Source organism: Pseudomonas sp. 313, assembly GCF_000316965.1.
In the GTDB taxonomy this organism is placed as follows: domain Bacteria; phylum Pseudomonadota; class Gammaproteobacteria; order Pseudomonadales; family Pseudomonadaceae; genus Chryseomonas; species Chryseomonas benzopyrenica.
The window spans coordinates 1-56,784 of sequence record NZ_ANBZ01000081.1 but is presented as its reverse complement, the minus strand read 5'-3'; the positions used below and the strand labels follow the sequence as shown (position 1 = coordinate 56,784).

The window sequence follows — 56,784 nt, the reverse complement described above, 5'->3', positions numbered from 1 at the left end:
TGACGTACTGGAAGCTGGAGTAGAAACCGCGGCTTTCCTTGGTCGCCATCTCGCTCAGGTAGGTGGCGGAGGTGCCGTATTCACCGCCCACCGAGAGGCCCTGCAGCAGCCGCGCCAGCACCAGCATGATGGGCGCGGCGACGCCGATGGTGGTGTAGCTGGGGGTGAGGGCGATGATCAAGGAGCCTGCGCACATCATGATCACCGAGACCATCAGCGCGGATTTGCGGCCGGCCTTGTCGGCGTAGAGGCCCATCAGCCAACCGCCGATGGGGCGCATCAGGAAGCCCACGGCAAAGATGGCGGCGACGTTGAGCAACTGGGCGGTCTGGTCGCCCTTGGGAAAGAAGGCCTTGGCGAAATACAGCGAGAAGGCGGCGTAGACGTACCAGTCGTACCATTCGACCAGGTTGCCGACGGAGCCGCTGAAGATGGACTTGATGCGCTGCGAGGTGGTCTTGGGCGCGGTCTGGCCGGCCGCGAGGGTAGCGGTGCTATCCACAGGGTGTTCCTCTCTTGTCGTTGTTATTAGGGCGCTCGGGGCGTCGACAAGGGCTATAGCAGGGCGCGTGCCAGGTCGCGAAGCCGCATTCTGACTGGGTTTTGCCAGGGACGATCGGCGAAAGATCGCCGAAAGCCGGTGGGTAATGAGCGGATTTCCGCCTATGGCCGGTCAGTCATCCTCGAGACTGTCGCGGAAGTCGGCACGCACCAGGCCGTGACGCTGCATCTTCTCGTTGAGGGTACGCCGCGGCAATTGCAACTCGTCCATCACCGCCTTGATCTCGCCACCATGACGGGCCAGGGCGGCGCGCAGGCACTGGGCTTCGAAGGCTTCCAGCTGATCGGCCAGGGAATTGCCCTGGGCGGTCGGCGGCGCGCCCAGGCCGAGGACCTCGCGTTCGGCGGCGTTGGCCAGTTCGCGGACATTGCCCGGCCAGCCGTGACCCAGCAGCTGGGCCAGTCGCGCCGCGCCGGGCGGTGTGACCGGGCGCCCCAGGCGGGCGCCGGCCTCGGCGAGAAAGTGATCGAACAGCAGCGGGATGTCTTCGCGTCGCGCCCGCAGCGGCGGCAGGTGCAGTTCGGCGACGTTGAGACGATAGGCCAGGTCTTCGCGAAAGCGCCCGGCGCGCGCCTCTTCCAGCAGGTCCGGCTTGGTGGCGGCGACGATGCGCAGGTCCAGGGCGATGCTCTGGTTGGAGCCGAGACGCTCCAGGCGCTGCTCCTGCAACACCCGCAAGAGCTTGACCTGCTGCGCCAGGGGCATGCTCTCGATCTCGTCGAGAAACAGGGTGCCGCCGTTGGCGTATTCCAGCTTGCCGATGCGCCGGCCCTGGGCGCCGGTGAAGGCGCCGCTCTCGTGGCCGAACAATTCGCTCTCGAACAGTTGCTCGGGAATGGCCGCGCAGTTGAGGGCGACAAAGGCCTTGCCGGCCCGGGGACCGAAATCGTGCAGGCAACGGGCGACCAATTCCTTGCCGCTGCCGGTCTCGCCGCGCAAGAGCACGTTGACCGGGGTCGGCGCCAGATCGAGGATCTGCTGGCGCAGGCGGGCGATGCCCGGCGAGACCCCCAGCAGCCGGCGGGCGAGGGCGCTCTGGTCGTCGACCCGGCGGTGCAGCTGGCGGTTCTCCAGCACCAGCCGGCGCTTTTCCAGGGCGCGGCCGAGATCGCCGAGCAGCGCCTCGGGGCTGAAGGGCTTTTCCAGGAAATCGTAGGCGCCCTGACGCATGGCGCTGACCGCCAGAGCGACGTCGCCATGGGCGGTGAGCAGGATCACCGGCAGGTCGGCATCCAGGGCCTGCAGCCGGCCCAGCAGGGCCAGACCGTCCATGCCGGGCATGCGCACGTCGCTGACCACCACGCCGGCGAAATCCGGGGTCACGGCCGCCAGGCAGTCCTCGGCGCGGGCGAACAGCCGCACCTGATGCCCCGACAGCTCCAGCCACTGGCGCACCGCTTCGCGGATGCTGGCTTCGTCGTCGACCAGATAGACCTGGGCTTGCATGGGGGCGTCCTCTCGCGGCCGGTGCGCGGTTACCTTGCCCGAACGGCACGGGGCGGTCGAGTCATCCGAAGGAATGAACGTAGCGGGCAGCGGAACAGACCCGAGGGGCTGCTCAGTGATTTCAGCTTGGGCCAGTGCGGCAAGCCGCAGGCGACTAGGGGGAGGGAGACGCTTCTTGGCCGCAGTAGGCTACCGGCAGCCGAAGCCTGAAGACCGCGCCTTCGGTATCGTTCGCGGCCGTCAGGCTGCCGCCCTGGGCCTGGACGATGGCCGAGGACACCGCCAGCCCCAGCCCCAGGCCTTCGCCGATCGGCTTGGTGGTAAAGAAGGGATCGAATACCTGGCCCAGGTGTTCAGCGGCGATGCCGCCACCGTTGTCGGCCACCTCCAGCAACCAGCTGTCCCCCTCTTGCACGAGGCTGACCCGAACCTGCGGCTTCGGTCGTTCGGCCACGGCGTCCAGGGCATTGCGCAGCAGATTGACCAGCACCTGCTCCAGGCGAATCGGATCGCCCAGCAGCCAGGCCGGGCGCGGCAGTTCCAAGTCCAGTTTGACAGCCAGCTCGGCGCGCCGCGCCTCCAGCAACTCCAGCGCCTGGTCCACCACCTGAGCCAGATCGACCCGCTCGCGCAGACTGGCAGGGGTCTTGCGGGCATAGGTCTTGAGATGGGCGGTCAGGCCGCTCATGCGGGTGAGCAGGCCATCGAGGCGTTCCAGGGCGGCGCGGGCCTCGTCCAGGCGGCCGTGGTCCAGCAGCAGCCGCAGACTGGCCAGGTGCATGCGCTGGGCGGTGAGCGGCTGGTTGAGTTCATGCACCAGGGCTGCCGACATCTGCCCCAGGGCGGCCAGCTTGGCGGCCTGCACCAGGCCATCCTGGGCGGTGCGCAACTCGGCGGTGCGGGCTTCCACCAGTTGCTCCAGCTCCAGTCGACTGCGCTGGCGCAGGCGCTGCAGCCGCCGCCGCTGCACCAGCAGCAGGCCGGCGCAGACCAGCAGCAGCCAGGCGCAGCCGGCGGCCAGGGCGGCGCCCAGGCCGCTGCCCTGCAGCTCCCGGGTCGGTCTGATCAGGTGCAGGGTCCAGCCTTCGCTGGGCAGCGGCAGGCTGTCCCAGAGGTAGTCGGCGCTGCCTTCGGGCGCCTCGATACGGGCCACCTGGCGCTGGTCGTCCAAGACCACCTGTTGGCTATGAAGCAGCGGTTGCAGGGTGCGTCTGTCGTACTGCCGGGTGGTGGCCAGTTCGGCGCGTTCGGCGGGCGTCAGCTCGCGCAGCAGGCGATAGCGCCAGGCCGGCCGGTTGGCGGCAAAGACCACGCCGCGCGCATCGCTCACCAGCAAGACCTCGGGGTGCTCGCCCCAGCGCGCCTCGATGGCGGGGAATTCCAGCTTGACCACCACGGCGCCGAGAAAGCGTCCCTCGGCGTCCAGTACCGCGTGGGAGAGGAAATAGCCGGGAATGCCGGTGGTGACCCCCACGGCATAGAAGCGGCCGCTGCCGCCGGCGAGGGTCTCGCGGAAATAGGGCCGGAAGCCGTAGTTATGGCCGACGTAACTGGTGGGCAGCCGCCAGTTGCTGGCGCCGATGGCCAGGCCGCTGCGATCCAGCACCTCCAGGGTCGACGACTGGGCAGCGGCATTGAGTCGTTCCAGCTTGAGATTGAGGCGCTCGGTGGCGGCGGCATCGGGTGGCGTGGTGAGGGCGGCGATCAGCTCGGGATCCTGGGCCAGCACCGCGGGCAGGGCGCGAAAGCGATCGATCAGGGTCTGCAGGCCGCTGGCGTGCAGGCGCAACTGTTCCTGGCCGAGCAGGCTGGCCTCGGCCAGGCTCGCCCGTTCGGCGCGGTGCCAGGCCAGACTGCTGACCAGCAGACCGCCGAGCAGGGCGAGCAACAGGACCGGCAGCAGGCGCAGGGCTGGAGGCATGACAAGGGACCGTGACAGGGATGGCCGGACGATAGCACGGCGGGGCGGCGGCGGTTCAGGCCGAGGCGGCGGTGCGCTGGGCGATCTGCTCGGGCTGGAAATGGCAGGTGAAGCAGCTGCCCTCGCCGGGCACGCTGTGGATATCCAGGCCGCCGCGATGACGGATCAGCACGTGCTTGACGATGGCCAGGCCCAGGCCGGTGCCACCGGTGCTGGACGCGCGGCTGGCGTCGATGCGATAGAAGCGTTCGGTCAGGCGCGGCAGGTGGCGAGCGTCGATGCCGGGCCCGGTGTCCTGCACGGCGACATGGGCCCCCTCGGCATCCTGCCAGGCGCGGACCCGCACCTCGCCGCCCTCGGGGCTGTACTTGACCGCGTTGAACACCAGGTTGGAAAAGCAGCTGCGCAGTTCCGTCTCGCTGCCCAGCAGCGCCAGGTCCGGGGCGCAGTCCAGGCTCAGGCGGTGGCCGATGGCGCCGGACAGGGCGCGGCCGTCCTGCAGGATGGAGGCGAGCAGGGGTTCCAGGGCCACGGGGCGATTGTCGGCGGGGTAGTCGGTGGCTTCCAAGCGGGCCAGCAGCAGGAGGTCGTCGATGGTGTGCTGCATGCGCCCGGCCTGCTGCTGCATCTGTCCCAACGCCCGGCGCCAGCGTGGGGTGGCATGCTCGGCGTTGTCCAGCAGGGTTTCCAGGTAGCCGGTGATTACCGTCAGCGGGGTGCGCAGCTCATGGGAGACGTTGGCGACGAAATCCTTGCGCATCTGTTCCAGCTGGTGGATGCGAGTCACGTCACGCACCAGCAGCAGGCGATCGCCCTCGCCGAAGCGGGTGATCAGGATGTGCAGGTACTGGTCGTCATTGAGCGGCGAGGCCAGTTCCAGCGGCTCGCCATAGTCGCCGCCGAGAAAGTAATCGGAAAAGCGCGGATGGCGCACCAGGTTGGTGATGGGCTGGCCGAGATCCTGGGGCTGGCGCAGACCCAGCAGGGTTTCTGCGGCGCGGTTCCACCATTCCAGGTTGCCATAGCGGTCCACCAGGATGATGGCGTCGCGCAGGGCCTCGGTGGAGGCCTGGGCGCGGCCGATGACGGCGAGCAGTTCTTCACGCTGGCGCTGCTCGTGGCGCTGGCGGCGATAGAGCCGGTCCAGCACATCGCCCCACAGCCCTTCGGCCTCGGGCGGTGCGCCTGGGGCATCGCTCAGCAGCCAGGCATGCAGCCGCAGCAGGTGTTTCAGGGTGACCGCCAGATAGACCGCCAGTCCCAGAGCCACCGCCAGCCCGACATGGCCGAAGGGCCAGCCGGCCAGGGCGCAGCCGCCGACCACGATCGACAGCTGGGTGGCCAGACGGGAGCGCCAGTTGATGTTCACGGCGGCGGTGATCCCGCGTCAGAGTTTGGTGGAAAAGCGATACCCGGTGCCGCGCACCGTCTGTACCAGGTTCTCGTAGGTCTCGCCCAGGGCCTTGCGCAGGCGACGAATGTGCACGTCCACGGTGCGTTCCTCGACATAGACGTTGCCGCCCCAGACCTGGTCGAGCAACTGGCCGCGGGTGTAGGCGCGTTCCTGGTGGGTCATGAAGAACTGCAGCAGGCGGTACTCGGTGGGCCCCATCTCGGCGGGCGCGCCATCGATGGTCACCCGGTGGCTGATCGGATCCAGGATCAGGCCGTTGACCTCCAGCGGACCGTCGTTCTCCAGGTGGCCGGTACGGCGCAGCACGGCTTTCAGCCGAGCCACCAGCTCGCGGGGCGAGAAGGGCTTGGTGATGTAGTCGTCGGCACCGGTCTCCAGGCCCTGGACCTTGTTGTCCTCGTCGCCCTTGGCCGTGAGCATGATGATGGGAATGGCGTCGGTCAGTTCGTCGCGCTTGAGGCGCCGAGCCAGCTCCAGGCCGGAGGTGCCGGGCAGCATCCAGTCGAGCAGGATGAGATCGGGCTTGCGATCGACGATCAGGGCGTGGGCGTCCTTGCTGTTGTCCGCCTCCAGGCATTCATAGCCCGCCATTTCCAGGGCCACGGCGATCATTTCGCGAATGGGGGCCTCATCGTCGACGATCAGGATGGATTTACCCGTCATGGAGCGCTCTGCCTCTCGAGTCCTTGCAATGTGCCGTGCATTAGATAGCGCCAATATTGCAGCTATGTGACAAGGCTGTCATATCTAACTTCAATCCCACAATATGGGATGACGTATCACATATTGAGATTTGCCAGCGAGGGTTCTAGAGTGAAGGCCATGAACGACAACAATTCCAACAAGGGCGAAGCGCCCAGCGGGGCCCAGGCGCTGTTTCGCGGCCTGGCGGTGCTCGAAGCCGTGGCCGCCGGGGCCGACAACCTGGCCCAGGTCGGCGCCGCCATTGGCTGCACCCGCAGCACCACCCATCGCCTGGTGGCCGCCCTGACCCAGGCCGGCTACCTGCGCAGCGATAGCGGGCGGTTGATCCTGGGCAGCCACCTCATCGCCCTCGGCTACCAGGCCCGTGAACAGCTGCCGCTGACCGGCGTGGCCCGGCCCCATCTGCAACGCCTGGCCCAGCACTGCGGTGACACCGTGCACCTCGGCGTGCGCGAAGGCGGCGATGTGCTCTATCTGGATAAGCTGCCGGGCAGCCGTGGCCTGGAGATGAGATCCCGGGTCGGCCTGCGCATGCCGCTGGCGCTGACCGGGGTCGGCAAGGCGCTGATGCTGGATCTCGCCGAAGTCGAGTGGGAAGCCCTCTATGGCGAAGGCGTGGCCCGGCGTAGCGGCCAGCCCGGCCTGCGCGAGGACTTCCTGCCCTGGGCCGACTATTGCGCGCGGCTGCGCCGCCATGCCGCCGAAGGCTACGCCCTGGATCTGGAAGAGAACGAACTGGGCATCCGCTGCGTGGCCGCGCCCATCCGTGGCGCCGACGGCGCCATCGTCGCGGCCCTGAGCGTGGCCAGTGCCATCCCCTATATGCCCGAGGCGCGGCTGCACGAGTTGCAGCCCGAGGTCAGTGCCTGCGCCCGGGCCATTTCCCGCGAACTCGGCTGGAGCCCTGCATGACCGCCACCCCGCACCTCATCGGCCTCGACTGGGGCACCTCGTCCCTACGCGCCCAGCTGTTCGACGCCCAGGGCGCCGTGCTGGAAACCCGCAGCCGGCCCTGGGGCATCATGCATGTGCCCGATGGCGACTTCGCCGCGGCCTATCGCACCCTGGTGGGCGACTGGCGCGAGGCCCAGCCGGACCTGCCCGCCATCGCCTGCGGCATGGTCGGCAGTCGCGGTGGCTGGCGCGAGGTGCCCTATGCCGATTGCCCCGCCGACGTCCACAGCCTGGCTGCCGGTCTGCTGCGCCTGGACAGCGGCTGCGGCGAGCTCCATCTGGTCCCCGGCGTGATGCAGCGCGGCGCCTTGCCCAACGTGCTGCGTGGCGAGGAAACCCAGGTGTTCGGCGCCCTCGAACTGGAGCCGGACCTGGCCGAGGAGGCCGTGCTGGTGCTGCCCGGCACCCACAGCAAGTGGGTGCGGGTGCGTGACGGTCGCCTCACCGATTTCGCCACCTACATGACCGGCGAGCTGTTCGCCGTCCTGCGCGAACATTCCATCCTGGGGCGTCCGGCCACCGAGGCCGGTCCCGAGGCCAGTGCCGAGGCCTTCCGCCTGGGCTTGGTGACCGCCCGCGACGCCGGGGCCGAAGGCCTGTTCGGCCGCCTCTTCACCGCCCGCAGCCGGGTGCTAACCGGCGAGCTGAGCGCGGCGCACAGCCTCGACTACCTGTCCGGTCTGCTGATCGGCGAAGAATTGCGCAGCCAGGTCGCCGCGCTCAAGGGTGCCACCTGCCCACCCCTGGTGCTGATCGGCGACGCGGCGCTCTGCCAGCGCTATCGCGACGCCCTGGCGCTGTTCGACATCCACCAGGTCCGCCTGCTGGAGCAGGCCACCCGGGCCGGGCTCTGGCGCCTGGCCCAGGCCGCCGGCCTGCTCCCCACCTCTGGAGGCTCCCATGCTTGATACCTACCTCAAGGACCTGCCGCTGATCGCCATCCTGCGCGGCGTCACCCCGGACGAGATCGTCCCGGTCGGTCGTGCCCTGTACGACGCCGGCTTTCGCGTCATCGAGATCCCGCTCAACTCGCCGCAGCCCTTCGAAAGCATCCGCCGACTGACCGCCGAGCTGGATGAAAGCTGCCTGATCGGCGCCGGCACCGTGCTCACCGAGGCCCAGGTGGCCGAGGTGGACGCCGCGGGCGGCCGGCTGATCGTCTCGCCCAACGCCAACCTGGCGGTGATCCGTGCCAGCAAGGCCGCTGGCCTGGTCAGTGCTCCCGGCGTGGCCACCCCCTCGGAAGGCTTCGCCGCCCTCGACGCCGGCGCCGACAGCCTCAAGCTGTTTCCCGCCGAGCAACTCGGCCCGGCCGTGGTCAAGGCCTGGCGCGCGGTCTTCCCCAAGGCGCTGGCGCTCCTGCCGGTGGGTGGCATCACCCCGGACAACATGGGCCCCTACGTGGCCGCCGGCGCCAACGGCTTCGGACTCGGCTCGGCGCTGTATAAGCCGGGCCTCACGGCGGTCCAGGTGAGCGCCAACGCCCAGGCGTTTGCGGCCGGGTGGCGGTCCGTTTCCTAATTCAATCGCGGTCATGGACCGCTCCTACAGATACCCGGTGCCTCCGTAGGAGCGGTCCATGACCGCGATTTGCCCAATCCCCCTCGATTCCAATAATTACTGTCGAGATTTCCACACCATGAAGATCACCAAACTCACCACCTATGTCGTCCCGCCGCGCTGGTGCTTTCTCAAGATCGAGACCGACGAGGGCATCCACGGCTGGGGCGAACCCGTGCTGGAAGGTCGCGCCCACAGCGTGGCGGCGGCGGTCGAGGAACTGGCCGACTACCTGATCGGCAAGGACCCGCGCAACATCGAAGACCACTGGACGGTGCTCTACCGGGGCGGCTTCTATCGCGGCGGCGGCATCCACATGAGCGCCCTGGCCGGCATCGACCAGGCCCTGTGGGACATCAAGGGCAAGGCCCTGGGCGTACCGGTGCACGAGCTGCTCGGCGGCCAGGTGCGCGACAGCATCCGCGTCTATTCCTGGATCGGCGGCGACCGCCCGGCGGAGACCGCAGCCCAGGCCCTGGAGCGTCAGGCCAAGGGCTTCACCGCGATCAAGATGAACGCCAGCGAAGAGATGCAGTTCGTCGATACCTACGACAAGGTCGACCAGGTGATCGCCAACGTCGCCGCCATCCGCGACGCCTGCGGGCCGCACTTCGGCATCGGCGTGGATTTCCATGGTCGGGTGCACAAGCCCATGGCCAAGGTGCTGGTCAAGGAGCTGGAGCAGTTCCGCCTGATGTTCATCGAGGAGCCGGTGCTCAGCGAACACCACGAGGCGCTCAAGGAAATCGCCCTGATGAGCAACACGCCCATCGCCCTGGGCGAGCGGCTGTACTCGCGCTGGGACTTCAAGCGCATCCTCCAGGAAGGCTACGTCGACATCCTGCAGCCCGATCCGTCCCACGCCGGAGGCATCACCGAGACGCGCAAGATCGCCAACATGGCCGAGGCCTATGACGTGGCCATCGCCCTGCATTGCCCGCTCGGCCCCATTGCCCTGGCGGTCAATCTGCAGCTGGACGCCAACTGCTACAACGCCTTCATCCAGGAGCAGAGCCTGGGCATCCACTACAACCAGGGCAACGACCTGCTGGACTACATCAAGAATCCCGAGGTCTTCGACTACGCCGATGGCCACGTGAAGATCCCCCAGGGACCGGGGCTGGGCGTCGAGGTCAACGAGGAATTCGTCAAGGAACAGGCCGCCATCGGCCATCGCTGGCGCAACCCGATCTGGCGGCACAAGGACGGCAGTTTCGCGGAATGGTAAATCTTCGATTCAACGCTGCTGCGCTTGCCGGAGCGGCGTTGAAAGCCGGTTCGAAATGCTCATGCACTCGATGTGCACTCCGCTTTCTCACCGGCTTTCGCCTTGCTCCGCCTGCGCTCGCGACGCGTTGCTTTCGAAGATTGGCGCCGCTGCTCCCTCACCCCAACCCTCTCCCCAAGGGAGAGGGGGCAAGAGCAGGAGCTCCGGCCCCGACGCTCGCACTGACCGTCCCCTCTCCCTCTGGGAGAGGGCCAGGGTGAGGGAAAAGCAACGCCACTGTTAATGGCCAGACACACCGCTGGCCCCTCACCCCAACCCTCTCCCCAAGGGAGAGGGGCAAGAGCAGGAGCGCGGGACTCGACCTCCGCACCGACCATCCCCTCTCCCCTTGGGAGAGGGCCAGGGTGAGGGCCGCCACGGCGCCCTGACCCCTAGACATCGACAACGCTCGCCACAACGTCAATTACAGGACCCGAGCCATGCCAACCCCTACCCAGGCCTCCCCGGCGGCGGCCACGGTTGCCCCGACCCTGGCCAAGCCCAGCCGGGCGCGCTTCTTCATCATGATGCTGCTGTTCGTCACCGTGGTGATCAACTACCTCGACCGCAGCAACCTCTCCATCGCCGCCCCGCACCTGGCCCAGGACCTGGGCATCGAACCGGTGCACATGGGGCTGATCCTCTCGGCCTTCGGCTGGACCTACGCCGCCATGCAGATCCCCGGCGGCTGGCTGGTGGACAAGGTCGCTCCGCGCATCCTCTATCCGGTAGCCATCGCGCTCTGGTCGCTGGCCACCATCGGCCTGGGTTTCGTCGGCAGCTTCATCGGCCTGATCATCCTGCGTCTCGCCGTGGGCGCCCTGGAGGCACCGGCCTATCCGATCAACAACCGGGTGGTCACCACCTGGTTTCCCGAGCGCGAGCGGGCCACCGCCATCGGCTTCTACACCTCCGGCCAGTTCGTCGGCCTGGCCTTTCTCACCCCGGTGCTGATCTACCTGCAGCAGACCTTTGGCTGGCACATGGTCTTTGTCGTCACCGGCGGTGTCGGCATCCTCTGGGCCGCCATCTGGTATCTGGTCTATCGCGAACCCAAGGATTTCCGCGGCGCCAATGCCGCCGAGGTCGCGCTGATCCAGGAGGGTGGCGGTCTGGTCGATCTGGAGCAGAAGAACCGCAGTCGCGCCGCCTTCCAGTGGCGTGACCTCTGGAGCGTGCTCAACAAGCGCAAGCTCTGGGGCATCTACATCGGCCAGTTCTGCCTCAATTCCACCCTCTGGTTCTTCCTCACCTGGTTCCCCACCTACCTGGTGAAATACCGCGGCATGGACTTCATCAAGGCCGGCTTTCTCGCCTCGTTGCCGTTCCTGGCCGCCTTCCTCGGCGTGATCTGCTCGGGCCTGCTGTCGGACTGGCTGGTCCGTCGCGGCGCCTCCGTGGGCCTGGCGCGCAAGCTGCCGATCATTGGTGGCCTCTTGATCTCCACCAGTATCGTCGGCGCCAACTTCGTCGACTCCCCGGCGCTGATCATCGCCTGCCTGGCGCTGGCCTTCTTTGGCAACGGCCTGGCCTCCATCACCTGGTCGATGGTCTCGGCCATGGCGCCGGAGCGGCTGATCGGCCTCACCGGCGGCATGTTCAACTTCATCGGCAACCTCTCGGCCATCTGCGTGCCCATCGTCATCGGCTTCCTGGTCAAGGACGGCAGCTTCGCCCCGGCCATCGCCTTCATCGGCGTGACCGCACTGATCGGTGCCCTCTGCTATGGCCTGGTGGTGGGCAAGGTGGAACGTCTGCCCGAATAAGGGCGACTAAGGAAGCACCGCGTGCCTGTCCCGGTACGCGGTGCTCTGCCACCGGCCTTGCCGGACCCATAACGACAACAAAGGAGTCTCCCCATGCCGCTCGCCCGTCGCACCTTTCTCGGCGTATCCCTGGCCGCTTCGGCCGGTCTGGTCGCCAGTCGCGCCCTCGCCGACGACAAGTTCGGCCTTACCCGCAACTGGGAGGGCAAGCCGCCCATCGTCATGCCCGATCCCGCCTGGGAAATCCACGACCAGGCCTTCAAAGGCCGCCTGGGCAATGCCTTCGTCGAGCGCCTCTGGTCCGGTGGTCTCTGGACCGAGGGCCCGGTGTGGATGGCCGACTGGCGCTGCCTGCTGTTCAGCGACATCCCCAATGCCCGGGTGATGCGCTGGAGCGCCGACGACGGCCACGTCAGCGTCTACGATGACCAGTCCCACAACGCCAATGGCCACACCCGTGACCGCGAGGGCCGGTTGATCAGCTGCGAGCACGACAGCCGCCGCGTCACCCGCCGCGAGTTGAACGGCAGCGTCACGGTGCTGCTCGACCGCTTCGACGGCAAGCCACTGAACGCCCCCAACGACGTAGTGGTCGGGGCCGATGGTGCCATCTGGTTCACCGATCCCGGCTACGGCATCCTCGGCGCCTACGAGGGCCACAAGGCCGAATTCGAGCTGCCTACCAACGTCTATCGCATCGATCCCCAGGGCAAGGCCACGGTGGCGGCGGGCGACTTCGGCCGGCCTAACGGCCTGGCCTTCGCCCCCGATGGCAAGCGCCTCTACATCAGCGACACCGCTGGCGGCGGCAATCCCGGCAAGCCCAACCATCTGCGTGCCTTCACGCTGAAGGACGACGGCACCCTGGGCGGCGGCGAGGTGCTGATCGATGCCAAGGACCAGGGCGTGATCGACGGCTTCCGCGTCGACAGCGACGGCAACCTCTGGTGCAGCTGGGCCGGCTCGGCCGAGCAGAACAGCGTGCGGGTCTTCAATCCGAGCGGCCAGCCGCTGGCCACCCTGCACCTGCCGGAGACCGTGTCCAACGTCGAGTTCGGCGGCCTCAAGGGCAATCGCCTGTTCATCACCGGCGGCGGTTCGCTCTATGCCACCTATGTGAACGCCCAGCCCGCGCGGCTCTGGTAAGGGCCTCTCACCGGCCGAACCAAGGATCGTTAGACAGGTCTGTAACAAGCGGATACGGAACGACCCGCGCCAACAAGATCGCCCACAAGGCGAGCGAGGAGCCTCAGTCATGAGCAACACCACTACCAACGCCGACGGTCACGTCACCGAAAAGGCCCAGCCCAAGGCGATCTTCGCCTGTTTGATGGCCGCCCTGGCCGGTCTGATGTTCGGCCTCGACATCGGCGTCATTTCCGGCGCCACCAAATTCATCCAGCAGGAATTCCAGATCTCCGATCAGGTGATCGAGTGGATCGTCTCCAGCATGATGGCCGGTGCCGCCCTGGGCGCTCTGGGCGCCGGCTCGCTGTCGGCCAAGCTGGGGCGCAAGAAATCGCTGATGCTGGGCGCCATCCTGTTCGTGATCGGCTCGATCCTCTGTGGCCTGGCCACTTCGCCGACCATGCTGATCTTCGCCCGCTTCCTGCTCGGCCTGGCCATCGGCATCGCCTCCTTCACCGCGCCGCTGTACCTGGCCGAGGTCGCTCCGGAAAACATCCGCGGCTCGATGATCTCGCTGTACCAGCTGATGATTACCGCCGGCATCCTGCTCGCCTTCCTCTCCAACACCGCCTTCAGCTACTACGAGGCCTGGCGCTGGATGCTCGGCATCATCGCCATCCCCGGGGTGCTGTTCCTGATCGGCGTCTTCGCGCTACCCGACAGTCCGCGCTGGCTGATCATGGCCGGGCGCAAGCAGGAGGCCATCAAGGTCCTGCACAAGCTGCGCGGTGACGAAAAGGTCATCCAGCAGGAAGTCGCCGAGATCGAAGAGCAGCTCAAGGTGCCGCAGAAGGGCTGGTCGCTGTTCAAGGAGAACGCCAACTTCCGCCGCTCCGTGGGCCTGGGCGTGCTCTTGCAGGTGGTGCAGCAGTTCACCGGCATGAACGTGGTGATGTACTACGCCCCGCGCATCTTCGAGGGCATGGGCTACGACACCGCCGCCCAGATGTGGTTTACCGCCGCGGTCGGTCTGACCAACGTGCTGGCCACCTTCATCGCCATCTTCCTGGTCGACAAGTGGGGCCGCAAACCCATCCTCTATACCGGCTTCGTGGTCATGGCCGTGGGCCTGGGCGTGGTCGGCACCATGCTCGGCATGGGCAACCTGAGCCACGGCCAGCAGACCTTTACCGTGGTCATGCTGCTGATCTTCATCGTCGGCTTCGCCATGTCGGCCGGTCCGCTGATCTGGACCCTGTGCTCGGAAGTCCAGCCACTCAAGGGCCGCGACTTCGGCATCGGCTGCTCCACCTTCACCAACTGGATCGCCAACATGATCGTCGGCGCCACCTTCCTGACCATGCTGGGCACCTTGGGGCAGGGCACCACCTTCTGGATCTATGCCGGTCTGAACGTGGTGTTCATCTTCCTGGTGTTCCTGCTGGTGCCGGAGACCAAGGGTGTCACCCTGGAGCGCATCGAGCGCAATCTGATGCAGGGCAAGCGCCTGCGCGACCTCGGTCAATAGGATCGAGCGCACAAGAAAACGCCCGGCGATGCCGGGCGTTTTTCATTAACGATCCCAGTGTTTGTGTCTGTGCTTGGCGTGCTTCCAGCCCTTGCCGGGATGGTCGCGGTAGCGGCGATCGTCGCGGCCGCTGTCGCCCAGGTTGTTGCCCAGGGCACTGCCGGCACCGCCACCCAGGGCTGCGCCCACCAGGCCACCGGTGCTGCCACCGACTCTATTGCCGATCACGTTGCCGCCCGCGGCGCCCAGGCCACCGCCGATGGCGGCCTCGGTGCGATTGCGCCGGTCCGCGCCCAGTACACCACCTGCTGCACCACCCACGCCGGCACCGATGGCCGCACCGGTACTGCCGCCGACCTGCTGGCCGACCAGGGTACCGAGTACGCCACCCACGGCGCCGCCGAGTCCGGCTTCGGTATTGCCCGCATAGGCCGGGGCAACGCCCGCCAGGGCAAGCAACAAGAACAGGGCTGAAGGTTTCATGGAGTCCACTCCGTGGTAGAGACGAGCCGATCCTCGGCAAAAATCGCTGCCCTGGCAAGTACCAAACGGTCGTTTGAATGGTAAAGGTTGTCTTTACCCATTCCTTTGATTTCCTTGAACAAACCTATACGGGAATAAGGGGTCTTGTCCCTTTGGTCGCGTCTGGAGCGGGGGTCTGCAGGCCGGCGCGGGCTGGTCTAGACTCAAGTCGACCGCTGCCAAGGGGACTTCATGATCCACGCTCGTCTGTTGTCTGGCTGTCTCCTGCTCCTTGCCAGTGTCAGCGCCTCGGCCTGGGAATACACCCTCATCGCGCCCGACAAGCCGGTGCAGAACTGGAGCATCAGCAGTGACCGCCTGGGTCTGCGCGATGGCCTGGCCTTTACCGTCGGTGTGCATCGCCTGAGTGGCGGGCGCCAGGAGGGTTCGGTGCTGATCGAGATCGATACCGGCGCCCTGCAGCTGACCGTGGTGGCCACCCGAGGCATGAACGTCCTGCGCGCCCAGGCCGGCACCCTGCGGCTGGGCTGGGATTCTCCGGTACGCGAGGTGGTCAATCCGGCCTTCGTCAACCTGGAAAGCCGCCATGGCCTGGGCTGGCTGGAGGGCTTCAACGAACTGGTGGCCCGCGCCGGTTTCGAGTGGGTCGGCCATCCGGGCATGGATCGGGGGCAGCTGCTGACCCTGCACGGACGGGCCAGTTATCTGCCGGCCAGTCAGGTGGTGCTGACCATCGACGAACAGCCGCCGCACCGCATCAGCCTCAAGGGCGTGCTGCACGAAGAGGCCTTCAAGCAGGCCAACTTTCGCATCGACACCGAACTGGTCACCCACGCCGGGGCTACCGGCTTCACGCTGCACGACCGCCTGACCAACCAGGGGGCGCATACCGCCGAGTACCAGGTGCTCTATCACAGCAACTTCGGTCCGCCGCTGCTCGGCGAGGGCTCACGGTTCGCCGCGCCGGTGCGGGAGGTGTCACCCTTCGATGCGCGGGCGCGTCAGGAACTGGGCGAATGGCAGGCCTATCGCGCACCCACGCCGGGCTATGGCGAGACGGTCTACAACCTCTACCCCTGGGGCGACGATCAGGGGCATAGCCTGGCGGTACTGCACGATCACAGTGCCCACCAAGGGGTGGCGCTGGCCTTCAATGTGCGGGAGTTGCCGGTCTTCACCTTGTGGAAGCACACCGATGCCAAGGCCCAGGGCTATGTCACCGGCCTGGAGCCAGGCACCAGCTTTTCCTACAACCGCAGCCAGCAGCGGGCCCTGGGGCTGGTGCCGCGCATCGAGGCGGGCGGCACGCGCGACTTCACCCTCGACTATCGGTTGCTGGCCACCGCCGCCGAGGTCCGGCAGGCGCTGGAGCAGGTCGAAGGCATCCGCCACGGCCGACCGACCAAGATGCGCGAGGCGCCGCTGGCCCAGGAGCCTTAGTGGCCTGGCGAGGCCGCGCTAGCGCCGCGCGGGCAACGGGCGGGTGCGACCGCTACCGTCGATGGCGACGAAGACGAACACCGCCTCGGTGACCTTGCTCCACTCGCTGGACAGCGGATCGTCGCTCCAGACCTCGATGAGGATCTGGATGGAGCTACGGCCCACTTCCAGCGTGTTGGTATAGAAGGAGAGCTGTGCGCCCACGGGCACCGGCGTCATGAAGGCCATGCGGTCGATGGCCACCGTGGCCACCCGACCAGCGGCCAGACGACTGGCCATGGCGCTGCCGGCCAGGTCCATCTGGGCCACCAGCCAGCCGCCATAGATGTCGCCGAAGCCGTTGGTCTCGCGGGGCAGAGCGGTGATCTGCATGGCCAGGTCGCCCTGGGGGATGGGATCTTCTTGTTCGAGCTCTTCGATCATGACAGGGCCCTCGGGAGCCCGGATAGGTAGGTAACGTTCAGCATCTGCACGCAAGAATGCTGCCAATCTCTCTGGGGAGATCGTTAGGGGGCTACAGTATAACGCCTGGGGCAGGGCGGCTCGACCGCTTTTGCACCAGGATGGAACAGGCATAGCTCGGCAGATGAGCCCTGAATGGGCACTGAATGAATAGCGGAAATTCCTTGCGGATTTGCTATCGTGGAGACCGTGCACGGCCAGGCAATCCAGAGGGTCGTGCACGTCCGATGATCAGGTAATGATCGGTAGACCTGCTGCTGCCGTGCTCCACAAGAGCGCAGGCGGCGCGGTGCAGGTCCGGCGCCCATCCGGCGACCCGCCCGATCCCTGCCAGCCGCCCCAGGCGGACGGTCACTCGGGGCCGCGTCTTGTCCGCTACACCCGGAGGGATGCCAGAGGCCGAATTTCCTTTGCGCTCCTCTCTTGTCCGGGATCCTCGATGAAACTGCAATCCGCCTCCGCGCCGCTCACGTCGCGCCCTCTGGGCCGCAACGACTACAAGACCCTCTCGCTGTCCGCTCTCGGCGGCGCGCTGGAGTTCTACGACTTCGTCATCTTCGTCTTCTTCGCCGCGGTGGTGGGGAAGCTGTTCTTTCCCGCCGACATGCCCGACTGGCTGCGGCAGATGCAGACCTTCGGCATCTTCGCCGCCGGCTACCTGGCCCGCCCGCTGGGCGGCATCATCATGGCCCACTTCGGCGACCTGCTCGGACGCAAGAAGATGTTCACCCTGAGCATCTTCATGATGGCCCTGCCGACCCTTGGCATGGGCCTGATGCCCACCTACGCCCAGATCGGCGTGGCCGCCCCCATCCTGCTGCTGGTGCTGCGCATCATCCAGGGCGCGGCCATCGGCGGCGAGGTGCCCGGGGCTTGGGTGTTCGTCTCCGAGCACGTGCCCGGCAAGCACGTCGGCTATGCCTGCGGCACCCTGACCGCCGGTCTCACCTTCGGCATCCTGCTCGGCTCGCTGATGGCGACCCTGATCAACACCGTCTTCACCCCGGTGGAGGTGGCCGACTACGCCTGGCGCTTCCCCTTCCTGATCGGCGGGGTCTTCGGCCTGTTCTCGGTCTACCTGCGCCGCTGGCTGCACGAGACGCCGGTGTTCGCCGAGCTGGCGATCCACAAGTCGCTGGCCGAGGAAGTGCCGCTCAAGGCGGTGCTGCGTGACCATCGCAGCAGCGTGGTGCTGTCCATGCTGCTGACCTGGATGCTCACCGCCGGCATCGTGGTGGTCATCCTCATGACCCCGACCCTGCTGCAGACCCAGTACGGCTTCTCCGCCGCCCTGGCGCTCAAGGCCAACAGCCTGGCCATCGTCTTCCTGACCCTGGGCTGCATCGTCTCCGGTGCCCTGTCCGATCGCTTCGGCAGCGGTCCGGTGTTCATCGTCGGCGGTCTGATCCTGGCGGTGGCCAGCTGGGCGCTCTATGCCGGTCTGAAGATCCACCCGGAGTGGCTGTTCCCGCTCTATGCCCTGGCTGGCGCCGCGGTCGGCGTCATCGGCGGCGTGCCGCGAGTGATGGTGCTGGCCTTCCCGCCCAAGGTGCGCTTCTCGGGCCTGTCCTTCTCCTACAACGTGGCCTACGCCATCTTTGGCGGCCTGACCCCCATGGTCGTCACCCTGATGCTCAAGCAGCATCCGCTGGGCCCGGCCTGGTACGTCATGGGGCTGGCCCTGCTGGGCGTGGGCATCGGCTGCTACCTGCTCAGCCGCGAGCGCCGCGCCGCCGCCCTGGCGCCCGCCTGACCCCGGCCGTTCACGCCACCTGCACCGGCGGCGTGAACGGGTTCGCCAGGACGACCCGCCAGGGCGACCTCGGCATGGCCAAAAACGCCATCCCCACAGACGCCACGCTTCGCGAGGACTAGGCTCGGATCCCTAGAGCCAGTCCAACAACAACAGCGAGGTGCAACATGTCCGGTAATCGTGGCGTCGTCTATCTGGGCGCGGGCAAGGTCGAGGTGCAGACCATCCCCTATCCGAAGATGGAAACCCCGCAGGGCAAGCGTATCGACCACGGCGTCATCCTGCGCGTGGTGTCCACCAATATCTGTGGTTCCGACCAGCACATGGTGCGCGGCCGGACCACTGCCCCCGAAGGTCTGGTGCTCGGCCACGAGATCACCGGTGAGGTCATCGAAGCGGGCCGCGACGTCGAGACCCTCAAGGTCGGCGACCTGGTCTCGGTGCCCTTCAACGTCGCCTGCGGTCGCTGCCGCACCTGCAAGGAGCAGGACACCGGGGTCTGCCTGACCGTCAACCCCTCGCGTGCCGGCGGTGCCTACGGCTATGTCGACATGGGCGGCTGGGTCGGTGGCCAGGCCGAATACGTGCTGGTCCCCTATGCCGACTTCAACCTGCTCAAGCTGCCGAATCGCGACGCGGCCATGGAAAAGATCCGTGACCTGACCTGCCTGTCCGACATCCTGCCCACCGGCTACCACGGCGCCGTCACCGCCGGCGTCGGCCCGGGCACCAGCGTCTATGTGGCGGGTGCCGGCCCGGTCGGCCTGGCCGCTGCCGCCTCGGCCCGTCTGCTGGGCGCCGCCGTGGTCATCGTCGGTGACGTCAACCCGGTGCGCCTGGCCCACGCCAAGGCCCAGGGCTTCGAGATCGCCGACCTGTCCCTGGACACCCCGCTGCACGAGCAGATCGCCGCGCTGCTGGGCACTCCGGAAGTGGATTGCGCCGTCGATGCCGTTGGCTTCGAGGCCCGTGGCCATGGTCACGAAGGCGCCAAGAGCGAGGCCCCGGCCACCGTGCTGAACTCGCTGATGGGCATCGTGCGGGTGGCTGGCAAGATCGGCATCCCCGGTCTGTACGTCACCGACGATCCAGGCGCCGTCGACGCCGCGGCCAAGCAGGGTGCCCTGAGCATCCGCTTCGGTCTGGGCTGGGCCAAGTCTCACAGCTTCCACACCGGCCAGACCCCGGTGATGAAGTACAACCGTCAGCTGATGCAGGCCATCATGTGGGATCGCATCAAGATCGCCGACATCGTCGGCGTGCAGGTGATCACCCTGGACGAGGCACCCCGCGGCTACAGCGAATTCGATTCGGGCGTACCGAAGAAATTCGTCATCGATCCGCACAAGCTGTTCAGCGCGGCCTGATCATTGCGCTAAGGGTTTTGTCCGGGAATGCTGGCCATTTGGCATTTCTCGGGCAAAGCCTGCAGTCGTTTGCCACACCAAGGGGTCTACCCTCGCAGCGTCCGATTCGGGCGCTGTTTTTTTGGTGCCACAGACGAGGCCTGCATGACCCCGAATGTCCTTTCGATCCTTCGCCGTATCCTCCCCTCACTGCTGGTGGCGTCCGTGCTGCTGCTGGGCAGCAACCTGGCGCGCGCCGAGGGTGGCGTGTCCTTTCGCTTCGCCGAAGAAGGGCAGGGCTGGATGCTGCGCGGTCCGGTCGATGTCCTCAAGTGGCCCTTCGTCTACGACCGTAGTCGCGAGCGCGCCCGCAACACCCTGGTACGGCTGGACGGCGATACCCAGGTGCGGGTGATCGAGACCCGTTCCTTCCAGCGTTGGAAGCGCATCGAGCTGCAGCGGGATGGCCGTACCGTGCTGGGCTGGGTGGAAAGCTACAGCGTGCCTGAGGCCATGCGCCTCGACTGATCGGGAGCAAAAGGCCACCGCCGCCAGTCACACCTCTGGTACCCCATCCATTCCAGAGGAGCGACGCATGTCCGCGATCACCCGTCTTCAGCTCAACGACGGTCACCACATTCCGCAATTCGGTCTGGGGGTCTGGCAGACTCCGGCCGAAGAGACCGCTCAGGTGGTCAAGACGGCCCTCGACCTGGGTTATCGACACATCGATACCGCCGCCATCTATGGCAACGAAGAGGGCGTCGGCCAGGCCATCGCCCAGGCCGGTCTGCCGCGTGACGAGCTGTTCATCACCACCAAGCTGTGGAATGCCGACCAGGGCTACGACAGCGCCCTGCGCGCCTTCGACACCAGTCTGGCCAAGCTGGGCCTGGAGCATGTCGACCTCTATCTGATCCACTGGCCGCTGCCGGAAAAGGGCCTGTTCCTCGACAGTTGGAAGGCGCTGATCGAATTGCGCAACCAGGGTCGGGTGAAGTCCATCGGGGTCTCCAACTTCCGTCAGGCCGACATCGAGACCCTGCTGACCGAGACTGGCGTGGTCCCGGTGGTCAACCAGATCGAGTGCCATCCGCTGCTGCAACAGCAGGAGCTGCGCGACTTCAATACCTACAAGGGCATCGCCACCGAAGCCTGGAGTCCGCTGGCCCAGGGTGGCGAGCTGCTGGGCAGTCTGGTGCTGCAGCAATTGGCGGCCAAGCATGGCAAGACGCCGGCCCAGGTGGTGCTGCGCTGGCATATCCAGCTCGGCAACATCATCTTCCCCAAATCCAAGACGCCCAAGCGCATCGAAGAGAACATGCAGATCTTCGACTTCGCCTTGGACGACGAGGACATGCGGCAGATCGCTGGGCTGAATCAGGACAAGCGCCTCGGCCCCGATCCATCCACCTTCAACGGCTGACGTTCACGGGGCGCCGCGATGAGCGGCGCCTCCGTATGCCTGGCGCGCAAGGCGCCAGTGCCTGTATGCTGCGCGGCCCTTTCGGGACACCTCATGCCGGATCGGCATAGGGCAGGCGACAGCGGCATTAGACATACCCCGTTACCCTCTGGCAAAAGTGTGACGCCTTGGTGCTCCCAGTCCTTTTCGAGCACCGTTTCCGCAGCCTGAACGCACCCTCCACGTTGGCGTTGCATGCGCTTCGCGCATCACGACCCGGCACGGTGACGTTCGTCCCGAACTCCATCCAAATAGAACAAAGGTGTCGGTACATGACCAAGCCCAAGCTCAGCCTCGCGTGGCAGATCCTTATCGGCCTCGTGCTGGGGATCGCCGTCGGCGCACTGCTCAACCACTTCAGCGCCGAGAAGGCCTGGTGGATCTCGAACGTCCTCAAGCCGGCCGGCGACATCTTCATCCGGCTGATCAAGATGATCGTGGTGCCCATCGTCATCGCCACCCTGGTGGTCGGGATCGCCGGCGTCGGCGATTCCAAGAAGCTCGGGCGCATCGGCCTCAAGACCATCCTCTACTTCGAGATCGTCACCACCCTGGCCATCGTCGTCGGCCTGTTCTTCGCCGACAGCGTGCAGCCCGGTGCCGGTATCGACATGAGCACCCTGGGCACCACCGACATCTCCCAGTACCAGAAGACCACCGCGGAAGTGCAGCATGACCACGCCTTCATCGCGACCATCCTCAACTTGATCCCGTCCAACGTCTTCGCCGCCGTCGCCCGTGGCGAGATGCTGCCGATCATCTTCTTCGCGGTGATGTTCGGCCTGGGCCTGGGCGCCCTGCCGGAAGCCACCCGCGAGCCGGTGGTGCGGGTCTTCCAGGGCATTTCCGAGGCCATGTTCAAGGTCACCCACATGATCATGAACTACGCCCCCATCGGCGTCTTCGCCCTGATCGCGGTGACCGTGGCCAACTTCGGCTTCGCCTCGCTGCTGCCGCTGGCCAAGCTGGTGGTGCTGGTCTACGTCGCCATCGGCTTCTTCGCCCTCGGCGTGCTGGGCCTGGTGGCCAAGCTGTTCGGCTTCTCGATCTTCCGCATCATCCGCATCCTCAAGGACGAGCTGATCCTGGCCTATTCCACCGCCAGCTCGGAAACCGTGCTGCCGCGCATCATCGAGAAGATGGAGGCCTATGGCGCACCCAAGGCCATCACCAGCTTCGTGGTGCCCACTGGCTACTCCTTCAACCTCGATGGTTCCACCCTCTACCAGAGCATCGCGGCGCTATTCATCGCCCAGCTCTATGGCATCGACCTGTCGCTGAGCCAGCAGCTGCTGCTGGTGCTGACCCTGATGGTCACCTCCAAGGGCATCGCCGGCGTGCCGGGTGTCTCCTTCGTGGTACTGCTGGCCACCCTGGGCAGCGTCGGCATTCCGCTGGAAGGCCTGGCCTTCATCGCCGGCGTGGACCGCATCATGGACATGGCGCGCACCGCCCTGAACGTGATCGGCAATGCCCTGGCCGCCCTGGTCATCGCCAAGTGGGAAGGCCTCTACGACGCCGAGAAGGGCGCCGCCTACTGGGCCGCCCTGCCGCACCTGAAGCGCACCGCCAAGGTCGAGGAGCGTCCTCAGGCCACCCGCGGCGAAGCCCTGCGTGACTGAGTGGCTAGCTAGCTGAGAACGGAGCCCGGCCTTGTGTCGGGCTCCGTCGTTTCAGCCGGCGAGAATGGCCGCGTAGCCCTCGCGATAGCTGGGGTAGCGGGGCGTCCAGCCCAGGGCCCGGGCGCGGGCGTTGCTGCATCTCTTGCTGCCGGCGCGACGCAACTGGGCCTCGTCGGACCAGAAGGTGATGCCCAGCCGTGCCCGCAGCCAGTCCACTACCTCGTCCAGCGGCGCCGGATCGTCGTCCACGCCCAGATAGAGCGCTTCCAGGGCGACCCCTTCGCGATCCCGCTGCAGCAGCAGTGCCAGCAGGCCGGCGGCGTCCTCGACATGAATGCGATTGCCATACAGCGGCGGCTCGCGGGTCACCCGGGAGCCTTCGCGCACCTGCCGCAGCAGCGCCTCGCGGCCCGGGCCATAGATGCCAGTCAGGCGGACCACGGTGGCGGGCAGGCCGCTGCCCAGCGCCAGGTCCTCCGCCTCGCGCAGGAGGCGTCCGGAAAAGCGCTCGGGTTCGGCAGGGGAGGTCTCGTCGACCCAGGCGCCGTCGCCCTGGGCGTAGACGCCACTGCTGGAAACGAACAGCAATCGCTGCGGACGCTGGTCGCAGTCGGCCAGCCAGTCCAGCAGGTGGCGTAGGCCGTCGACATAGGCGGCGCGATAGCCGGCTTCGTCATGATGGGTCGCGGCGGTGGCATAGACCACCTGGTCGATGGGCTCTCGCGGCCAGGCCGCCGGTGGCATGGCGTCGGCCAGATCGCCCGCTACCGGCAGCAACGCGGCGGGGAGGGCGGCGACGTTGCGCCGGAGGCCGAAGACCCGGTGGCCCTGGGCGACCAGCTGCAGGCCGAGACGGCTGCCGACATCGCCGCAACCGGCGATCAGAATGGTGCTCATCGGTATTTCCCTCTGCAAAGGCCTGGACAGACGGCCAGGGTAGCCTGAGCGTACCCGCGGTCCAACCAGAAGGCGCAGGCAGCTGCCCGTCGCGCTTGGCCGTTGATAGAGACAGCCGCTAAGATTGCCTGGCCACCCATGGAATTTGACTATGACCCTGACTGAACTGCGCTATATCGTCACGCTCGCCCAGGAACAGCACTTTGGCCGAGCTGCCGAGCGTTGCCACGTCAGCCAGCCGACCCTGTCGGTCGGCGTCAAGAAGCTCGAGGACGAGCTGGGCATTCTGATCTTCGAGCGCAGCAAGAGTGCCGTGCGCCTCACCCCTACCGGCGAGGGCATCGTCGCCCAGGCGCAGAAGGTGCTGGAGCAGGCCCAGGGCATCCGCGAACTGGCCCAGGCCGGCAAGAACCAGCTCACCGCGCCGCTGAAGATCGGTGCCATCTATACCATCGGGCCCTATCTCTTTCCGCACCTCATCCCGCAGCTCAACCGGGTGGCGCCGGAGATGCCGCTGTACATCGAGGAAAACTTCACTCACCTGCTGCGCGACAAGCTACGCACCGGTGAGCTGGACGCCGTCATCCTCGCCCTGCCGTTCAACGAGCCGGACGTCCTGACCCTGCCGCTGTACGACGAGCCCTTCTACGTGATGATGCCGGCGCGGCACCCCTGGACCAAGCTCAAGGCCATTCCGCAGAACCAGCTCAGCGACAAGAGCCTGCTGCTGCTGGGCGAGGGTCACTGCTTCCGCGACCAGGTCCTGGAAGCCTGTCCGACCGTGCGCAAGCACGAGGAAAACAAGAATTCCACGGTGGAATCCTCCTCGCTGGAAACCATTCGCCACATGGTGGCCTCGGGTCTGGGCGTCTCGGTCCTGCCGTTCTCGGCGGTGGAGAGTCACCACTATGCCCCCGGGATCATCGAGGTACGGCCTTTCGAGCGGCCGGTGCCCTATCGCACCGTGGCCATCGCTTGGCGCGCCAGCTTTCCGCGGCCCAAGGCCATCGAGGTGCTGGCCGACTCGGTCCGCCTCTGCTCGGTGGCGCGGCCTGAAGCCAAGGGCGTCGTGCAGCCGGCATGAGTGAACTGGCCGCGACGCCGGTCACCGCCCTCAAGGGGGTCGGCGCCGCCCTGCAGGAAAAGCTCGCGCGGGTCGGTCTGGAAACCTTGCAGGACGTACTCTTCCACCTGCCGCTGCGCTACCAGGATCGCACCCGCATCGTGCCCATCGGCGCCCTGCGGCCCGGTCAGGACGCGGTGGTGGAGGGCATGGTCGCCTCCGCCGAGGTGCTCATGGGTCGCCGGCGCAGCCTGCTGGTGCGGCTGCAGGACGGCAGCGGCACCCTGTCGCTGAGGTTCTTCCACTTCAGCCAGGCGCAAAAGGACGGGATGGCTCGCGGCACCCTGCTGCGCTGCTATGGCGAGGTGCGTCCTGGTGCTTCCGGCCTGGAGATCTATCACCCCGAATACCGCGCCCAGGACGAGAACGCCCCGGCGCCGGTCGAGCAGACGCTGACGCCCATCTACCCGACCACCGAAGGCCTCACCCAGCTGCGCCTGCGCCAGCTCAGCGCCCAGACGCTGGAACGGCTCGGGCCCGAATCCCTGCCCGACTGGCTGCCGCCGGAGATGGCCGAGCACTATCGCCTGGGGCCGCTGGCCGATGCCTTGCGCTATCTGCACCGACCGCCGCCGGATGCGGACCTGGAAGAACTGGCCGAAGGTCGCCACTGGGCCCAGGAACGGCTGGTCTTCGAAGAATTGCTGACCCACCAGCTGTCCCTGCAGCGCCTGCGCGAAACCCTGCGCGCCCAGCGCGCGGTGCCCCTGCCGGCGGCCCGGCGCCTGCCACAGCTTTATCTGGACAACCTCGGCTTCAAACCCACCGGTGCCCAGCAGCGCGTCGGGCGCGAGATCGCCCATGACCTAGCCCAGCCCGAGCCCATGCTGCGCCTGGTGCAGGGCGACGTGGGCGCGGGCAAGACGGTGGTCGCCGCCCTGGCCGCCCTGCAGGCCATCGAGGCCGGCTACCAGGTGGCGCTGATGGCGCCCACCGAGATCCTCGCCGAGCAGCACTTCCTCAACTTCCAGCGCTGGTTCGCCGCTCTGGACATCGAGGTGGCCTGGCTGGCCGGCAAGCTCAAGGGCAAGGCCCGTGCCAGCTCCCTGGAGCGCATCGCCGCCGGGGCACCCATGGTGGTGGGCACCCATGCGCTGTTCCAGGACGAGGTACGCTTCGCCCGCCTGGCCCTGGTGGTGATCGACGAACAGCACCGCTTCGGCGTGCAGCAGCGCCTGGCCCTGCGCCAGAAGGGCGTCGACGGCCGTCTCGCGCCGCACCAGCTGATCATGACCGCCACCCCCATCCCGCGCACCCTGGCCATGAGCGCCTATGCCGACCTGGACACCTCGGTGCTCGACGAGCTGCCGCCGGGGCGGACGCCGGTCAATACCGTGAGCGTCACCGACAGTCGCCGCGAGGAAGTGGTGGAGCGGGTGCGCGCCGCCTGCCACGAAGGCCGTCAGGCCTACTGGGTCTGCACCCTGATCGAGGAATCCGAGGAGCTCACCTGCCAGGCGGCCGAGACCACCTACGAGGAATTGCAGCTGGCCCTGGCTGAATTGCACGTCGGCTTGATCCACGGGCGCATGAAGCCAGCGGAAAAGGCCGCGGTGATGGCCGAGTTCAAGGCCGGCAACCTGCAGCTGCTGGTGGCCACCACGGTGATCGAGGTGGGGGTGGACGTGCCCAACGCCAGTCTGATGATCATCGAGAATCCCGAACGCCTGGGTCTGGCCCAGTTGCACCAGCTGCGTGGCCGCGTCGGGCGGGGCAGTGCGGTCAGCCATTGCGTGCTGCTGTTCCATCCGCCGCTGTCGCAGATCGGCCGCGAACGCCTGGCCATCATGCGCGAGACCAACGACGGCTTCATCATCGCCGAGAAGGACCTGGAGTTGCGGGGGCCCGGCGAGATGCTCGGCACGCGCCAGACCGGCCTGCTGCAATTCAAGGTGGCCGATCTGATGCGCGATGCCCACTGGCTGCCGGCGGTACGCGACGCCGCCCAGGAGCTGCTGGCACGCTGGCCAAGCCATGCCGCTCCGCTGCTGGAGCGCTGGTTGCGCCATGGGCAGCAATACGGCCAGGTTTGACAAAGCTTATACAGACGACGCTACCTACGGAGCCGAATGGTTATACTCCAAGGCGTACGTGAGGAAGAAAATGCCATGACCGATGTAGCGCTCGCTTCGCCCCTCCCTGAGGTCCCTCCTTCGATCCAGCAGTTGCTCGCCCAGTTGAACCTGGCCTATCGGCCGGTCCCGGCGACGACGCGTCAGCCGCAGGCGAACCGGGTGCACACGGTGCTCTTGAGCGACAGCGTCGGCATGCTGCTGGTGCTGTTGCCCGAGAATCAGCTGCTGGACCTGCGCCGGCTGGTGGAATTCACCGGGCGGCAACTGGCGGTGGTGGCGCCGGAGCGGCTGATGCGGACCCTGGAGCGCTACGAATTGGACGTCCTGCCAGGGTTGCCGTCGCTGACCAATTCCCCCTGCCTGTATGACGAGCGCCTGCTGGAGGCACCGCGCCTGCTGTTGGAATCCGGTGAGCGCTCGCTACTGTTGGAAGTGGAAACATCTGACTATCGCTGTCTGCTGAGTCAGGCGACCGCGGGCAGCTTCGGCATCCCGGCGGCCGGTATCCAGCCGAATCTGCGGCAACCGGAGCGAGACGAAGCGGAAATCCTCCATGCCGCCACCGCCTTTACCGCGCGGCGCATCCGCCAGCGTCTGGAAGAGACCCTGGAGATTCCGCCCCTGTCCAAGACCGCGGAAAAGGTCATCAAGCTGCGCGTCGATCCCGAGGCCACGGTGGACGATCTGGCCAATGTGGTGGAGACCGATCCGGCCCTGGCGGCCCAGGTGATCAGCTGGGCGGCTTCGCCCTACTATGCGGCGCCCGGCAAGATCCGCTCGGTGGAAGACGCCATCGTGCGGGTGCTGGGTTTTGACCTGGTGATCAACCTGGCCCTCGGTCTTGCCCTGGGCAAGACCCTGAGCCTGCCCAGCGACCAGGCCCAGCAGGAAACGCCCTACTGGAAACAGGCTATCTACACTGCTGCCCTGATCGAGGGCCTGGCGCGCGCCATGCCGCGCGCGGAGCGGCCGGAAATGGGCCTGGCCTACCTGGGCGGCCTGCTGCACAACTTCGGCTACCTGGTGCTGGCCCATGTCTTTCCGCCGCACTTCTCGCTGATCTGCCGCCACCTGGAGGCCAACCGCCAGCTGGATCACCAGGTCATCGAGCATCACCTGCTGGGCATCACCCGCGAGCAGATCGGCGCGGCCCTGATGCGCTGCTGGGAGATGCCCGAAGAGGTGGTGACGGCGCTGCGCTTCCAGGGCGACCCGGCCTACCAGGGCGAGCAGGCGGTCTATCCCAACCTGATCTTTCTCGCGGTGCAGCTGCTGCGCGGCGAAGGCATCGGCAACGGCCCCGCGCAGGCCATTCCTGAGGATCTCTATGCGCGGCTGAACATAGATCCGGCCAAGGCGCGGGAGTGCATGCAGAAGATCCTCGGTGCTGAGGCCGCCCTGCGCGAGCTGACCGGCCAGTTCAAGTGACCGTCTGACTGGCCTCCGGCGCTCCAGGCGCCGGAACCGCAAACGCCAGGCAACAAAAAACCCGCCGAGGCGGGTTTTTTGTTCAAGGGGCGATCAATTACTTGATCTTGCCTTCCTTGTACATGACATGCTTGCGCACGACCGGATCGAATTTCTTGATTTCGATCTTTTCGGGCTTGGTGCGCTTGTTCTTGTCAGTGGTGTAGAAGTGACCGGTGCCGGCACTGGAAATCAAACGGATCAATTCACGCATGACGAATCCCCTTAGAATTTTTCGCCGCGGCTACGCAGCTCGGACAGTACGGTTTCGATACCGCGCTTGTCGATGATACGCATGCCCTTGGCAGAAACGCGCAGACGCACGAAGCGCTTCTCGGATTCTACCCAGAAACGGTGATGCTGCAGATTCGGCAGGAAACGACGACGGGTTTTGTTGTTAGCGTGGGAAACGTTGTTCCCAGTAATCGGACCCTTACCGGTTACTTGGCAAACTCTCGACATGGCTCAGCCCTCATAAACCTCATGCCAAACCCGGCATGGGTTGGCCGCTTGTAACTGTATTGATTCCTGTTTTGACGGGGAGAGCCGGCAAACGCCGGGGACCTGAAGCGGCCATACCCCGAAAAAAGAGCGCTGTTTTATACCAGAAGCACCCAGGGATAACAAGGTAGGGCGACGGATGAAATGCCTACGGACCGGCCGCCGTGTGGGCCTGGCCGGAATGTCAACCGTTCGTCGGTGAGAAGCATTGTGACGGACGGACGGGTGGTCTAGTTTAGAGCGCGTGCCACACTCAATCCACGTCCGCCAGACGGCCGCCCACAGCGCTCTGTCAGCCGCTGCCCGCTAAGCGCGTGTCGTCTGCCCACCTCGGATCTACAAGGAATCGTTCATGCGTTTCGCCGCCTTGCCTCTGCTCTTCGCGCCCCTGCTGGCTCAGGCCGCCACGCTCAGCGTCTGCACCGAAGCCAGTCCGGATGGATTCGACGTGGTGCAATACAACTCCCTGACCACCACCAATGCCTCGGCCGATGTGCTGATGAACCGGCTGGTGGAATACGACGCCAGCGAAGCCAAGCTGGTGCCGAGCCTGGCGCAGAGCTGGACGATCTCCACGGACGGCCTGACCTACGACTTCGCCCTGCGCCCGGACGTGAAGTTTCACCAGACCGACTACTTCACCCCCAGCCGTACCCTGACGGCCGACGACGTGGTGTTCAGCTTCCAGCGCATGCTGGACAAGGATCATCCCTGGCACGCGGTGGCCAAGAGCGGCTATCCCCATGCCCAGTCGATGCAGTGGCCCAAGCTGATCAAGCGCGTGGAAAAGACCAGCGACCTCGGCGTGCGCATCGTGCTCAACAGCCCGGACGCCACCTTCCTGCCGACCCTGAGCATGGGCTTCGCCTCCATCTATTCCGCCGAATACGCCGCTCAGCTGCTCAAGGCCGGCAAGACCGCCCAGCTCAACGACGAGCCCATCGGTACCGGTCCCTTCGTCTTCAAGCGCTATCAGAAGGATGCCGTGGTGCGTTACGCCGCCAATCCGGACTACTTCGCCGGCAAGCCCAAGCTGGATGGCCTGATCTATGCCATCACCCCCGACTCGGCGGTGCGCCTGCAGCGACTCAAGCGCGGCGAATGCCAGATCGCCCTGTCACCCAAGCCCCAGGATCTGCAGAGCGCCCATGAGGACAAGAGCCTGCAGGTGCTGCAGACGCCGGCCTTCATGACCGCCTTCGTGGGTATCAACACCACCCATCCGCCGCTGGACAACATCAAGGTGCGCCAGGCCATCAACCTGGCCTTCGACAAGCAGAGCTATCTGAAGGCGGTGTTCCAGGACACCGCGGTGGCGGCGGACAATGTCTATCCGCCCACCACCTGGGGCTACGCCAAGGACGTGCCGGCCTATCCCTATGACCCGGCCAGGGCCAAGGCCTTGCTGGCCCAGGCGGGGCTGAAGGATGGCTTCAAGACCACCATCTGGACGCGCCCCAGCGGCAGCCTGCTCAATCCCAATCCGCAACTGGGTGCCCAGATGCTGCAGGCCGACCTGAAGAAGATCGGCGTCGATGCCCAGATCCAGGTGATCGAATGGGGCGAATTGATCCGCCGCGCCAAGACCGGCGAGCACGATCTGCTGTTCATGGGCTGGGCCGGCGACAACGGCGATCCGGACAACTACCTGACGCCGCAATTCTCCTGCGCCTCGGTGCAGTCGGGCTTGAACTTCGCCCGCTATTGCGACAAGACCCTGGATGGCGCCATCAGCAAGGGCAAGACCCTGTCCGACCAGATGGCGCGGGCCACGGTGTACCACCAGGCGCAGCGCATCATCCACGACCAGGCGCTGTGGCTGCCGCTGGCGCACCCGACGGTGACGGTGCTGGCCAAGAATGGCGTCGAGGGCTACCAGCCCAATCCCTTCGGCCGCCAGGACTTCAGCAAGGTCAGCGGCGGTCGCTAGCCGCGCGTGCGGCGCGGCCAGCCCTAACGCCAGGGTTGGCCGTCGGTGCGCTCCACCTGCTTGACCTTCTGCTGGATCGCGGCGCGCGCCAGCATATGGGCGCTGACCGGCGCGGTGATGAAGATGAACAGGGCGATCAGCAGCTCGTGCAGGCTGAGGCCCTCGCCCTGGACGCTGAAGAACAGCATCGAGGCGATGATGGTGCTGCCCACGCCCAGGGTGGTGGCCTTGGTCGGACCGTGCAGGCGCATGAAGAAGTCCGGCAGCCGGTACAGGCCGATGGCGCCGATGAGGGCGAAGCTGCTGCCGATGAGCAGCAGGGCGCAGATCAGGAGTTCGAGCCAGAAGGGCATGGGGTAGCTCCCTGTTAATCGATGATTTCGCCATGCAGCATATGCTTGCCCAGCGCCACGGTGCCGACGAAACCGGTTACGGCGATGAGCAGCGAGGCTTCGAAGAAGACGTCGGTGGCCAGCCAGATACCGAACAGGATGATGATCGCCAGGACGTTGATGTAGAGGGTGTCCAGGGCCAGCACCCGATCCGGGATGTCCGGTCCCTTCACCAGGCGATAGACGTTGAGCACGGCGGCCACGCCCATCATCCCCATGCACAGCAGGGTCACGTAGGTGAGCATTCGAAGATCTCCTTGAGCGGGGCTTCATAGCGCGTCTTGACCTGATGGATCACCGCGTCCTTGTCCGCGACATCGAGACCGTGCAGCAGCAGGGTCTTGCGATCGCCGCTGAGGCCGGAGGAAACGGTGCCGGGGGTGAGGGATACCACGCAGGCCAGCAGGGTGAGCAGGAATTCGTCCTCGATGTCGATGGGCACCTCGATGAACGCCGGCTTGAGCGCCTCGGTCCGGCCCAGCACCAGGCGCGCGACGTGCAGGTTGGCGACGATGATGTCGTATACCACCATCAGCATGTAGCGCAGCAGGAGGACCGGGCGGCGCAGCCGGGGCGCGTGCAGCAGGAAGTCCTGGCACAGCAGCGGGATGCCCCAGCCAAGCAGCAGACCCAGCAGCAGCTGGCCCAGACTCAGACTGTTGTTGAGCAGCAGCCAGGTCAGGGTCAGCAACCCGGTGAGCAGTGGGTGCGGTAGCCAGCGTTTCATGGGCCAACCCCCCGGACGATGTCGAAGTAGGGTGTGACGTCCAGCAATTGCCGGGCGGTTTCCAAGGCGTAGCCGTGCAGCGGCGCGGCCAGCGCCATCAGCAGCGGGCTGCCCAGCAGCAGGCCGAGGGTGGCGGCGAGCTGGACCGGATCGAGGCGGACGTCCAGGGCGGCGCTGTTGCCGCGCCAGAACAGCGTGGTGCCGGCGCGGGACAGGGCGATGATCATGCCCAGGCCGCCCAGCAGCACCACCGGCCAGATGATCAATGCCGGCCAGGCGGTGCCGGTAGCCTGCAAGAGCATCACCTTGCCGAGAAAGCCGGGGAAGGGCGGCAGGCCGGCGACGGATACCGCACCGAGAAAGAACAGGCCACCGAGCAGTCGTGGGTGAGCCAGCTGCGGACCGCTGTTGAGGGTATCGCCCTGCGCCCCGCGTTGCTGGGCGATGAGATCCGCCAGCAGGAACAGGGCGCCGGCGATCCAGGTGCTGTGCACCAGGTAGAAGAAGCTGGCGGCCAGGCCCGCGACGCTGCCCAGGGCCACGCCGGTCAGCAGCATCCCTACCGAGATGACCACCAGGTAGCCAAGCAGGGCCTTGAGGTGATGGGCCGCCAGGGCGCCGAACACCCCGGCGGCCAGAGTGACCGCCGCCAGCGGCCAGAGCCAGGGCAGGACATAGTGGGCCAGGGGTCCGGCGGCCGTGCCGAATACCAGCAGGAAGACGCGGACGATGGCGTAGAGCCCGACCTTGGTCATGATGGCGAACAGGGCGGCGACTGGGGCGCTGGCGGCGGAATAGGCGCTGGGCAGCCAGAAGTACAGCGGCAGGATGGCGCCCTTGAGACCAAAGACCACCAGCAGCAGAAAGCCCGCGGCGGCCAGCAGCGGCGCCTGTTCGGGATCGGCGTTGGCGACCCGGAGGCCGAGGTCGGCCATGTTCAGGGTGCCGAGCAGGCCATAGAGCAGGCCGATGCCGATCAGGAACAGCGCCGAGCCCACCAGGTTGAGCACCACGTAGTGCAGACCGGCGCGGACCCGGGCGGGGCCGGCGCCATGCACCAGCAGGGCATAGGAGGCGATCAGCAGGATCTCGAAGAAGACGAAGAGGTTGAACAGGTCGCCGGTGAGAAAGGCGCCATTGATGCCCAGCAGCTGGAACTGGAACAGCGCATGGAAATCCGGGCCACGCTTGTCGTCGCCGCGGCAGGCATAGAGCGCCGCCCCGGCGGCCAGCACCGCCACGCTGACCAGCATCAGCGCGGCCAGGCGATCCAGCAGCAGGACGATACCGAAGGGCGCCGGCCAGTCGCCCAGGGCATAGACCTCCAGCTGACCGCTGTTGGCTCGCTGCAGGAGCAGCAGTGCCAGCGGCAGCAGGGTCCAGGTGGCCAGCAGCGACAGCCCGCGCGCGGTGCTGGCGGACAGCCGCGGACGCATGAGCAGGAAGGCACCCATGAACAGCGGTACGAGAATCGGCAGGATGATCAGGTGCTTCATCGGCGCGGCTCCTCGCCATCCACGTGGTCGGTACGCAACTCGCCGAGGGCGCGCAGCGACAGGGCCACCACGAAGGCGGTCATGGCGAAGCCGATGACGATGGCGGTGAGCACCAGCGCCTGGGGCACCGGATCGGCTTGCTCGGCGGCCTTGCCGATCACCGCCGGCACGCCGGTGCGCAGGCGGCCCATGGCAAACAGGAAGAGATTGACTGCGTAGGAGAGCAGGGTGAGGCCGAGCACCACCGGATAGAGGCGCGCCCGGAGCAGCAGGTAGACGCCGCTGGCGGTAAGGACCCCAAGGGCCGTGCAGAACAGGATTTCCATGTTAGAGCACCTCCTGGCTGGAGCCGTCCTTGTCCGTCTCGTCCCGGCTGACATGGCCGAGGTTGGAGAGGATCAGGAGGGTGGCGCCGACGACGGCGAGGTAGACGCCGAGATCGAAGATCAGGGCGGTGGCCAGTTCGGTCTTGCCGATCAGGGGGATGGCGAAGTAGTCGAAGGCGGTGGTGAGGAAGGGGTGACCGAAGGCCAGCGAACCCAGTCCGGTCAGGGCGGCGATCAGCACGCCGAGGCCGCAGATGGCGTGGTAGCTGATCGGCAGGCGCCGCTGGGTCCAGGTCACGCCATGTGCCACGTACTGCAGGATCAGGGCGATGGCGGTGATCAGGCCGGCGATGAAGCCGCCGCCGGGCAGGTTGTGGCCACGCACGAAGATGAAGGCCGATACCAGCAACGCCAGCGGCAGCAGCACCCGCGCCACGTTGTTGAGGATCATCGGGTGGCTGTCGCGAGACCAGGGCGTGCCCTTGGGGTCGACCAGTGGATGCGGCAGATGCAGGTGCTTGAGCAGGCCGTAGACGCCGGCGGCGGCGATGGCCAGCACGGTGATCTCGCCAAGGGTGTCGAAACCACGGAAGTCCACCAGGATGACGTTGACCACGTTGTAGCCACCACCCCCGGACACCGAGTTGGCCAGGAAGAAGTCGCCGATGCCCTCGTAGGGGCGGGTCAGCACGGCATAGGCCAGCAGCGCCACCAGCAGGCCCAGGCCGCCGGCCAGCAGGACGTCGCGCAGGCCGCGCAGGCTGCTGGATTCGATGGGGGTGCGATCCGGCATGAAGAACAGCGCCAGCACCAGTAGGATGACCGTCACCACCTCCACCGACAGCTGGGTCAGGGCCAGGTCCGGCGCCGAGTAGCGGGCGAACAGCAGCGAGACGATCAGGCCCACGGTGCTCAGGGTCATCAAGGCCTTGAGCCGGTTGCGGTGGAAGAACACCGTCAGCACCGCGGTCAGCATCAGGATGCCCAGGCCCAGGGCGGTGAGCGGATCGAAGGGCGACAGCGCGACCGGACCGTGGAGGCTGTCCAGCCCCGACAGCGCCGCCACCAGCAGCACCAGGGTGGCCGCCAGCATCAGCGCGATGTAGCCCTGCAGCGAGCCGCTTTCCAGGCGCCCGGTGAGCCGCTGGGCGAAGCCGATCAGCCGGTTCAGGCTCTGCTCGAAGACCAGGCGGGCGTCGACGTCGGGCAGTCCCTCCTGCCAGCGGAACAGGGGCTGGCGGAAGGCATAGACCAGTACGCCGCCGACCATGGCCAGGATGCTCATCACCAGGGCGGTGTTGAAGCCGTGCCAGATGGCCAGGCTGTAGTCGGGCAGGCTGCCGCCAAGGGCGGCGCTGGCACCTGCGGCCAGCAGCGGCGCCACGGTGTAGCCCGGTACTACGCCCACCAGCAGGCAGAGCAGCACCAGGATCTCCACCGGGATCTTCATGTAGCGCGGCGGTTCATGAGGTGGATAGTGGGGCAGGTCGCGCGGCTCGCCGTTGAAGAAGACGTCGTGGATGAAGCGCAGCGAATAGGCCACCGAGAAGACCCCGTAGAGCACCGCCACCGCCGGCACGACCCAGCTGAAGCTGCCGAACAGGCCGTGATTGAGAGTCTCGTTGAAGAACATCTCCTTGCTCAGGAAGCCGTTGAGCAGGGGCACCCCGCCCATGGCCGCGGCGGCGACCATGGCCAGCACCGCGGTATGCGGCATGTAGCGCCAGAGCCCGGCCAGGCGGCGCATGTCGCGGCTGCCGGTCTCGTGGTCGATGATGCCGGCGGCCATGAACAGCGAGGCCTTGAAGGTGGCGTGGTTGAGGATGTGGAACACCGCCGCCACGGTGGACAGCTGGGTGTCGAGGCCGAACAGCAGGGTGATCAGGCCGAGATGGCTGATGGTGGAGTAGGCCAGCAGGCCTTTGAGGTCGTGCTGGAACAGTGCCAGGATGGCGCCCACCACCAGGGTGGTGAGGCCGGTGAGGGTGACGATGTAGAACCACCACTCCGAATCGGCCAACGCCGGATAGAGCCGCGCCAGCAGGAAGACCCCGGCCTTGACCATGGTCGCCGAGTGCAGATAGGCCGATACCGGCGTCGGCGCGGCCATGGCCTGGGGCAGCCAGAAGTGGAAGGGAAATTGCGCGGACTTGGTGAAGACGCCCAGCAACACCAGGATCAGCGCCAGTGGATAGAGGGCATGGCCGGTGATCAGCGGGCCGGCGGCGAGCACGTCGGTCAACTCGAAGCTGCCGACGATATGGCCGATCAAGAGGATGCCGGCGAGCAGGGCCAGGCCGCCGCCGCCGGTGACGGTCAGGGCCATGCGCGCGCCCTGGCGGGCCTCCTTGCTATGGCTCCAGAAGCCGATCAGCAGGAAGGACGACAGGCTGGTCAACTCCCAGAACACCATCAGCAGCAGCAGGTTTTCCGCCAGCACCACGCCCAGCATGGCGCCCATGAACAAGAGCAGGTAAGCGAAGAAGCGCCCGACCGGCTCGTCCTTGCTCAGGTAATAGGTGGCATAGAGGATCACCAGCAGGCCGATGACCAGGATCATCAGGGCGAACATCAGCCCAAGACCGTCCAGGCGTAGGCTGAGATTCAGCCCCAGGGCCGGCAGCCAGTCCACCCGCTGCAGCAGCACGGTGCCGTCCAGCACCGCTGGGAGTTGCGTGGCCAGCAGGGCCAGGGCCAGGGCGGGCGCCACGGCGGTGCCCAGGGCGCAGGCGCGCCGACCGAAGCGATCGGTCGCCAGCGACAACAGTGTTCCCAGGAAGGGCAACGCGATGATCAGCGCCAATATCATGCCTGCATCCTTTAGCTGAGCGCCTCACGGCGGTGGATAGATGGTGCTCCCTCGAGACCTCGAGCGGCATTCGATGCGTCCACGCAGAGATCGCCAAGACGGCGAGAGGTGTCGGAATCGATCTTCGAGTTTCGTACAAGAACCGAAGGTTTAATAACCTAAGGTGATAATAAAAGAGAGACCACAAAATCCTAGCCCTGTCTCCCTTACAAAATATTAGGAAACAGGCACGCCGTGTCCAGCACGGGTCTCAAACACCTGGCAGGCGCTGTGCGGGTCTCACTAAGACCTCTAATACGGGCTTTTGCTCAGATCTGTGCGGAGGAGGGCACCCGGTGCGGCACCCTAGGCGCCGCACCGGGTAGTGCGAAGAAAAAACCCGACACGCCAAAGGAGCAAGAGAACACGCGTGTCGGGGGTAAGCGCCAGCGTCAGAGCGCCGGCGCGGGGGAAGCGTTACCCTGGGCGAGACGGGCGGGCTGCACGTCCCAGCCGCCACCCAGGGCCTTGTAGAGGGCGACGATGCCGCGATAGAGCTCGATCTCGCCCTGGGCCTGCTGGTCCTCGGCGGCCAGGCGTTCGCGCTGGGCATCGAGCAGCACCAGGAAGTCGGTGCCGCCTTCGCGGTAGCGGATCTCGGCCTGGTCGGCGGCGGCGCGACTGGCCACCGACTGGCGGATCAGCGCCTGCAGGCGTTCCTGGCGTCGCCCGTAGTCGCTGAAGGCATTGGCGCTCTCTTCCAGGGCGGTCAGCACCTGCTGCTCGTAGTTGGCCAGGGCCTCGTCGGAACCGGCACGGGCGCCGCGCAGGCGGGCGCGCACGCTGCCCAGGTCGAAGGCGGCCCAGCTGATGCTCGGGCCGAGGCCCCAGGCGCGGGCGGCACTACTGCCGATCTGCGAGCCGCGTCCGGCGGTGAAGCCGAGAAAGCCCGAGAGACTGACCCGCGGGAAGAGATCGGCGGTGGCCACGCCAACGTCGGCGGTGGCGGCAGCCAGCCGGCGTTCGGCGGCGGCCACGTCCGGACGGCGTCGCAGCAATTCGCCGGGATCGCCGATGGGCAGGCGCTTGGCGATGGCCGGCAGGGCCTTGGGCGAGAGATCCACGCTCAAGGCATCCGGGCGTTGGCCGAGCAGGGTGGCGATGCGATTGCGCGCACGGGTGGCCTGGGCCTGGAATTCCGGCAGGCTGGCTTCGGTGGCCGCCAGGCGTGCCTCGCTGCGCTGCACGTCCAGGTCGCTGCCCATGCCTTCGTCCCTGAGGGTCACGGTCAGGCGGCGCGCCTCGCGCTGGTTACCCAGATTGTCACGGGCGATGCGTTCGCGCAGCTGGGCGCCGCGCAGGTCGCCATAGGCGTCCACCAGTTCGGCGATCAGGCTGACCTGCAGGCCAGCGAGGTCGGAGGCCGCAGCTTCGGCGCGGGCATCGCTGGCTTCCAGGGTATGTCGCACACGACCGAACAGGTCCAGCTCCCAGGCCATGTCCAAGCCCAGGTCATAGCGTTCGCTGTTGACGCGCTGTTCGGTCAGACCGGGCTGCTGGGCCTTGCCGAGCTGGCTGCTGGCGCGGCTGGTGACCGTGGGGTAGAGATCGTTGGCGTCGTCATCGCGCAGGGCGCGGGCGGCACGCAGCCGGGCGAAGGCGGCGCGCAATTCACGGTTGCCGTCCAGGCTGCTGGCGACCAGGGCGTTGAGGGTCGGGTCCTCGAACTGGCGCCACCAGAGTGCCTCGAAGCGACCCTGGTCATAGGCCGCGGATTGCTGAATGGCCTTGAGTTGGGCCGGCGCCGGGGTAGGCGCCTGGTAGTGCGGGCCGACGGCGCAGGCGGAAACCGCCAGCGCCAGCAGCAGGGGAGCGAAAGCCTTCATGCCTGGGCCTCCTGAGCAACGGCGGAACGGGCCTGGCGACGCTCGACGAAGGCGCGCACCAGCACATAGAACAGCGGCGTGAGCAGCAGCCCGAAGAAGGTCACCCCAAGCATCCCGGAGAACACCGCGACGCCCATGGCATGACGCATCTCGGCGCCGGCACCAGTGGAGGTCACTAGGGGCACCACACCCATGATGAAGGCGAAGCTGGTCATCAGGATGGGTCTCAGGCGCAGGCGGCAGGCCTCCAGCACCGCGGCGACGCGGTCCTTACCGGTGGCCTGCTGGTCCTTGGCGAACTCGACGATGAGGATGGCGTTCTTGCACGCCAGGCCCACCAGCACGATCAGCCCGATCTGGGTGAAGATGTTGTTGTCGCTGCCGGCCAGGATCACCCCGGTGATGGCCGAGAGCAGGGTCATGGGCACGATCAGGATCACCGCCAGCGGCAGACTCCAGCTCTCGTACTGGGCGGCCAGTACCAGGAAGGCCAGCAGCACGCAGAGCGGGAACACCAGCAGGGCGGTATTGCCGGAGAGGATCTGCTGGTAGGTCAGCTCGGTCCATTCGAAGGTCATGCCGTTGGGCAACTCCTGCTTGAGCAGCGCCTCGATGGCCGCCTGGGCCTGGCCGGAGCTGTAGCCCGGGGCTGGCGCGCCGTTGATCTCGGCAGTCAGGAAGCCGTTGTAGTGCATCACCCGATCGGGGCCGGCGGTGTCGCTGATCTTGACGAAGGTGGACAGGGGCACCATCTCGCCGCGGTCGTTGCGCACCTTGAGCTGGCCGATCTGCTCGGGCTCCAGGCGGAAGCGCTGGTCGGCCTGGACGTTGACCTGGAAGGTACGGCCGAAGCGGTTGAAGTCGTTGGCGTAGACCGAGCCCAGGTAGGCCTGCAGGGTGTCGAAGATGGCGTCGATGGGCACCCCGTGGGTCTTGGCCTTCTCGCGATCGATGTGGGCATCGATCTGCGGCACGTTGACCTGGTAGCTGGTGAACAGCGACTCCGGCGCCAGCTCCGGCAGCTGCCGCGCCTTGGCCAGCACGCTCTGGGTCTGGGCGTAGAGCTCTTCGTAGCCCAGGTTGCCGCGGTCCTCCACCTGCAGGCGGAAGCCGCCGATGCTGCCCAGCCCCTGCACCGGTGGCGGCGGGAAGATGGCGATGATGGATTCCTGGATGGCGGCGAATTCACCGTTCAGCTGCGCGGCGATGGCGCCGGCCGACAACTGGGGATCACGGCGCTCCTCGAAGGGCTTCAGGGTCACGAAGACGATGCCGCTGTTGGGGCTGTTGGTGAAGCCGTTGATGGACAGGCCGGGGAAGGCCACGGTGCTTTCCACGCCGGGGTGCTTGAGGGCGATGGCCGACATGCGGCGGATGACCTCCTCGCTGCGATCCAGGGTGGCGGCGTCGGGCAATTGGGCGAAGGCCACCAGGTACTGCTTGTCCTGGGGCGGTACGAATCCGGTCGGCGTCTTCACCAGGCCCAGGCCGGTCAGGCCGAGTAGCACCACATAGAGCACCAGCACGATGGAGCCACCGCGCAATACCCGGCGCACGGCGCCGACATAGCCGTGGCTGGCCTTGTCGAAGAAGCGGTTGAAGGGGGCGAACAGCCAGCCGCCGAACAGCCGGTCGAGCAGCCGCGAGAAACGGTCCTTGGGCGCGTCGTGGCCCTTGAGCAACACCGCGGCCAGGGCCGGCGACAGGGTCAGGGAGTTGAAGGCCGAGATCACCGTGGAGATGGCGATGGTCAGGGCGAACTGGCGATAGAACTGCCCGGTGAGACCGGAGATGAAGGCGGTCGGCACGAACACCGCGCAGAGCACCAGGGCGGTGGCGATGATGGGCCCGGTCACCTCGCCCATGGCGCGCCGGGTGGCGGCCACCGGATCGAGGCCGAGGCCGATGTTCCGTTCGACGTTTTCCACCACCACGATGGCGTCGTCCACCACGATGCCGATGGCCAGCACCAGGCCGAACAGCGACAGCGCATTGAGCGAGAAGCCGAAGGCGTGCATCACCGCGAAGGTGCCGATCAGCGACACCGGCACCGCCGCCAGCGGAATGATCGAGGCGCGCCAGGTCTGCAGGAACAGGATCACCACCAGCACCACCAGGATGATGGCCTCGAACAGGGTGTGCACCACGGCCTCGATGGAGCCGCGCACGAAGATGGTCGGGTCGTAGACGATCTCGTAGTCCATGCCCTGGGGGAAGCCCTGCTTGAGCTCGGCCATCTTGGCGCGCACCTGGTTGGACAGGTCGATGGCATTGCTGCCGGGGCGCTGGAAGATCGGGATGGCCACCGCCGGCTGGTTGTTCAGCAGGGATCTCAGAGCGTACTGGTTGGAGCCCAGTTCGATGCGGGCGATGTCGCGCAGCCGGGTGATCTGGCCGTCGCTGCCGGCGCGCACGATGATGTTGGCGAATTCTTCTTCATCCACCAGGCGGCCCTGGGTGTTGATGGCCAGCTGGAAGCTGGTGCTGCCCGGCGCTGGCGGCGCGCCCAGGGCACCGGCGGCGACCTGGCGATTCTGCTCGCGGATGGCGGTGACTACGTCGCTGGCGGTCAGGCCGCGCGAGGCGACCTTGTCCGGATCGAGCCAGACGCGCAGGGAATAGTCGCCCATGCCGAACAGCTGGACATCGCCCACGCCGTCCAGTCGCGCCAGTTCGTCCTTGACGTTGATCAGGGCATAGTTGGACAGATAGAGCATGTCGTAGCGCTGATCCGGCGAGGTCAGGTGCACCACCATCGCCAGGTCCGGCGAGGCCTTGTCGGCGGTCACGCCGAGGCGCTGCACCTCTTCCGGCAGCTTGGGCAGGGTGCGGGTGACGCGGTTCTGCACCTGCACCTGGGCGGTGTCCAGGTTGGTCCCCAGGGCGAAGGTGATGGTCAGGGTCAGCTTGCCGTCGGCGGTGGACTGGGACGACAGGTAGAGCATGTGCTCCACGCCGTTCATGGCCTGCTCCAGGGGCGCGGCCACGGTCTCGCCGATCACCTTGGGGTTGGCGCCGGGGAAGGTGGCGCGCACCACCACGGTGGGCGGGACCACCTCGGGGTATTCGCTGATCGGCAGCTGGAACAGCGAGATGGCCCCGCCGATCAGGATGATCAGCGAGAGCACGGCGGCGAAGATCGGCCGGCGGATGAAGAACTGGGAGAAGTTCATCGGAGCAGTCCTTGAGCGAAAGGCGTGCAGAGGCGCAGCCATCGCGGCCATGGGCCGCTCCTACAGGTACGGATGCCACTGTAGGAGCGGTCCATGACCGCGATACCGCGATGCCTGGACGGGTGAAAGTCTGAAACGGGACGGGGTGGAGCCTGGGGTCTAGCGACTACCTACCTTGAGCGGCTGGGTGGGCGCCGGCAGGCTGGCCAGGACCGCGTCGCGCTGGCGCTTGAGGGCGGCCAGGGTGGTGGCATCGGCCATGGGCACCGACTGAGCGTCGACGGTCATGCCCGGGCGTACCCGCTGCAGGCCGTTGACCACGATGCGATCGCCGGCTTCCAGCCCCTTGCGCACGATGCGCAGGCCTTCCAGGCGCGGACCCAGGTCGACGGTGCGATAGGCCGTCTTGCTCTGGCCGTCCACCACCAGCACGAATTTCTTGCCCAGGTCGGTGCCTACGGCGGCGTCCTGGATCAGGGTGCCTTCGTAGGTGCCGCTGCCCACCAGCCGCAGCCGGGCATAGAGCCCCGGGGTGAAGCGGCCGTCGGCGTTGTCGAACACGGCGCGGCCATGGATGGTGCCGGTGCGTGGATCGAGCTGGTTGTCCATGAAGTCCATGTGGCCTTCGTGGGAGAACGCGTCCTCGTTGGACAGCGCCATATAGACCGGGCTGGCCGCGCCGCGTTGACCCTGGCGGGCGAGGGCCTGCTGCTTGAGGAAGACGCGCTCGTCGGCGTCGAAATAGGCATAGACCTTGTCGGTGGAGACCAGGGTGGTGAGGCGGGTGTCGCCGGCGTTGACCAGGTTGCCGGCGGTGACCTCGGCACGGCCAACGCGGCCGTCGATGGCGGCGCGCACCTCGGTGAAGCCCAGATTCAGGCGCGCGGCGTCCAGTTGCGCCTGGGCGGCGGCGACGCTGGCCTTGGCTTCCTGGGCGGCGCTGCGGCGGGCCTCGACGATTTCCGCGGAGATGGCGTTGCTGCTGCGCAGACGTTCGCCCCGGGCAGCTTCGTCGGCGGTGCGGCTGGCGTTGGCGCGGGCCTGTTGCAGCTCGGCTTCGAGGCGCTTGACCTCGGCCTGGAAGGGCCGCGGATCGATCTGCAACAGCAAGTCGCCGCGCTTGACCCGGGCACCCTCGTGGAACAGGACGCGGTCGACGTAGCCGGAGACGCGCGGACGCACCACCACGGATTCCGGCGCTTCCAGCCGGCCGGTCACCTCGTCCCATTCCACCACCGGCTGGCGCAGCACCTCGGCGGCGCTCACCTTGGGCGCGGGCGGCGCGGCGCTGGCCTGGGGATGGGAATCGCCGCAGGCGGCAAGGAATAGCGTAGAGGTCAGGGCCAGGGGGCCGAGGGTTTTCGCGAAAAGATCCATGTTCGAGTCCGCCCGAGGTGGAAAGAGGTCAGGGAGGCGAGTCTGCCGCCGGGTAAGGTCGGCGACGAATCGAAGGGCTCGAACTTATTTATCGATGGCGATGATGGTTTTGCTGTAGGTATCGCTGGCGGTGATGGCCCTTGCTGGAAAGGGCCGCGGTTGAGCCCTTCTGCCGAATCAAGAGCAGAATCCGTTTCTCAAAGGCTGTCCGGATCGCCAATGAACATCTGGATGCGCGACCTCAGCCAGCGCTCGCCGGGGTCGTGATCCTGGGCACCGCTCCAGGCCATGGGCAATTCATGGCCGCCGTCGTTCAGCTCGGCGGGCGGGTCTTCGTAGCGAAGGCCGCCGGTGCTGGCCAGCAGGCGTGCGGTGTAGTCCGGCACCATCACCAGCAGATCGGTTTCCGCCAGCAGCGAGCCCAGGCCGTTGAACTGGGGCACCGCCAGCACCACCCTGCGCTGGCGGCCGAGCTTGTCGAGCAATTCGTCGATATAGCCGGTGAGGTCGCCGGCATAGGACACCAGGGCATGGGGGCGGGCGCAGTATTCGTCCAGGGTCAGGCGCCCGGGCTTGCTGTCGGCGCGCAGTACCTTGAAGCCGAAGCGGCGCACCGGGCGGCGCTTGGCATTGGCTGGCAATTCCTCGGTATAGCCCACCGCCACGGTGATCTCGCCGGAGGCCAGCATGCCGGCGGCGGTCAGGTAGTTCATTCGCCGCACCACCAGGGTGGTGCCCGGAGCCTCGATGCGGATGCGCCTGAGCAGCGGCGGCAGCAGGGCGAATTCGACGTCGTCGGACAGGCCGACGCGAAACACCCGGTCGGCGCTGGCCGGCTCGAAACTCTGGGTCCGGCTCACCGCGCTGGAGATTTGGTCAAGGGCCGGCGACAGCAGGGCGGCGATCTCCTGGGCCCGGGGGGTCGGCTCCATGCTGCGCCCGGTACGCACGAACAGCGGATCGTCGAACAGGGTGCGCAGTCGCGCCAGGGCGGCGCTGATGGCCGGCTGGCCGAGAAACAGCTTTTCCGCGGCACGAGTGACGCTGCGCTCGAGCATCAGGGTCTCGAACACGATGAGCAGGTTGAGGTCGACGCGGCGCAGATCGGTACGGTTCATTCAGGCCCCGATAGGGAGTGGATCGATACCCCCGATGTCCATTATCGATGGGGATGCATAGAATCCTAAGGCAAGGCTGGTTAGAGTCCTAGCCATAAGCAGTCCGCCTCGGCAACGGTTCCGGGGTCGGCATCAACGCGAGGTAGTGCCATGTCCCGCCTGATCCAGTTCACCCAATTCGGCCCGCCGGAGGTGCTCGCCTGCATCGACCGGCCCACGCCCGTGGCGGGGCCAGGCGAGGTGCTGGTGCGGGTAGAGGCCATCGGCGTGAGCTGGTACGACGTGCTCTGGCGGCAGAATCTGGCTCCTGAGCAGGCCGTGCCCCCGGCCGGTCTCGGCTGCGAACTGGCCGGGGTGGTCACCGCCCTGGGCGAAGGCGTGGCCGACCTGGCGGTGGGCGATCGCGTGGCCAGCTTTCTCGGCCACGACATCAATCGCTATCCGGCCTATGGCGACGACCTGGTCTATCCGGCCACCTCCCTGGTGCGCTACCCGGACGTGCTCACCCCGGTTGAAGCCGCGGTGCACTACAATCCGCTGCTCACCGTCTATACCGCGCTGATGCACCAGGCGCGGCTGCAGCCCGGCGAATGGGTACTGATCACCGATGCCAGTCGCTGTTGCGGCCCGGCCTCCATCCAGCTGGCCAAGGCCCTGGGTGCCCGGGTCATCGCCAGCACCCACGACGCCGCCGACCGTGACTACCTGCGCGAACTGGGCGCGGAAAGGGTCATCGCCGCCGAGGAAGAGGATCTGGTCAGCCGCATCGCCAGCATCACCGACGGCGTTGGCGTACACGTGGCCCTGGATGCCCTGGGCGGTCCGCAACTGGCGCTGCTCGGCGAGGCCATGGCGCCCCGCGGCCGGTTGCTGCTCTACGGCCTCAACGGCGGCAACCAGACCCCGCTGCCGGCCTGCGCGGCCTTCAAGAAGAAATTCAAGCTCTACATCCACTGCGTGCAGGATTTCACCGGCCAGCCGGAGATGGGCCTGGAAGCCGATTGTGCCGCGGTGCGGGAAGCCTTGCAGCACATCGACCAACTGACCCGTGATCGCCTGCTCAAGGCGCAGATCAAGCAGGTCTTTCCCTTCGCGCAGTTCGTCGAAGCCCATCGCTGCATGGAGCAGTGCCCTACCCGCGGCCGCGTCGTCCTCAGCGTCGAGTGACGGGCCAGGCAATAAAAAACCCACGCCAAGGCGTGGGTTTTTTCATGACCGGTCGCCCTTGCAGGTCGCCTAGGCCGTGGCTTTCTTTTGCAGCGGCGGCGTGGCGCGATTGACTCGCGTCTTGGCACCAAAGAAGGCCACGCTGAGGAAGTGCAGCGGACTGATCCGTTCCAGCACCAACTTGAGCGCCACCGGCAGGAACAGACCCATGACCATGCTGACGGTGAACACCACCCAGGTGTCGTGCACCTGCAGCTTGTTCAGCACGATGCGCGCTCCGGCGGTGCCGAAGACGTGGAACAGGTAGATCTCGAAGGAGAAGTACCCTAGCCAGGCCAGCGGCTTGAAGTAGAAGCGGCGGGCGATCAGCAGGCTGATGGCGGCAAGACCCAAGGCGGTACCGATGATGGCCATGTCGGTCTCGTCGAGATCGACCAGTTCGAACAGATAGGCCTGGTCCATGGCCACCAGGATCACCAGGGCCACGGCCATGGTCACGACATTGCGTTGGGTGATGAGCTGCGCGCCGAAGCGGTAGAGACCCAGGCCCAGCAGGAAGAAGGGGAACAGCTGGACCGCCTTGTAGAGGCTGAACAGGTCCGGGAAGCTCTCCCAGGCGAAGGACGCCGCCAGGGCTACGGCGAACACCAGGCCGAAGTTGCGCAGGGTCAGCAGCAGTCCGGCCTTTTCCAACAGGGCGATCACCACGAAGATGCAGAAGATCGACTGCAGGAACCAGAAGTGCGCGTAGCTGAAGAAGTAGATGCTGAAGATGTCAGTTAGCTGCGGCTTGTAGTTGGTGTTGGGCACCGCCATCTGCAAGGCGAAGAACAGCGTCGACACCACCAGCAGAGGAATGCCGATGCGTTTGAACTTACCCTGGTAGAAGCGTGACAGGTCGCTGCCGGTATTCACCGGGCGCAGCGCATAGACGTAACCGGAGATGGCGGTGAACAGCGGCATCCGTACGTAGACGAGAGAATCGTAGAGATAGCGCAGCACGGAGTCGTCCGGCACCTTCATGCCAAGGGTGGACGAACTGCCGATCACGTGGCCCGCTACCATCAGAAACAGCGCCAGTCCGCGGATCGTCTCGATGCGCAGATCCTTTTCAGGCGTGGTCTTGGTCATGCTGAGTCCTCTGTACTAGCTAAGCGAGACAGCGTCTCCACGGGCGTGGGGAACGGATGTCGGCGCATCAGATCATCTGAGCCCGGTGAGCTTAGGCTAGTTCGTTAGCTTCCTTGCTGTAGCGGCGGGAAAACTCCGGCTTTTCTTGCGCTGCATCACTTTTCTGTGAAGCGATTACTAGAAGTGTGAACTTGCAACGGCGGCGAACAACGTTGATTCAGATGGCATTGTGCCAGGCTTAAGGTGTTCTTAAGCCAGCTTGCGCTAGGCCAGCGGCGGCCAGGGCAGGCCGCCGTGGCTTGGCTCAGACGAAGGCCTTGCCGTCCAGAATCGCCTTGCGCCAGCGGGTGATACGCACTTCGCCAGGCAGCCCGGCAGTGGTGAAGGGATCGCGGGCGATGAAGGCTTCGGCCTCGGCGCGGGTTTCCACATCGACGATATAGACGCTGCCGCTGGCGGTCTCGCCGTCATCGCTGAGCTTGGCACCGCAGGCCAGCAGGGCGGCGGCGTTCTCGCGCAGGAAATCCAGGTGAGCCGGGCGATGCTGCTGGCGCAGGGCCAGGCTGTCCGGCTTGTCGAAGGTCTCGATCAGAAAAGGCATGGCGGGCTCCGATAGGCTCGGCGGCCCCGATGGCCGCCGCTGGCGCAGGGTGGCGCGATCCTGGGGCCAGCGTCAATCGGACCTTGGCCGGCCATCGATGCCTGGCCTGGGCATAGCCTTAGCAGAGAAATGTATTAAACATTCAGGTCTAGATAGGCCAGGCTGACCTTTCCAAATGGAATATAAGGAAGGTCACCATGGTTCGTTCCTCTCTCCGACGATGGCTGGCGCAGGGCGCCGTTCTGCTAGCCGCGCTCGGTGTGCTCGCTCCGGTACAGGCCGCCGACCAGCCATTGCGCATCGGTTATCAGAAGGGCGGCGGTCTGCTGGCCGTGCTCAAGGCCCAAGGCACCCTTGAGCAGGCCCTAGGGGCCCAGGGCTATCAGGTGAGCTGGCGCGAGTTCCAGGCTGGGCCGCAATTGCTGGAAGCCCTCAATGCCGTCAGCATCGACGTCGGTTATACCGGCTCCCCGCCACCGATCTTCGCCCAGGCGGCGGGGATCGATCTGGTCTACCTGGGCGCCGAACCGGCCAGCGAGGCGGTGGAGGCCATCCTGGTGCCGGACGGTTCGCCGATCCGCGACGTCGCCGAACTCAAGGGCAAGAAGGTGGCCGTGCAGAAGGGGTCGAGCGCCAACTTTTTGCTGGTCGCGGCCCTGGAAAAGGCCGGGCTGAGCTTCAAGGACATCCAGCCGGTCTATCTGCCGCCGGCCGATGCCCGCGCCGCCTTCGTCAACGGTTCGGTGGACGCCTGGGTGGTCTGGGATCCCTATCTGGCGGCCATCCAGCAAGGCCAGCCGGTGCGAGTGCTGGCCGACTATAAAGGTCTGCTGCACGCCAACAGCTTCTATGAGGGTTCGCGGCGCTTCGCCTATGCCCATCCCGAGGCGATCCGCCTGTTACTGGCGGAACTGGCCAAGGCTGGTGCCTGGGCCAATGCCCATAAGCCGGAGGTGACGCGCATCCTGGCCGAGCAGATTGGGCTGCCGGAAGCGGTGATCGCCACCTGGCAGGCACGCACCCGCTACGGGGTGACGGCGCTGACGCCAGAGATCATCGCCACCCAGCAACAGACCGCCGACATCTTCAAGGCCCAGGGGCTGATTCCCCGGGCGGTGGAGGTAAGCCAAGCGGTCTGGCAGGCGCCCTAGGACGACTAGGCGCGACGAGGCAGCAGGTAGCCCAGCAGAAACATCCCGGCAGCGGCCACCACCACCGAGGGTCCGGCCGGGGTGTCCTGGTACCAGGACAGGGTCAACCCCAGGCACACGGCGGCCATGCCCAGCAGGCTGGCGCCACAGGCCATCTGCTCGGGGCTGCGGGCATGGCGCTGGGCGGTGGCGGCGGGAATGATCAGCAGCGAGGTGATCAGCAGCACCCCGACGATCTTCATGGCCACGGCGATGACGATGGCCACCAGCAGCATCAGCGCCAGGCGGATCCAGGTCACCGGCAGGCCTTCGACCTGGGCCAGTTCCTCGTGCACGGTGATGGCCAGCAGCGGCCGCCACAGGCAGGCCAGGGCTACCAGCACCAGGGCGCTGCCGCCAAGGATCCAGCGCAGATCGCCGGGACCCACCGCCAGCAGATCGCCGAACAGGTAGCTCATCAGGTCGATGCGCACCTCGTGCATGAACGACAGCGCCACCAGCCCTAGCGACAGGGTGCTGTGGGCGAGGATGCCGAGCAGGGTGTCGGCGGCCAGCCCCCGACGACGCTGCAGCACCACCAGCACCACGGCCAGCGCCAGGCAGCCGACAGTGACGGTCAGGGTCGGGCTGACATCCAGCAAGAAGCCCACGGCGACCCCGAGCAGGGCGGCATGGGACAGGGTGTCGCCGAAATAGGCCATGCGCCGCCAGACCACGAAGGAGCCGAGGGGGCCGGCGACGAGGGCGAGGGCGAGACCGGCGAGCAGGGCATACAGCAGGAAATCAGCCATGCTTGCAGTGGGCTCCATGGACGTGCGGCGTCTTGATCACGCTGCCATGCAGGTCGTGGGCGTGATCGTGGTGGTGGTGATAGACGGCGAGGTTGCGCGCGCTCTGGCCGAACAGTGCCTGGTAGGCCGGATCGCCGCTGACCTGCTCGGGGTGCCCGGAGCAGCAGACGTGGCGATTCAGGCAGATCACCTGATCGGTGGCGCCCATCACCAGGTGCAGATCGTGGGAGACCATCAGCACGCCGCAACCATGACGCTCGCGCAACTGGCCGATCAGCCGGTACAGCTCGCTCTGGCCATTGATGTCGACGCCCTGCACGGGTTCGTCGAGCACCAGCAACTCGGGTTGGCGGAGCAGGGCGCGGGCCAGCAATACCCGCTGCAACTCGCCGCCGGAAATGCTCTGCAAGGGGCTGTCGATGACGCCCTCGGCGCCCACTTCGCCCAGGGCGGCCAGGGCGCTGGCGCGGGTCACCCCCGGCACCAGGCGCAGGAAGCGCAGCACCGACAGCGGCAGGGTGGCGTCCACCTGCAGTTTCTGCGGCATGTAGCCGATGCGCAGCCGCGGGCGGCGCCAGACGCTGCCGCGATCGGGCGTGAGCAGCCCGAGCACGCTGCGCACCAGGGTGGTCTTGCCGGCGCCATTGGGGCCGATGAGGGTGACGATGCGGCCGGGATCCAGGGTCAGGCTGACCTGATCGAGCACCGGCTGCCCGGCAAAGGTCACACCGACATCCTGCAGCCGGATCAGCGCCTCGCTCATGCCTGCTTCCGGCAGGCGGCGCACTGACCGACCACTTCCACGGTCTGGCCTTCCACCTGGAAGCCCACGGCGCTGGCGCCGTCGAGGATGGCCTGGTGCACGGCGGGCTGTTCCAGTTCGATGCTCACCTGGCAGCTGCGGCAGATCAGGAACTGCCCCTGGTGGGCCTCGCCGGGATGATTGCAGCCGACGAAGGCGTTGAGCGAGGCGATGCGGTGCACCAGGCCGTTCTCGACCAGGAAATCCAGTGCCCGGTAGACGGTGGGCGGCGCCGCGCGGCGACCGTCCTGCTCGCTGAGCACGGCCAGGATGTCGTAGGCGCCGAGCGGCTTGTGGCTTTGCCAGACCAGCTCCAGCACCCGCTTGCGCAGCTCGGTGAGGCGCACGCCGGCGCGGCTGCAGAGTTCGTCGGCCTCGGCCAGGGCGTGGGCGACGCAGCGCGAATGATCGTGGGGCCGAAAGGCCAGGGGGGCGTCGGACATGAAACGGTACCTTGGGAGCCAGGACGTTATTATATTGCACCTCTCCTAAGAATCGGGATTTTCACGTGCCACGCCTCCTACCCCTCGTCGCTTCCCTGCTGCTCGCCTGCACCCTGTTGCCCGCCCAGGCCGAGGTGAAGGTGTTGACCAGTATCAAACCCCTGCAACTGATCGCCGCGGCCATCCAGGACGGCGCCGGACAGCCCGCCGTGCTGCTGCCGCCGGGCGCCTCGCCGCACCATTACGCCCTGCGGCCCTCGGACCTGCGCCAGGTACGCGAGGCCGGGCTGGTCTACTGGATCGGCCCGGATCTAGAGACCTTCCTGCCGGCGGTGCTCAAGGAACGCCAGGGCCCCAGCGTGGCCATCCAGGACTTGCCGGGCCTGCACCTGCGTCGCTTCGGCGCCGAGCACGCCCATGAGTCGGGCGACGATCATGACGAGCACGAGCACGAGCACGAGCACGAGCACGAGCACGAGCACGGTGCGGCGCCCGAGTACGCCCACGACCATGACCACCGCCCCGGTAGCCTGGATGCCCACCTCTGGCTAACCCCGGCCAATGCCCGGGTGATCGCCACGCGTCTCGCGGCCGACCTGAGCCAGGCCGATCCGGCCAATGCCAGTCGCTACGCGGCCAACCTCAAGGCCTTCGAAAGTGGACTGGCCGCCAAGGACCAGGCCCTGCGCGCCCAGCTGGCGCCGCTGGCCGGCAAGCCCTATTTCGTTTTCCACGAGGCCTTCGACTATTTCGAGGAAGCCTATGGCCTGGGGCATCGTGGCGTCTTCGCCCTGGGCGCCGACGTCCAGCCCGGCGCGCGCCATGTGGCCGCCATGCGTGAAGAGCTCAAGGCGGCCGGTCCGACCTGTGTCTTCACCGAACCGCCGCTGCAGCCGAAGATCGCCACCACCCTGAGCAGCGGCCTGCCGGTGACCCTGGTGGAGCTCGATCCCCTGGGGGCCCGCATTCCGGTCGATAGCCAGGGCTATGCGACCCTGCTGCAACAGGTGGCCGACACCCTCGGCGGCTGCCTCGGCAAGCTCCCCTGAGCCACCCGGGATAACGATTCGGCAAGGGCTACCGTTCGTCGCCCTTGACCTGCCCTGGTGATCGTTCAGCTGGCGTTCAGGACGAGTTCAGGCAGCGTTCAGGGCCACTGGCCTAATCTGCAACTGTCAGATCAGCAACGCCGAGGTCGCCCGGATATGTTCACCCTAGCGCAGCTCCCGCTAAGGCAGATCGTCCGGACACTTCGACCCGACCTGGCGATGTTCATCCTTGTAACTCCACTGCAGGGTCACCAAGTCAGCTCTGGTCCCCTGTAGCCGTCTCACGACGGAGCCGTCCCCCAACGGCAGTTTCCGATCCCCATGAAGTGCTCCTTACCTCTCCAACCGGAGAGGTTTTTTTTGCCTGGAATAAAGTAAGTGTACCCATCCATCCGCTCCCTGCTCTCGCCGTCAGCCGGCTCCAGGCGCCATAATCGGGCCCAGGGCGCTGCTGCGCGACGTACGCGACAGATGCAGTCGCAGCCACAGAAAGTCTCGTTAGCTGTTCAGGAGTCTGCATGAAGATCCTCGTCGTCGAAGACGAAAACCTGCTGCGCCACCACCTCAAGGTGCGTCTGGGTGAAGCCGGTCATGTCGTCAATGCCGTGGCCGATGCGGAAGAAGCGCTCTACAGCGCCCGCGAATTCCATCACGATCTCGCCATCATCGACCTGGGCCTGCCCGGCATGAGCGGTCTCGATCTGATCCGCCAGCTGCGCAACCAGGGCGCCACCCTGCCGATCCTCATCCTCACCGCCCGTGGCAGCTGGCAGGACAAGGTCGAGGGCCTGGGTGCCGGGGCGGACGATTACGTGGTCAAGCCCTTCCAGTTCGAAGAACTGGAGGCTCGCCTCAATGTGCTGTTGCGTCGCTCGGCGGGCTTCGTCCAGCCGAGTATCCGCGCCGGCTCGCTCAAGCTGGACCTGGGGCGCCAACAGGCCTTCAACGAAGACCAGCCGCTGCAGCTGACCGCCTACGAGTACCGGCTGCTGGAATACCTGATGCGCAACCATCAGCAGGTGATCACCAAGGAGCGGCTCATGGAGCAGCTCTACGACGATGACGGCGAGCACGACAGCAACGTCATCGAGGTGCTGGTGGGGCGCCTGAGGCGCAAGCTGGAAGCCAACTGCCAGATGCAACCCATCGAAACGGTCCGGGGCCGCGGCTACCTGTTCACCGAGCGCTGCCAGTGATCCGTTCGTTCCGGGTACGGTTGCTGCTCAGCGCGGCGCTGCTGGTCATCGTCTGCCTGGCGTTGATCGTGCCGGCGATCCGCAATGCCTTCGACCGTACCGTGGAAAACTTCGTCGCCGCGCGCCTGGAGGCCAACGCCAATACCCTGATCGGCGCAGCGCGGGCCATCGACGGGCGCCTGGCGATGCCGGAGATGATCGCCGAAGAGGTCTTCGACCGACCCGGTTCGCCCATCCTCGGCTACGTCTACGACCAGAACGGTCGCCTGCTCTGGCGCTCGCGCTCGGCGATCAAGGAGCGGCCCAACTACCGGCCGACCTTCGACGGCGGCGGGGTCAAGCTGGTCAAGGCCACCGACGACCAGGGCCAGGGTTTCTTCGTCTTCGATCGCGAGGTGCTGCTGGGTAATCCGCCGGTCGCCGGCTTCAGCGTGGTCACCATGCAGCCGGCCGAGGAGTACGAGCGGTTGCGCGCGACCTTCGTCCACCAAGTGATCCTCTGGCTGGTCGGGGTGCTGGGTGCGCTGCTGGTCCTGCTCGCTCTGGTCATGCAATGGAGCCTGCGACCGCTGCGCCGCCTCAGCCAGCAGCTGGACGCGGTGGAAACCGACCAGCGCGAGTTGCTCGACGAAAACAACGTACCCAGCGAGATCAGTCGCCTGATCCGTTCGCTGAACCGCCTGCTCGATCACGAACGCCTGCAGCGCGAGCGCTACCGCGACACCCTGGGCGATCTGGCCCATAGCCTGAAGACGCCGTTGGCGGTCTTGCAGGGAGTGACCGAGGAATTGCGCCGTCGGCCGCAGCTCGACCAGGAGGTCGGCACCCTGCAGACCCAGATCGAGCGCATGAACCAGCAGGTGATGTACCAGCTGCAGCGGGCCACCCGCCAGGGCGGCGCGGTGCTCAGCCGGCCGCTGGAGCTGGCGCCGCTGGTGGAGTCGCTGTTCAGCACCCTGGACAAGGTCTATGCCGAGAAACGCGTGCAGGCGGAAATGGATTTACCGCCGAATCTGCGGGTGCAGGCCGAAGAAGCCGCCATGCTGGAGGTGTTCGGCAATCTCCTGGAAAACGCCTATCGCCTGTGCCTGACGCAGGTGCGGGTCAGCGCCCGCCGTCATACCGAGCACTGGATCCTCGACATCGAGGACGACGGCCCCGGCATTCCCGCCGAGCGCCGCGAAAGCGTGCTGCGTCGCGGCATGCGCATGGACAGCCGCCACCCTGGACAGGGTATCGGCCTGGCCGTGGTACAGGACATCCTGGAAGGCTACCGCAGCAGCCTGACCATCGATGAATCCAGCCTGGGCGGCGCCCGTATCCGCTTCCGCCTGCCAGCGGCGATTTCCCCGGAGCGGCCTTCCTTGGTGCACAATGGGGCCAAGACGTGACCCATGGGTCATGGCTTGCGTCTGCTCCTGATAGTGAAATTCTGTCTGTAAGGACCCCGGCATGAGCCGCGACTGCCGTCACCTCGAATCCCTGTTGCACCACGATATTCCCATCACCAAGGCCCTGGGCCTGGAAGTCCGCGACTGGAGCGAGCAGCGCCTGCAGCTGCATGCCCCGCTGGATGCCAACATCAACCACGCCAGCACCATGTTCGGCGGCAGCCTCTACTGCGTGGCCGTGCTGGCCGGTTGGGGCTGGCTGTACCTGCGCCTGCGCGAAGCCGGCATCGAGGAAGGCCACATCCTCATCCAGGAAGGCCAGATCAGCTATCCGCGGCCCATCACCGCCGATGCCCTGGCCTATGGCGAGCCGCCCGAGGCACGGGCCTGGGAGCGCTTCGAGACCACCTTCCGCCGCCGTGGCCGCGCGCGCATCACCCTGCAGTCGCGCATCGTCACCGAGAGTGGCGAGGATGGGGTGCGCTTTACCGGTCAATACGTGCTGCACCGCTGAGAGCCTGTCCAAAGTCTGCTGCGCGTCGGCCAAACTGCGTTGAAAAGACCCTGGGCCGCCAGCCCGGTCGGAATGCTCATTTACCACTCGTAAACTCGCGCGCGAGTCCGATCCGCTTCCTCAGGTCTTTTCGCGGGGCCGCCCAGGCCTTGTTTGGCTCTAGCTCGCGAGCCTTTGAACAAGCTCTGGCCAGGTAGCGCGGTACGCAAAGGGCGACCCTAGGGTCGCCCTTTTTCGTTTCCGTTATCCGCTCAGCCGTGGGAGTGAGACTCGGCTTTCGCCTGCTGTGCGGTATTGGTGTCGGGCAGGTTGTCCGGCGGTACCGCCAGGGCACGCAGGGCGCCGGACATGATCTCGCTGAAGGTCGGCGCCGAGACCAGACCGCCGAAGTAGCCTTCCTTGGTCGGGGTATCCAGCATCACCGCCAGCACCAGCTTGGGATCGGCCGCCGGCGCCATGCCGACGAACAGCGAGCGATAGGCGTGCTCGGTGTAGCTGCCGGCGCCGGCCTTGCGCGCGGTACCTGACTTGCCGGCCACGTGATAGCCGGGCACCCGGGCGCGGATCACGCCGCCTTCGTCTTCCACCACGTGGTTGAGCATGGCGCGCAGGCGCCGGGCGATGGCCGGGTCCATGGCCTGGACGCTCTGCTGCTTCTGGTCCTTGAGCAGGGTCAGGGGGGTGAGCAGGCCGTCGTTGGCGATCACCGAATAGGCCTGGGCCAGCTCGGCGACGTTGACCGCCAGGCTGTAGCCAAAGGACATACTGGCCGTGGCGATCTGCGACCACTTGGTGTGGCCGGGCAGGTAGCCGGCGTTCTCGCCGGGAAAGCCCAGGGCCATCGGATTGCCGAAGCCGACGCGGCTGAGCTGTTCGTAGATGGGCAGTGGCCCGATCTGCAGCGCCACCTTGCTCATGCCGATGTTGGAGGAATTGAGCAGCACCCCGGTCATGGTCAGGACACCGCGCCGGGCCACGTCGTGGATGGTGTGACCGTCGATGGTCATCCAGCCCGGCGCCACGTCCACGGTACTGTTCTCGTTGAATTTGCCCGAGGCCAGGGCCACCGACATGCTGAACGGCTTGATCACCGAGCCGGGCTCGAAGGCGTCGGTCAGGGTGCGGTTGCGCATGTTGGGGATCTGCAGGGTGGCGCGGTTGTTGGGGTTGTAGGAGGGGAAATTGGTCATCGCCAGGATCTGGCCGGTCTTGGGATTGACCAGCACGGCGGACCCGGACTGGGCGCCGAACTTCTCCACCGCGGTCTGCAGCGCGCGATAGGCGATGAATTGCAGGCGCAGGTCGATGGACAGCGCCACGTCCTTGCTCGGTTGCGGCTGACGCACCACGCGGATGTTCTTGACCACCGAGCCACGCGGATTGATCAGCACCTCGCGCACCCCGCCGCGGCCGGCCAGCCAGTCTTCGAAGCCCAGCTCCAGGCCCTCCTGGCCATGGCCGTCGATGTTGACCATGCCGATCACCTGGGCCACCAGGTCGGAACTGGGATAGTAGCGCTTGTATTCCTTGATCTGGCGCACCCCGGGTACGCCGAGGGCCATGATGTTCTCGCCGTCGATGGGCGACAGCGCCCGGGCCAGATAGAGGAAGTGCTTTTCCGGATGGCCGAGGATCAGGTTGCGGAGTTCGGCTTCGGGCTTGTGGATGGCCTGGGCCAGGCGCCCCAGCTGGTCGGCGCTGTCCTGCATCTCCGATGGATTGCACCAGATGGTCACCACCTCGGTGGAAACCGCCAGGGGCGCGCCGTTGCGGTCGGTGATCATGCCGCGGGTGACCGGAATGGGAATGTGGCGCACCGAACGGCGATCGCCCTGGTCACCCAGGAAGGCGGCATCGATCAGCTTGAGGTAGGTGATGCGGCCAGCGACCACGCAGGTCAGCAGGACCAGCACGACGACCACGACATAGAAGCGATAGCGGGGTGCGGCCGTCATGGCGGCTCCTGCGCGAGAAGAAGGCTTGGGCATGGTCACAACTGGTTACAACCGTCAGGGACGCGCATGGTAACTGCTCCAGCTATCGGCCGGAAACCGCTGGGCGGTCGAGGGCGGTACACTGCGCACATGAGCGACATCCCCCTGCACGATCTTTCCACCCCTGCCGTGACCTGCGAGAGCTGTCAGGCCTGGTGCTGCCGCCAGGAAGTCCTGCTGTTCGACGATGCCGGCGTGCCCGCCCGCTACATCGAGGAAGACTGGACCGGCACCCGCATGAAACGGCTAGACGACGGCTGGTGCGCGGCCCTGGATCGCGAGCAGATGAACTGCAGCATCTACGAGGTGCGGCCCTGGGTCTGCCGGATCTTCGACATGGCCGGTCCGGAATGCCTGGAAGAGCGGGCGGACATGAAAAGGGCGATGGAGAGTGGCGAGTTCTAGCGTCGCCCTGGCCAACCCTGTTGGGCTTCGCTGCGCTCAACCCAACCTACA

General features: G+C 66.5%; 50 protein-coding genes (1 of these 50 only partly in view). 24 read left to right on the top strand and 26 right to left on the bottom strand.

Annotated elements, in window-relative coordinates; all coding sequences use genetic code 11:
* From C722_RS0120790 to phoB, 5 genes are all read right to left on the bottom strand, one after another.
* Positions 1-502, bottom strand: the start of a protein-coding gene (locus tag C722_RS0120790) for an MFS transporter (RefSeq protein ID WP_017642363.1). Its footprint begins 806 nt before the window's first position; the window shows 502 of its 1,308 coding nt (coding positions 1-502); the start codon lies at positions 500-502; the stop codon falls past the left edge of the window.
* A gap of 171 nt (positions 503-673) precedes the next feature.
* A complete protein-coding gene (locus C722_RS0120785; protein ID WP_017642362.1) occupies positions 674-2,008 on the bottom strand; it encodes a sigma-54 dependent transcriptional regulator in 1,335 nt (444 codons plus the stop codon).
* A gap of 154 nt (positions 2,009-2,162) precedes the next feature.
* Positions 2,163-3,929 (bottom strand): ATP-binding protein, encoded by a 1,767-nt coding sequence (locus C722_RS0120780; protein ID WP_017642361.1) that lies wholly within the window; start codon positions 3,927-3,929, stop codon positions 2,163-2,165.
* A 55-nt stretch (positions 3,930-3,984) separates the two neighbouring features.
* Positions 3,985-5,298, bottom strand: coding sequence for a phosphate regulon sensor histidine kinase PhoR (gene phoR, locus C722_RS0120775; RefSeq protein WP_017642360.1), 1,314 nt, complete (start codon positions 5,296-5,298; stop codon positions 3,985-3,987).
* A gap of 18 nt (positions 5,299-5,316) precedes the next feature.
* The gene (gene phoB / locus C722_RS0120770; RefSeq protein ID WP_007159925.1) at positions 5,317-6,006 is read right to left on the bottom strand and encodes a phosphate regulon transcriptional regulator PhoB; all 690 of its coding nucleotides are present in this window, start codon (positions 6,004-6,006) and stop codon (positions 5,317-5,319) included.
* Between the two features lie 159 nt (positions 6,007-6,165).
* On the opposite strand from phoB, the gene C722_RS0120765 reads away from it, so the two are divergent.
* From C722_RS0120765 to C722_RS0120735, 7 genes are all read left to right on the top strand, one after another.
* Entirely contained in the window at positions 6,166-6,960 is a 795-nt protein-coding gene (locus C722_RS0120765) for an IclR family transcriptional regulator (RefSeq protein WP_017642359.1), read from the top strand.
* A complete protein-coding gene (locus C722_RS0120760; RefSeq protein ID WP_017642358.1) occupies positions 6,957-7,910 on the top strand; it encodes a 2-dehydro-3-deoxygalactonokinase in 954 nt (317 codons plus the stop codon). Before C722_RS0120765 ends, C722_RS0120760 begins: the two co-directional genes overlap by 4 nt.
* A complete protein-coding gene (locus C722_RS0120755; RefSeq protein ID WP_017642357.1) occupies positions 7,903-8,523 on the top strand; it encodes a 2-dehydro-3-deoxy-6-phosphogalactonate aldolase in 621 nt (206 codons plus the stop codon). The genes C722_RS0120760 and C722_RS0120755 overlap by 8 nt, the downstream gene beginning before the upstream one ends.
* A gap of 118 nt (positions 8,524-8,641) precedes the next feature.
* Complete coding sequence (gene dgoD / locus C722_RS0120750; RefSeq protein WP_017642356.1) at positions 8,642-9,790, top strand: galactonate dehydratase; 1,149 nt, start codon at positions 8,642-8,644, stop codon at positions 9,788-9,790.
* Positions 9,791-10,269: 479 nt separating this feature from the next.
* Positions 10,270-11,595 carry an MFS transporter gene (locus tag C722_RS0120745; RefSeq protein ID WP_017642355.1) on the top strand — a complete coding sequence of 442 codons (1,326 nt, stop codon included), beginning with the start codon at positions 10,270-10,272 and terminating at the stop codon, positions 11,593-11,595.
* A 93-nt stretch (positions 11,596-11,688) separates the two neighbouring features.
* Positions 11,689-12,741: an SMP-30/gluconolactonase/LRE family protein gene (locus C722_RS0120740; protein ID WP_017642354.1), complete on the top strand. Its 1,053-nt coding sequence runs from the start codon at positions 11,689-11,691 to the stop codon at positions 12,739-12,741.
* Positions 12,742-12,850: 109 nt separating this feature from the next.
* Complete coding sequence (locus C722_RS0120735; protein WP_017642353.1) at positions 12,851-14,251, top strand: sugar porter family MFS transporter; 1,401 nt, start codon at positions 12,851-12,853, stop codon at positions 14,249-14,251.
* A 45-nt stretch (positions 14,252-14,296) separates the two neighbouring features.
* On the opposite strand, the gene C722_RS0120730 is transcribed toward C722_RS0120735, so the two are convergent.
* Positions 14,297-14,734 (bottom strand): hypothetical protein, encoded by a 438-nt coding sequence (locus C722_RS0120730; protein ID WP_017642352.1) that lies wholly within the window; start codon positions 14,732-14,734, stop codon positions 14,297-14,299.
* 231 nt (positions 14,735-14,965) lie between these two features.
* Between C722_RS0120730 and C722_RS0120725 the strand changes: the two genes are divergently transcribed.
* Positions 14,966-16,174, top strand: coding sequence for an aldose 1-epimerase family protein (locus tag C722_RS0120725; protein ID WP_017642351.1), 1,209 nt, complete (start codon positions 14,966-14,968; stop codon positions 16,172-16,174).
* An 18-nt stretch (positions 16,175-16,192) separates the two neighbouring features.
* Here the strand turns inward: C722_RS0120725 and C722_RS0120720 are convergent, their stop codons facing one another.
* Positions 16,193-16,594 carry an acyl-CoA thioesterase gene (locus C722_RS0120720; protein ID WP_026083995.1) on the bottom strand — a complete coding sequence of 134 codons (402 nt, stop codon included), beginning with the start codon at positions 16,592-16,594 and terminating at the stop codon, positions 16,193-16,195.
* A gap of 487 nt (positions 16,595-17,081) precedes the next feature.
* On the opposite strand from C722_RS0120720, the gene C722_RS0120715 reads away from it, so the two are divergent.
* From C722_RS0120715 to gltP, 5 genes are all read left to right on the top strand, one after another.
* A complete protein-coding gene (locus C722_RS0120715) occupies positions 17,082-18,389 on the top strand; it encodes an MFS transporter (protein ID WP_338547509.1) in 1,308 nt (435 codons plus the stop codon).
* Positions 18,390-18,556: 167 nt separating this feature from the next.
* On the top strand, positions 18,557-19,756 hold the full coding sequence (gene fdhA / locus C722_RS0120710) for a formaldehyde dehydrogenase, glutathione-independent (protein WP_007159913.1): 1,200 nt from the start codon (positions 18,557-18,559) through the stop codon (positions 19,754-19,756).
* A gap of 144 nt (positions 19,757-19,900) precedes the next feature.
* Positions 19,901-20,263 carry a hypothetical protein gene (locus tag C722_RS0120705; RefSeq protein ID WP_017642349.1) on the top strand — a complete coding sequence of 121 codons (363 nt, stop codon included), beginning with the start codon at positions 19,901-19,903 and terminating at the stop codon, positions 20,261-20,263.
* A gap of 67 nt (positions 20,264-20,330) precedes the next feature.
* Complete coding sequence (locus tag C722_RS0120700; protein WP_017642348.1) at positions 20,331-21,161, top strand: aldo/keto reductase; 831 nt, start codon at positions 20,331-20,333, stop codon at positions 21,159-21,161.
* Between the two features lie 311 nt (positions 21,162-21,472).
* Positions 21,473-22,822 carry a glutamate/aspartate:proton symporter GltP gene (gene gltP, locus C722_RS0120695; RefSeq protein ID WP_017642347.1) on the top strand — a complete coding sequence of 450 codons (1,350 nt, stop codon included), beginning with the start codon at positions 21,473-21,475 and terminating at the stop codon, positions 22,820-22,822.
* Positions 22,823-22,873: 51 nt separating this feature from the next.
* Here gltP and C722_RS0120690 read toward each other — a convergent pair whose 3' ends face one another.
* On the bottom strand, positions 22,874-23,719 hold the full coding sequence (locus C722_RS0120690; RefSeq protein WP_017642346.1) for an NAD-dependent epimerase/dehydratase family protein: 846 nt from the start codon (positions 23,717-23,719) through the stop codon (positions 22,874-22,876).
* A gap of 151 nt (positions 23,720-23,870) precedes the next feature.
* Here C722_RS0120690 and C722_RS0120685 point away from each other — a divergent pair, with 151 nt between their 5' ends.
* The 3 genes from C722_RS0120685 to C722_RS0120675 all read left to right on the top strand — a co-directional run bounded on the left by C722_RS0120685 (position 23,871) and on the right by C722_RS0120675 (position 28,345).
* The gene (locus C722_RS0120685) at positions 23,871-24,803 is read left to right on the top strand and encodes a hydrogen peroxide-inducible genes activator (protein WP_007159908.1); all 933 of its coding nucleotides are present in this window, start codon (positions 23,871-23,873) and stop codon (positions 24,801-24,803) included.
* Positions 24,800-26,875 (top strand): ATP-dependent DNA helicase RecG, encoded by a 2,076-nt coding sequence (gene recG / locus C722_RS0120680; RefSeq protein ID WP_017642345.1) that lies wholly within the window; start codon positions 24,800-24,802, stop codon positions 26,873-26,875. The genes C722_RS0120685 and recG overlap by 4 nt, the downstream gene beginning before the upstream one ends.
* Positions 26,876-26,950: 75 nt before the next feature.
* Complete coding sequence (locus C722_RS0120675; RefSeq protein WP_026083994.1) at positions 26,951-28,345, top strand: aminoacyl-tRNA deacylase and HDOD domain-containing protein; 1,395 nt, start codon at positions 26,951-26,953, stop codon at positions 28,343-28,345.
* 97 nt (positions 28,346-28,442) lie between these two features.
* Here the strand turns inward: C722_RS0120675 and rpmG are convergent, their stop codons facing one another.
* Both rpmG and rpmB read right to left on the bottom strand, forming a co-directional pair.
* Complete coding sequence (gene rpmG, locus C722_RS0120670; RefSeq protein ID WP_007159904.1) at positions 28,443-28,598, bottom strand: 50S ribosomal protein L33; 156 nt, start codon at positions 28,596-28,598, stop codon at positions 28,443-28,445.
* 11 nt (positions 28,599-28,609) lie between these two features.
* Positions 28,610-28,846: a 50S ribosomal protein L28 gene (gene rpmB / locus C722_RS0120665; RefSeq protein ID WP_007159903.1), complete on the bottom strand. Its 237-nt coding sequence runs from the start codon at positions 28,844-28,846 to the stop codon at positions 28,610-28,612.
* A gap of 391 nt (positions 28,847-29,237) precedes the next feature.
* Here rpmB and C722_RS0120660 point away from each other — a divergent pair, with 391 nt between their 5' ends.
* Positions 29,238-30,815, top strand: coding sequence for an ABC transporter substrate-binding protein (locus C722_RS0120660; protein ID WP_017642341.1), 1,578 nt, complete (start codon positions 29,238-29,240; stop codon positions 30,813-30,815).
* A gap of 23 nt (positions 30,816-30,838) precedes the next feature.
* Here C722_RS0120660 and C722_RS0120655 read toward each other — a convergent pair whose 3' ends face one another.
* The 10 genes from C722_RS0120655 to C722_RS0120610 all read right to left on the bottom strand — a co-directional run bounded on the left by C722_RS0120655 (position 30,839) and on the right by C722_RS0120610 (position 44,098).
* On the bottom strand, positions 30,839-31,168 hold the full coding sequence (locus C722_RS0120655) for a Na+/H+ antiporter subunit G (protein ID WP_017642340.1): 330 nt from the start codon (positions 31,166-31,168) through the stop codon (positions 30,839-30,841).
* A 14-nt stretch (positions 31,169-31,182) separates the two neighbouring features.
* On the bottom strand, positions 31,183-31,452 hold the full coding sequence (locus C722_RS0120650) for a K+/H+ antiporter subunit F (protein WP_007159900.1): 270 nt from the start codon (positions 31,450-31,452) through the stop codon (positions 31,183-31,185).
* Complete coding sequence (locus tag C722_RS0120645) at positions 31,437-31,934, bottom strand: Na+/H+ antiporter subunit E (protein ID WP_026083993.1); 498 nt, start codon at positions 31,932-31,934, stop codon at positions 31,437-31,439. Before C722_RS0120645 ends, C722_RS0120650 begins: the two co-directional genes overlap by 16 nt.
* Positions 31,931-33,430, bottom strand: coding sequence for a monovalent cation/H+ antiporter subunit D (locus C722_RS0120640; RefSeq protein ID WP_017642338.1), 1,500 nt, complete (start codon positions 33,428-33,430; stop codon positions 31,931-31,933). The genes C722_RS0120645 and C722_RS0120640 overlap by 4 nt, the downstream gene beginning before the upstream one ends.
* The gene (locus C722_RS0120635; protein ID WP_017642337.1) at positions 33,427-33,756 is read right to left on the bottom strand and encodes a Na+/H+ antiporter subunit C; all 330 of its coding nucleotides are present in this window, start codon (positions 33,754-33,756) and stop codon (positions 33,427-33,429) included. The genes C722_RS0120640 and C722_RS0120635 overlap by 4 nt, the downstream gene beginning before the upstream one ends.
* A 1-nt stretch (position 33,757) precedes the next feature.
* Positions 33,758-36,565, bottom strand: coding sequence for a monovalent cation/H+ antiporter subunit A (locus C722_RS0120630; RefSeq protein ID WP_017642336.1), 2,808 nt, complete (start codon positions 36,563-36,565; stop codon positions 33,758-33,760).
* Between the two features lie 431 nt (positions 36,566-36,996).
* Positions 36,997-38,430, bottom strand: coding sequence for an efflux transporter outer membrane subunit (locus C722_RS0120625; protein ID WP_017642335.1), 1,434 nt, complete (start codon positions 38,428-38,430; stop codon positions 36,997-36,999).
* Positions 38,427-41,603, bottom strand: coding sequence for an efflux RND transporter permease subunit (locus tag C722_RS0120620; protein WP_017642334.1), 3,177 nt, complete (start codon positions 41,601-41,603; stop codon positions 38,427-38,429). The genes C722_RS0120625 and C722_RS0120620 overlap by 4 nt, the downstream gene beginning before the upstream one ends.
* Positions 41,604-41,762: 159 nt before the next feature.
* Positions 41,763-42,980, bottom strand: coding sequence for an efflux RND transporter periplasmic adaptor subunit (locus tag C722_RS0120615; protein WP_017642333.1), 1,218 nt, complete (start codon positions 42,978-42,980; stop codon positions 41,763-41,765).
* Between the two features lie 197 nt (positions 42,981-43,177).
* Complete coding sequence (locus C722_RS0120610; RefSeq protein ID WP_017642332.1) at positions 43,178-44,098, bottom strand: LysR family transcriptional regulator; 921 nt, start codon at positions 44,096-44,098, stop codon at positions 43,178-43,180.
* 150 nt (positions 44,099-44,248) lie between these two features.
* On the opposite strand from C722_RS0120610, the gene C722_RS0120605 reads away from it, so the two are divergent.
* Positions 44,249-45,265: a zinc-dependent alcohol dehydrogenase family protein gene (locus tag C722_RS0120605; RefSeq protein ID WP_017642331.1), complete on the top strand. Its 1,017-nt coding sequence runs from the start codon at positions 44,249-44,251 to the stop codon at positions 45,263-45,265.
* A 69-nt stretch (positions 45,266-45,334) separates the two neighbouring features.
* Here C722_RS0120605 and C722_RS0120600 read toward each other — a convergent pair whose 3' ends face one another.
* Both C722_RS0120600 and C722_RS0120595 read right to left on the bottom strand, forming a co-directional pair.
* Positions 45,335-46,396 carry an acyltransferase family protein gene (locus tag C722_RS0120600; protein WP_017642330.1) on the bottom strand — a complete coding sequence of 354 codons (1,062 nt, stop codon included), beginning with the start codon at positions 46,394-46,396 and terminating at the stop codon, positions 45,335-45,337.
* A gap of 304 nt (positions 46,397-46,700) precedes the next feature.
* A complete protein-coding gene (locus C722_RS0120595; protein WP_017642329.1) occupies positions 46,701-46,997 on the bottom strand; it encodes a YciI family protein in 297 nt (98 codons plus the stop codon).
* Positions 46,998-47,194: 197 nt separating this feature from the next.
* On the opposite strand from C722_RS0120595, the gene C722_RS0120590 reads away from it, so the two are divergent.
* Positions 47,195-48,148 carry a sulfonate ABC transporter substrate-binding protein gene (locus C722_RS0120590; protein ID WP_017642328.1) on the top strand — a complete coding sequence of 318 codons (954 nt, stop codon included), beginning with the start codon at positions 47,195-47,197 and terminating at the stop codon, positions 48,146-48,148.
* A 5-nt stretch (positions 48,149-48,153) separates the two neighbouring features.
* On the opposite strand, the gene znuB is transcribed toward C722_RS0120590, so the two are convergent.
* The 3 genes from znuB to C722_RS0120575 are packed head-to-tail and all read right to left on the bottom strand — an operon-like array spanning position 48,154 to position 50,184.
* A complete protein-coding gene (gene znuB / locus C722_RS0120585; protein WP_017642327.1) occupies positions 48,154-48,939 on the bottom strand; it encodes a zinc ABC transporter permease subunit ZnuB in 786 nt (261 codons plus the stop codon).
* Entirely contained in the window at positions 48,932-49,702 is a 771-nt protein-coding gene (gene znuC, locus C722_RS0120580) for a zinc ABC transporter ATP-binding protein ZnuC (RefSeq protein WP_017642326.1), read from the bottom strand. The genes znuB and znuC overlap by 8 nt, the downstream gene beginning before the upstream one ends.
* Positions 49,699-50,184 carry a Fur family transcriptional regulator gene (locus tag C722_RS0120575; protein WP_017642325.1) on the bottom strand — a complete coding sequence of 162 codons (486 nt, stop codon included), beginning with the start codon at positions 50,182-50,184 and terminating at the stop codon, positions 49,699-49,701. The genes znuC and C722_RS0120575 overlap by 4 nt, the downstream gene beginning before the upstream one ends.
* A gap of 65 nt (positions 50,185-50,249) precedes the next feature.
* Here C722_RS0120575 and znuA point away from each other — a divergent pair, with 65 nt between their 5' ends.
* From znuA to C722_RS0120555, 4 genes are all read left to right on the top strand, one after another.
* Complete coding sequence (gene znuA, locus C722_RS0120570) at positions 50,250-51,233, top strand: zinc ABC transporter substrate-binding protein ZnuA (protein WP_017642324.1); 984 nt, start codon at positions 50,250-50,252, stop codon at positions 51,231-51,233.
* A 518-nt stretch (positions 51,234-51,751) separates the two neighbouring features.
* The gene (locus C722_RS0120565) at positions 51,752-52,429 is read left to right on the top strand and encodes a response regulator transcription factor (protein WP_017642323.1); all 678 of its coding nucleotides are present in this window, start codon (positions 51,752-51,754) and stop codon (positions 52,427-52,429) included.
* Positions 52,426-53,820 carry an ATP-binding protein gene (locus C722_RS0120560; RefSeq protein WP_026083992.1) on the top strand — a complete coding sequence of 465 codons (1,395 nt, stop codon included), beginning with the start codon at positions 52,426-52,428 and terminating at the stop codon, positions 53,818-53,820. Before C722_RS0120565 ends, C722_RS0120560 begins: the two co-directional genes overlap by 4 nt.
* Before the next feature lie 61 nt (positions 53,821-53,881).
* Positions 53,882-54,334 carry a thioesterase domain-containing protein gene (locus tag C722_RS0120555; RefSeq protein WP_017642321.1) on the top strand — a complete coding sequence of 151 codons (453 nt, stop codon included), beginning with the start codon at positions 53,882-53,884 and terminating at the stop codon, positions 54,332-54,334.
* A gap of 251 nt (positions 54,335-54,585) precedes the next feature.
* On the opposite strand, the gene C722_RS0120550 is transcribed toward C722_RS0120555, so the two are convergent.
* The gene (locus tag C722_RS0120550) at positions 54,586-56,289 is read right to left on the bottom strand and encodes a penicillin-binding protein 2 (RefSeq protein WP_017642320.1); all 1,704 of its coding nucleotides are present in this window, start codon (positions 56,287-56,289) and stop codon (positions 54,586-54,588) included.
* Positions 56,290-56,418: 129 nt separating this feature from the next.
* Between C722_RS0120550 and C722_RS0120545 the strand changes: the two genes are divergently transcribed.
* Positions 56,419-56,733 (top strand): YkgJ family cysteine cluster protein, encoded by a 315-nt coding sequence (locus tag C722_RS0120545; protein WP_017642319.1) that lies wholly within the window; start codon positions 56,419-56,421, stop codon positions 56,731-56,733.
* Positions 56,734-56,784 lie beyond the last annotated feature (51 nt).

Coding starts and splice junctions, on each gene's coding strand:
- C722_RS0120785 (WP_017642362.1), bottom strand. CDS start 2,008: ATGCAAGCCCAGGTCTATCTGGTCGACGACGAAGCCAGCATCCGCGAA.
- C722_RS0120780 (WP_017642361.1), bottom strand. CDS start 3,929: ATGCCTCCAGCCCTGCGCCTGCTGCCGGTCCTGTTGCTCGCCCTGCTC.
- phoB (WP_007159925.1), bottom strand. CDS start 6,006: ATGACGGGTAAATCCATCCTGATCGTCGACGATGAGGCCCCCATTCGC.
- C722_RS0120765 (WP_017642359.1), top strand. CDS start 6,166: ATGAACGACAACAATTCCAACAAGGGCGAAGCGCCCAGCGGGGCCCAG.
- C722_RS0120760 (WP_017642358.1), top strand. CDS start 6,957: ATGACCGCCACCCCGCACCTCATCGGCCTCGACTGGGGCACCTCGTCC.
- C722_RS0120755 (WP_017642357.1), top strand. CDS start 7,903: ATGCTTGATACCTACCTCAAGGACCTGCCGCTGATCGCCATCCTGCGC.
- dgoD (WP_017642356.1), top strand. CDS start 8,642: ATGAAGATCACCAAACTCACCACCTATGTCGTCCCGCCGCGCTGGTGC.
- C722_RS0120745 (WP_017642355.1), top strand. CDS start 10,270: ATGCCAACCCCTACCCAGGCCTCCCCGGCGGCGGCCACGGTTGCCCCG.
- C722_RS0120740 (WP_017642354.1), top strand. CDS start 11,689: ATGCCGCTCGCCCGTCGCACCTTTCTCGGCGTATCCCTGGCCGCTTCG.
- C722_RS0120735 (WP_017642353.1), top strand. CDS start 12,851: ATGAGCAACACCACTACCAACGCCGACGGTCACGTCACCGAAAAGGCC.
- C722_RS0120730 (WP_017642352.1), bottom strand. CDS start 14,734: ATGAAACCTTCAGCCCTGTTCTTGTTGCTTGCCCTGGCGGGCGTTGCC.
- C722_RS0120725 (WP_017642351.1), top strand. CDS start 14,966: ATGATCCACGCTCGTCTGTTGTCTGGCTGTCTCCTGCTCCTTGCCAGT.
- fdhA (WP_007159913.1), top strand. CDS start 18,557: ATGTCCGGTAATCGTGGCGTCGTCTATCTGGGCGCGGGCAAGGTCGAG.
- C722_RS0120705 (WP_017642349.1), top strand. CDS start 19,901: ATGACCCCGAATGTCCTTTCGATCCTTCGCCGTATCCTCCCCTCACTG.
- C722_RS0120700 (WP_017642348.1), top strand. CDS start 20,331: ATGTCCGCGATCACCCGTCTTCAGCTCAACGACGGTCACCACATTCCG.
- gltP (WP_017642347.1), top strand. CDS start 21,473: ATGACCAAGCCCAAGCTCAGCCTCGCGTGGCAGATCCTTATCGGCCTC.
- C722_RS0120690 (WP_017642346.1), bottom strand. CDS start 23,719: ATGAGCACCATTCTGATCGCCGGTTGCGGCGATGTCGGCAGCCGTCTC.
- C722_RS0120685 (WP_007159908.1), top strand. CDS start 23,871: ATGACCCTGACTGAACTGCGCTATATCGTCACGCTCGCCCAGGAACAG.
- recG (WP_017642345.1), top strand. CDS start 24,800: ATGAGTGAACTGGCCGCGACGCCGGTCACCGCCCTCAAGGGGGTCGGC.
- C722_RS0120675 (WP_026083994.1), top strand. CDS start 26,951: ATGACCGATGTAGCGCTCGCTTCGCCCCTCCCTGAGGTCCCTCCTTCG.
- rpmG (WP_007159904.1), bottom strand. CDS start 28,598: ATGCGTGAATTGATCCGTTTGATTTCCAGTGCCGGCACCGGTCACTTC.
- rpmB (WP_007159903.1), bottom strand. CDS start 28,846: ATGTCGAGAGTTTGCCAAGTAACCGGTAAGGGTCCGATTACTGGGAAC.
- C722_RS0120660 (WP_017642341.1), top strand. CDS start 29,238: ATGCGTTTCGCCGCCTTGCCTCTGCTCTTCGCGCCCCTGCTGGCTCAG.
- C722_RS0120655 (WP_017642340.1), bottom strand. CDS start 31,168: ATGCCCTTCTGGCTCGAACTCCTGATCTGCGCCCTGCTGCTCATCGGC.
- C722_RS0120650 (WP_007159900.1), bottom strand. CDS start 31,452: ATGCTCACCTACGTGACCCTGCTGTGCATGGGGATGATGGGCGTGGCC.
- C722_RS0120645 (WP_026083993.1), bottom strand. CDS start 31,934: ATGAAACGCTGGCTACCGCACCCACTGCTCACCGGGTTGCTGACCCTG.
- C722_RS0120640 (WP_017642338.1), bottom strand. CDS start 33,430: ATGAAGCACCTGATCATCCTGCCGATTCTCGTACCGCTGTTCATGGGT.
- C722_RS0120635 (WP_017642337.1), bottom strand. CDS start 33,756: ATGGAAATCCTGTTCTGCACGGCCCTTGGGGTCCTTACCGCCAGCGGC.
- C722_RS0120630 (WP_017642336.1), bottom strand. CDS start 36,565: ATGATATTGGCGCTGATCATCGCGTTGCCCTTCCTGGGAACACTGTTG.
- C722_RS0120625 (WP_017642335.1), bottom strand. CDS start 38,430: ATGAAGGCTTTCGCTCCCCTGCTGCTGGCGCTGGCGGTTTCCGCCTGC.
- C722_RS0120620 (WP_017642334.1), bottom strand. CDS start 41,603: ATGAACTTCTCCCAGTTCTTCATCCGCCGGCCGATCTTCGCCGCCGTG.
- C722_RS0120615 (WP_017642333.1), bottom strand. CDS start 42,980: ATGGATCTTTTCGCGAAAACCCTCGGCCCCCTGGCCCTGACCTCTACG.
- C722_RS0120610 (WP_017642332.1), bottom strand. CDS start 44,098: ATGAACCGTACCGATCTGCGCCGCGTCGACCTCAACCTGCTCATCGTG.
- C722_RS0120605 (WP_017642331.1), top strand. CDS start 44,249: ATGTCCCGCCTGATCCAGTTCACCCAATTCGGCCCGCCGGAGGTGCTC.
- C722_RS0120600 (WP_017642330.1), bottom strand. CDS start 46,396: ATGACCAAGACCACGCCTGAAAAGGATCTGCGCATCGAGACGATCCGC.
- C722_RS0120595 (WP_017642329.1), bottom strand. CDS start 46,997: ATGCCTTTTCTGATCGAGACCTTCGACAAGCCGGACAGCCTGGCCCTG.
- C722_RS0120590 (WP_017642328.1), top strand. CDS start 47,195: ATGGTTCGTTCCTCTCTCCGACGATGGCTGGCGCAGGGCGCCGTTCTG.
- znuB (WP_017642327.1), bottom strand. CDS start 48,939: ATGGCTGATTTCCTGCTGTATGCCCTGCTCGCCGGTCTCGCCCTCGCC.
- znuC (WP_017642326.1), bottom strand. CDS start 49,702: ATGAGCGAGGCGCTGATCCGGCTGCAGGATGTCGGTGTGACCTTTGCC.
- C722_RS0120575 (WP_017642325.1), bottom strand. CDS start 50,184: ATGTCCGACGCCCCCCTGGCCTTTCGGCCCCACGATCATTCGCGCTGC.
- C722_RS0120565 (WP_017642323.1), top strand. CDS start 51,752: ATGAAGATCCTCGTCGTCGAAGACGAAAACCTGCTGCGCCACCACCTC.
- C722_RS0120555 (WP_017642321.1), top strand. CDS start 53,882: ATGAGCCGCGACTGCCGTCACCTCGAATCCCTGTTGCACCACGATATT.
- C722_RS0120550 (WP_017642320.1), bottom strand. CDS start 56,289: ATGACGGCCGCACCCCGCTATCGCTTCTATGTCGTGGTCGTCGTGCTG.
- C722_RS0120545 (WP_017642319.1), top strand. CDS start 56,419: ATGAGCGACATCCCCCTGCACGATCTTTCCACCCCTGCCGTGACCTGC.